Annotated in this window: 51 protein-coding genes and 2 tRNA genes; 20 read left to right on the forward strand and 33 right to left on the reverse strand. The window is 39.1% G+C overall.

The features are described from left to right. Both ACO1O5_RS19860 and ACO1O5_RS19865 read right to left on the reverse strand, forming a co-directional pair. On the reverse strand, positions 1-812 hold an 812-nt coding region (locus tag ACO1O5_RS19860; RefSeq protein ID WP_486273373.1), incomplete at its 3' end, for a metallophosphoesterase family protein. After that, complete coding sequence (locus ACO1O5_RS19865; RefSeq protein WP_486273374.1) at positions 812-1,684, reverse strand: SdiA-regulated domain-containing protein; 873 nt, start codon at positions 1,682-1,684, stop codon at positions 812-814. The genes ACO1O5_RS19860 and ACO1O5_RS19865, both read right to left, overlap by 1 nt. 125 nt (positions 1,685-1,809) lie before the next feature. Between ACO1O5_RS19865 and ACO1O5_RS19870 the strand changes: the two genes are divergently transcribed. The 9 genes from ACO1O5_RS19870 (at position 1,810) to preA (ending at position 12,558) form a co-directional block, all read left to right on the forward strand. Next, on the forward strand, positions 1,810-3,267 hold the full coding sequence (locus ACO1O5_RS19870) for a CoA-acylating methylmalonate-semialdehyde dehydrogenase (protein WP_486273376.1): 1,458 nt from the start codon (positions 1,810-1,812) through the stop codon (positions 3,265-3,267). A gap of 35 nt (positions 3,268-3,302) precedes the next feature. Then, positions 3,303-3,932: an ORF6N domain-containing protein gene (locus ACO1O5_RS19875; RefSeq protein WP_486273378.1), complete on the forward strand. Its 630-nt coding sequence runs from the start codon at positions 3,303-3,305 to the stop codon at positions 3,930-3,932. A gap of 41 nt (positions 3,933-3,973) precedes the next feature. Continuing rightward, a complete protein-coding gene (locus ACO1O5_RS19880) occupies positions 3,974-5,332 on the forward strand; it encodes an aminotransferase class III-fold pyridoxal phosphate-dependent enzyme (protein WP_486273379.1) in 1,359 nt (452 codons plus the stop codon). Positions 5,333-5,336: 4 nt separating this feature from the next. Further along, positions 5,337-6,872 (forward strand): NCS1 family nucleobase:cation symporter-1, encoded by a 1,536-nt coding sequence (locus ACO1O5_RS19885; protein ID WP_486273381.1) that lies wholly within the window; start codon positions 5,337-5,339, stop codon positions 6,870-6,872. A 25-nt stretch (positions 6,873-6,897) separates the two neighbouring features. Further along, positions 6,898-8,301 (forward strand): dihydropyrimidinase, encoded by a 1,404-nt coding sequence (gene hydA / locus ACO1O5_RS19890; protein ID WP_486273383.1) that lies wholly within the window; start codon positions 6,898-6,900, stop codon positions 8,299-8,301. 210 nt (positions 8,302-8,511) lie between these two features. Then, positions 8,512-9,378, forward strand: coding sequence for a nitrilase-related carbon-nitrogen hydrolase (locus ACO1O5_RS19895; protein ID WP_486273385.1), 867 nt, complete (start codon positions 8,512-8,514; stop codon positions 9,376-9,378). Positions 9,379-9,469: 91 nt separating this feature from the next. Further along, positions 9,470-10,822: an NAD(P)-dependent oxidoreductase gene (locus tag ACO1O5_RS19900; RefSeq protein WP_486273387.1), complete on the forward strand. Its 1,353-nt coding sequence runs from the start codon at positions 9,470-9,472 to the stop codon at positions 10,820-10,822. A 49-nt stretch (positions 10,823-10,871) separates the two neighbouring features. Further along, on the forward strand, positions 10,872-11,246 hold the full coding sequence (locus tag ACO1O5_RS19905; RefSeq protein WP_486273388.1) for a GxxExxY protein: 375 nt from the start codon (positions 10,872-10,874) through the stop codon (positions 11,244-11,246). Between the two features lie 43 nt (positions 11,247-11,289). Continuing rightward, on the forward strand, positions 11,290-12,558 hold the full coding sequence (gene preA, locus ACO1O5_RS19910) for an NAD-dependent dihydropyrimidine dehydrogenase subunit PreA (protein ID WP_486273390.1): 1,269 nt from the start codon (positions 11,290-11,292) through the stop codon (positions 12,556-12,558). An 8-nt stretch (positions 12,559-12,566) separates the two neighbouring features. Here preA and ACO1O5_RS19915 read toward each other — a convergent pair whose 3' ends face one another. Then, a complete protein-coding gene (locus ACO1O5_RS19915; RefSeq protein WP_486273393.1) occupies positions 12,567-13,184 on the reverse strand; it encodes a pseudouridine synthase in 618 nt (205 codons plus the stop codon). 74 nt (positions 13,185-13,258) lie between these two features. On the opposite strand from ACO1O5_RS19915, the gene ACO1O5_RS19920 reads away from it, so the two are divergent. Both ACO1O5_RS19920 and ACO1O5_RS19925 read left to right on the forward strand, forming a co-directional pair. Beyond that, positions 13,259-14,833 carry a M28 family metallopeptidase gene (locus ACO1O5_RS19920; RefSeq protein ID WP_486273395.1) on the forward strand — a complete coding sequence of 525 codons (1,575 nt, stop codon included), beginning with the start codon at positions 13,259-13,261 and terminating at the stop codon, positions 14,831-14,833. Positions 14,834-14,940: 107 nt separating this feature from the next. After that, positions 14,941-15,576, forward strand: a complete 636-nt coding sequence (locus ACO1O5_RS19925) for an endonuclease III domain-containing protein (protein ID WP_486273397.1) — start codon at positions 14,941-14,943, stop codon at positions 15,574-15,576. A 68-nt stretch (positions 15,577-15,644) separates the two neighbouring features. Here ACO1O5_RS19925 and ACO1O5_RS19930 read toward each other — a convergent pair whose 3' ends face one another. From ACO1O5_RS19930 to ACO1O5_RS19955, 6 genes are all read right to left on the reverse strand, one after another. Further along, positions 15,645-16,097, reverse strand: a complete 453-nt coding sequence (locus ACO1O5_RS19930) for a hypothetical protein (RefSeq protein ID WP_486273398.1) — start codon at positions 16,095-16,097, stop codon at positions 15,645-15,647. Between the two features lie 40 nt (positions 16,098-16,137). Beyond that, positions 16,138-16,428, reverse strand: coding sequence for a DUF1272 domain-containing protein (locus tag ACO1O5_RS19935; RefSeq protein ID WP_486273400.1), 291 nt, complete (start codon positions 16,426-16,428; stop codon positions 16,138-16,140). Beyond that, entirely contained in the window at positions 16,421-16,894 is a 474-nt protein-coding gene (locus ACO1O5_RS19940) for an OsmC family protein (RefSeq protein WP_486273402.1), read from the reverse strand. The genes ACO1O5_RS19935 and ACO1O5_RS19940 overlap by 8 nt, the downstream gene beginning before the upstream one ends. Before the next feature lie 131 nt (positions 16,895-17,025). Continuing rightward, the gene (locus ACO1O5_RS19945) at positions 17,026-17,364 is read right to left on the reverse strand and encodes a hypothetical protein (protein ID WP_486273404.1); all 339 of its coding nucleotides are present in this window, start codon (positions 17,362-17,364) and stop codon (positions 17,026-17,028) included. After that, positions 17,333-17,464, reverse strand: coding sequence for a hypothetical protein (locus ACO1O5_RS19950; protein ID WP_486273406.1), 132 nt, complete (start codon positions 17,462-17,464; stop codon positions 17,333-17,335). The genes ACO1O5_RS19945 and ACO1O5_RS19950 overlap by 32 nt, the downstream gene beginning before the upstream one ends. Positions 17,465-17,729: 265 nt before the next feature. After that, on the reverse strand, positions 17,730-18,356 hold the full coding sequence (locus tag ACO1O5_RS19955) for a c-type cytochrome (RefSeq protein ID WP_486273408.1): 627 nt from the start codon (positions 18,354-18,356) through the stop codon (positions 17,730-17,732). A 187-nt stretch (positions 18,357-18,543) separates the two neighbouring features. Here ACO1O5_RS19955 and ACO1O5_RS19960 point away from each other — a divergent pair, with 187 nt between their 5' ends. Beyond that, positions 18,544-18,978, forward strand: coding sequence for a cupin domain-containing protein (locus tag ACO1O5_RS19960; protein WP_486273409.1), 435 nt, complete (start codon positions 18,544-18,546; stop codon positions 18,976-18,978). Between the two features lie 25 nt (positions 18,979-19,003). On the opposite strand, the gene ACO1O5_RS19965 is transcribed toward ACO1O5_RS19960, so the two are convergent. The 11 genes from ACO1O5_RS19965 to ACO1O5_RS20015 all read right to left on the reverse strand — a co-directional run bounded on the left by ACO1O5_RS19965 (position 19,004) and on the right by ACO1O5_RS20015 (position 28,085). Next, a tRNA-Thr gene (locus ACO1O5_RS19965) sits at positions 19,004-19,076 on the reverse strand. A 63-nt stretch (positions 19,077-19,139) separates the two neighbouring features. Beyond that, on the reverse strand, positions 19,140-19,652 hold the full coding sequence (locus ACO1O5_RS19970) for a GNAT family N-acetyltransferase (RefSeq protein WP_486273411.1): 513 nt from the start codon (positions 19,650-19,652) through the stop codon (positions 19,140-19,142). Positions 19,653-19,845: 193 nt separating this feature from the next. Continuing rightward, the gene (locus tag ACO1O5_RS19975) at positions 19,846-20,229 is read right to left on the reverse strand and encodes a TM2 domain-containing protein (protein WP_486273413.1); all 384 of its coding nucleotides are present in this window, start codon (positions 20,227-20,229) and stop codon (positions 19,846-19,848) included. Next, entirely contained in the window at positions 20,216-20,458 is a 243-nt protein-coding gene (locus tag ACO1O5_RS19980) for a DUF2752 domain-containing protein (protein ID WP_486273462.1), read from the reverse strand. Before ACO1O5_RS19980 ends, ACO1O5_RS19975 begins: the two co-directional genes overlap by 14 nt. 197 nt (positions 20,459-20,655) lie before the next feature. After that, positions 20,656-21,720, reverse strand: coding sequence for a PAS domain-containing protein (locus tag ACO1O5_RS19985; RefSeq protein WP_486273415.1), 1,065 nt, complete (start codon positions 21,718-21,720; stop codon positions 20,656-20,658). An 836-nt stretch (positions 21,721-22,556) separates the two neighbouring features. Next, on the reverse strand, positions 22,557-23,402 hold the full coding sequence (locus ACO1O5_RS19990) for a transposase (RefSeq protein WP_486273417.1): 846 nt from the start codon (positions 23,400-23,402) through the stop codon (positions 22,557-22,559). A gap of 79 nt (positions 23,403-23,481) precedes the next feature. Next, positions 23,482-23,907 carry a hypothetical protein gene (locus ACO1O5_RS19995; RefSeq protein ID WP_486273419.1) on the reverse strand — a complete coding sequence of 142 codons (426 nt, stop codon included), beginning with the start codon at positions 23,905-23,907 and terminating at the stop codon, positions 23,482-23,484. 139 nt (positions 23,908-24,046) lie between these two features. Continuing rightward, the gene (locus ACO1O5_RS20000) at positions 24,047-25,810 is read right to left on the reverse strand and encodes a hypothetical protein (RefSeq protein WP_486273420.1); all 1,764 of its coding nucleotides are present in this window, start codon (positions 25,808-25,810) and stop codon (positions 24,047-24,049) included. A gap of 422 nt (positions 25,811-26,232) precedes the next feature. Then, on the reverse strand, positions 26,233-27,174 hold the full coding sequence (plsX, locus tag ACO1O5_RS20005; protein WP_486273422.1) for a phosphate acyltransferase PlsX: 942 nt from the start codon (positions 27,172-27,174) through the stop codon (positions 26,233-26,235). Between the two features lie 134 nt (positions 27,175-27,308). Beyond that, positions 27,309-27,503 carry a 50S ribosomal protein L32 gene (rpmF, locus tag ACO1O5_RS20010; protein ID WP_486273424.1) on the reverse strand — a complete coding sequence of 65 codons (195 nt, stop codon included), beginning with the start codon at positions 27,501-27,503 and terminating at the stop codon, positions 27,309-27,311. A gap of 21 nt (positions 27,504-27,524) precedes the next feature. Then, complete coding sequence (locus ACO1O5_RS20015; RefSeq protein WP_486273426.1) at positions 27,525-28,085, reverse strand: YceD family protein; 561 nt, start codon at positions 28,083-28,085, stop codon at positions 27,525-27,527. A 188-nt stretch (positions 28,086-28,273) separates the two neighbouring features. On the opposite strand from ACO1O5_RS20015, the gene ACO1O5_RS20020 reads away from it, so the two are divergent. Beyond that, positions 28,274-29,365, forward strand: coding sequence for a DUF3810 domain-containing protein (locus tag ACO1O5_RS20020; RefSeq protein WP_486273428.1), 1,092 nt, complete (start codon positions 28,274-28,276; stop codon positions 29,363-29,365). A 55-nt stretch (positions 29,366-29,420) separates the two neighbouring features. On the opposite strand, the gene ACO1O5_RS20025 is transcribed toward ACO1O5_RS20020, so the two are convergent. Both ACO1O5_RS20025 and ACO1O5_RS20030 read right to left on the reverse strand, forming a co-directional pair. Continuing rightward, a complete protein-coding gene (locus ACO1O5_RS20025) occupies positions 29,421-30,491 on the reverse strand; it encodes a serine hydrolase (protein WP_486273430.1) in 1,071 nt (356 codons plus the stop codon). 125 nt (positions 30,492-30,616) lie between these two features. After that, a complete protein-coding gene (locus tag ACO1O5_RS20030) occupies positions 30,617-32,329 on the reverse strand; it encodes a DEAD/DEAH box helicase (RefSeq protein ID WP_486273431.1) in 1,713 nt (570 codons plus the stop codon). A 211-nt stretch (positions 32,330-32,540) separates the two neighbouring features. On the opposite strand from ACO1O5_RS20030, the gene ACO1O5_RS20035 reads away from it, so the two are divergent. Both ACO1O5_RS20035 and ACO1O5_RS20040 read left to right on the forward strand, forming a co-directional pair. Beyond that, a complete protein-coding gene (locus ACO1O5_RS20035; RefSeq protein ID WP_486273433.1) occupies positions 32,541-33,536 on the forward strand; it encodes a hypothetical protein in 996 nt (331 codons plus the stop codon). Between the two features lie 49 nt (positions 33,537-33,585). Next, the gene (locus ACO1O5_RS20040; RefSeq protein WP_486273435.1) at positions 33,586-34,164 is read left to right on the forward strand and encodes a porin family protein; all 579 of its coding nucleotides are present in this window, start codon (positions 33,586-33,588) and stop codon (positions 34,162-34,164) included. Between the two features lies 1 nt (position 34,165). Here ACO1O5_RS20040 and ACO1O5_RS20045 read toward each other — a convergent pair whose 3' ends face one another. Further along, positions 34,166-34,732, reverse strand: a complete 567-nt coding sequence (locus ACO1O5_RS20045; RefSeq protein WP_486273436.1) for an L-threonylcarbamoyladenylate synthase — start codon at positions 34,730-34,732, stop codon at positions 34,166-34,168. 5 nt (positions 34,733-34,737) lie between these two features. Continuing rightward, positions 34,738-35,724, reverse strand: a complete 987-nt coding sequence (locus ACO1O5_RS20050; protein WP_486273438.1) for a glycosyltransferase family 9 protein — start codon at positions 35,722-35,724, stop codon at positions 34,738-34,740. A gap of 75 nt (positions 35,725-35,799) precedes the next feature. Between ACO1O5_RS20050 and ACO1O5_RS20055 the strand changes: the two genes are divergently transcribed. Further along, a complete protein-coding gene (locus tag ACO1O5_RS20055; protein WP_486273440.1) occupies positions 35,800-36,612 on the forward strand; it encodes a 2,3,4,5-tetrahydropyridine-2,6-dicarboxylate N-succinyltransferase in 813 nt (270 codons plus the stop codon). Between the two features lie 100 nt (positions 36,613-36,712). Beyond that, positions 36,713-36,796: transfer RNA gene (locus ACO1O5_RS20060), tRNA-Leu, on the forward strand. A 71-nt stretch (positions 36,797-36,867) separates the two neighbouring features. Here ACO1O5_RS20060 and ACO1O5_RS20065 read toward each other — a convergent pair. The 3 genes from ACO1O5_RS20065 to ACO1O5_RS20075 form a co-directional block, all read right to left on the reverse strand. After that, positions 36,868-37,188, reverse strand: coding sequence for a hypothetical protein (locus ACO1O5_RS20065; RefSeq protein ID WP_486273442.1), 321 nt, complete (start codon positions 37,186-37,188; stop codon positions 36,868-36,870). A gap of 102 nt (positions 37,189-37,290) precedes the next feature. Further along, the gene (locus ACO1O5_RS20070; RefSeq protein WP_486273444.1) at positions 37,291-38,652 is read right to left on the reverse strand and encodes a glucoamylase family protein; all 1,362 of its coding nucleotides are present in this window, start codon (positions 38,650-38,652) and stop codon (positions 37,291-37,293) included. Further along, positions 38,649-40,088, reverse strand: a complete 1,440-nt coding sequence (locus tag ACO1O5_RS20075; protein WP_486273445.1) for a GH39 family glycosyl hydrolase — start codon at positions 40,086-40,088, stop codon at positions 38,649-38,651. Before ACO1O5_RS20075 ends, ACO1O5_RS20070 begins: the two co-directional genes overlap by 4 nt. Before the next feature lie 523 nt (positions 40,089-40,611). On the opposite strand from ACO1O5_RS20075, the gene ACO1O5_RS20080 reads away from it, so the two are divergent. The 3 genes from ACO1O5_RS20080 to ACO1O5_RS20090 all read left to right on the forward strand — a co-directional run bounded on the left by ACO1O5_RS20080 (position 40,612) and on the right by ACO1O5_RS20090 (position 44,075). Then, positions 40,612-41,838 carry a S1C family serine protease gene (locus ACO1O5_RS20080; protein WP_486273446.1) on the forward strand — a complete coding sequence of 409 codons (1,227 nt, stop codon included), beginning with the start codon at positions 40,612-40,614 and terminating at the stop codon, positions 41,836-41,838. 256 nt (positions 41,839-42,094) lie between these two features. Further along, complete coding sequence (locus tag ACO1O5_RS20085; RefSeq protein WP_486273448.1) at positions 42,095-42,772, forward strand: response regulator transcription factor; 678 nt, start codon at positions 42,095-42,097, stop codon at positions 42,770-42,772. Between the two features lie 37 nt (positions 42,773-42,809). Further along, positions 42,810-44,075 carry a sensor histidine kinase gene (locus tag ACO1O5_RS20090; protein ID WP_486273450.1) on the forward strand — a complete coding sequence of 422 codons (1,266 nt, stop codon included), beginning with the start codon at positions 42,810-42,812 and terminating at the stop codon, positions 44,073-44,075. 143 nt (positions 44,076-44,218) lie between these two features. Here ACO1O5_RS20090 and ACO1O5_RS20095 read toward each other — a convergent pair whose 3' ends face one another. From ACO1O5_RS20095 to ACO1O5_RS20120, 6 genes are all read right to left on the reverse strand, one after another. Beyond that, on the reverse strand, positions 44,219-45,013 hold the full coding sequence (locus ACO1O5_RS20095) for a 3-keto-disaccharide hydrolase (protein WP_486273451.1): 795 nt from the start codon (positions 45,011-45,013) through the stop codon (positions 44,219-44,221). 127 nt (positions 45,014-45,140) lie between these two features. Then, complete coding sequence (locus ACO1O5_RS20100; RefSeq protein WP_486273453.1) at positions 45,141-46,295, reverse strand: Gfo/Idh/MocA family protein; 1,155 nt, start codon at positions 46,293-46,295, stop codon at positions 45,141-45,143. A 45-nt stretch (positions 46,296-46,340) separates the two neighbouring features. Then, a complete protein-coding gene (locus tag ACO1O5_RS20105; RefSeq protein WP_486273455.1) occupies positions 46,341-47,387 on the reverse strand; it encodes a sugar phosphate isomerase/epimerase family protein in 1,047 nt (348 codons plus the stop codon). A 51-nt stretch (positions 47,388-47,438) separates the two neighbouring features. Next, positions 47,439-48,656 carry a hypothetical protein gene (locus ACO1O5_RS20110; RefSeq protein ID WP_486273457.1) on the reverse strand — a complete coding sequence of 406 codons (1,218 nt, stop codon included), beginning with the start codon at positions 48,654-48,656 and terminating at the stop codon, positions 47,439-47,441. A gap of 36 nt (positions 48,657-48,692) precedes the next feature. Further along, on the reverse strand, positions 48,693-49,748 hold the full coding sequence (locus ACO1O5_RS20115; RefSeq protein WP_486273458.1) for an aldose 1-epimerase family protein: 1,056 nt from the start codon (positions 49,746-49,748) through the stop codon (positions 48,693-48,695). A gap of 53 nt (positions 49,749-49,801) precedes the next feature. Then, the coding region (locus ACO1O5_RS20120; RefSeq protein ID WP_486273460.1) for a c-type cytochrome at positions 49,802-50,641 on the reverse strand (840 nt) is incomplete at its 5' end.

A 50,641-nucleotide genomic window follows, 5' to 3' on the forward strand; every position in this document is an offset into this window, starting at 1 on the left:
ATCATATTGGCGTAGGCCGGGTAGTGCAAATCTTCCGGAGTGCCAAATATTCCTCTCACTATGGGGTATAGGGAACCAATAACGGGTAATGGAATCCACAGATTCGGTTTCATATCTGTTAACGGGAAAATATTTTGTTTTAAACGAAAATATCCGCCATGAATTCCATAACTCTTCAAAGTATGATGGCCTGCGAGGATGATTAGCTTTTTAGAATTCCTGTTTAAAATGTCTTCAAGTTCATTATAAAATTGCTCAGGGGTTTTGTACGGACAATCTGATTCAATACCTGGCCGGTCGCCTGGTTTTCTTATGAACCATTGGCTGTCGAACACTACTAATTCAACGTCTTTACTAATGCCGTATTCCACAGGGCCGGGGCATCCATCTGTCGGCAAAAATTGTATATTTTTTCCTTTTGAATTGATATACCTGTCTTGCCGGTTTACTATTTTAAGCCCATTCGGATCTTCATTGTTCCAGTCATGGTTACCTGGGATGAATACAATTTTTGCATCGGTGCCTGCCACAATATTTATTTGTGAATCTATTACAGCTCTTGCCGCAGCATATCCCGGGTCATCATCATCCGGAAGCCCATGATCATATATGTTATCACCCAAATAGATCACGGTAGTTTTGCTATTAAGTGGAATAAGGTCGCGGGCCGCATCCACAACCGGTTCTCTTCCATAGTTAAGATCTCCCGCATCGCCAATTAGAATAATGCGTGCCTCAATGGAATCTGATTGGGCATAACCAAGGCTGCAGATGAAAATAAACAACACAAAAAGTTGCATACCTTTTCGCATCAGCTTTTTCTTTTTGGGTTAAAAATTAACAAGTCCGCGGTTCCATATTTGTCAACTGCTTCGTTGGAGATCAGCAGATCACCCCACGGCGTAAACGTAATTCCTTCAGGCTGCTTAAAGATAACAGGATTTAAGGTGTAAACTTCTTTGGTATTGCCTTTCCTGTCAGTAACAATTAGTAACTGGTTGGCAGATGCCAGTATCCAAACATCTTTGGTTAACGGGTTAATTGCCGCGGCGGATGGCTTTAATTTTAATTTTTCTGTGCCTAACTTTTCAGCTATCGTTTTTACATTAAGTGAAAATTGAGACAGTGAATAACGATCGTTCGAAGGATCAAAATCCCAGGCAGATACATCACTTTTTTTATCATTTTCACAATCTTTACAAAGAACAATTAACCCCTTATAAAGATCATCATAATACATAGATTCAAATTCATTTTTATTTCTATCAGCGCCGGGAAAAACACTTCTTCGGTTGAAGATAGTATCACCCTTTTCGGAAAAATTGACCGTTACCACGTTGCCGTTACTTTGTAAAACATAAAACGTATTGTCGTGTAAAAAAACGTCTTCGAAATCCATGCCCGTTTTATCGAACTTCCACTCAGTTATAAGGAAATCTTTATTTAAATGAATTTTATAAAGATTTCCGTTGTCGTCTGATATGGCGAAGACACTGCTATCTTTGGGGTAGAAACAAATCCCGGAAATTTCTGAAAGTGCATCGCCTAGTTTTAAAATTTTTGGATTTTCAAGATCATATTCTTTGCAAGGTATGGTAATGTTGTTTTTATTAGAACTGCAACCTTCATAGGAATGGAGTTTAGCAAAGAAGAATAAAATGAGAATCAAATTTCGGCCTGGCATAGCTCAAAATAAAAATGCGTTTAAGATATTTTGTTTTCTTTAAGGAATAAATTTACAATTTGTAAGCACCTGGTTGATAAAATAATTGGTTTACCAAAAGTATGCCCGAAAAAATTAGTAAGTATATGAAATACAATAAGGTTATAAATTTTATCGATGGTAAATTTATAAATCCATCAACAGAAAAATATCTCGAAATAATCTCTCCCATTGATGGCGCTCCACTTTCAAAGGTTGGTTTATCATCTTACCCGGATCTTGATAAAGCGGTTGCCGCGGCAAAAAAAGCATTTGCTTCATGGAGTAAAACGCCGATAAAAGAAAGAGTTCAGGTTTTTTACCGGTATAGAAGCCTGCTGGAAAAAAATTTGCAATCGTTAGCGGAATTATGTTCGGAAGAAAATGGTAAAACCATTAGTGAATCTATCGCCGAGATTGAAAAAAGTATTGAACTAACTGAGTTTGCCTGTTCCTTGCCGCAACTGATAGGTGGTGAAGTTTTAGAAGTAAGCCGTGGCGTTGAATGCAGGATTGAGCATGTGCCGTTAGGAGTTGTGGCGTCTATCGTTCCGTTTAATTTTCCAAGTATGGTGCCCAACTGGACCATTCCAAACGCCATTGCTTTGGGTAATTGTATGATCTTAAAACCTTCTGAAAAAGTTCCGTTAAGTGCAGGAAAGCTGGCAGAATTATTAAAAGAAGCAGGCTTGCCTGATGGGGTTTTTAATATTGTAAATGGTGATAGCGAAATTGTGGAAGCCATTTGCGATCATCCCGGGATTGCAGCCGTGTCTTTTGTAGGTTCAACAAAAGTTGCCAAAATTGTTTATCAAAGAGCAACTCATAATTATAAAAGATGTTTGGCATTGGGCGGCGCCAAAAATCATTTATTGGTTTTACCCGACGCTATTGCGGATATGACTGCGCAGAATGTTGCGGCGAGCATGAGTGGCTGTGCCGGCCAGCGTTGTATGGCGGCAAGTGCAATGGTGGGTGTTGGTAATGTTGATGCTATTATTGATAAGATATGTGATGAAGCGATGAAAATTGTGCCGGGTAAAAATCTGGGTGCTGTTATCAATAAACAATCAAAGGAAAGAATTGAAAGATATATAACAGAAGCCGAAGACCAGGGAGCCAGAATTTTACTGGATGGAAGGAATGTAAAAGTAGAAGGAAAGGAAAATGGCACCTATGTAGGTCCGACAGTTATTGATTATGTAACGCCTGAAATGTCTGTTGCAAAAGAAGAAATCTTTGGTCCTGTGATAAGTATTATGCGGGCCAAAAATGTTGATGAAGCTTTGGCAATTGAAAATGCAAATCCTTATGGAAATGCGGCCAGTGTGTTTACACAAAATGGCGGAATGGCGAGATATATTATTGACAGGGCAAGCGCCGGAATGATAGGAGTGAATGTTGGAGTACCTGTTCCGAGAGAACCATTTTCTTTCGGTGGCTGGAACGAAAGTAAATTTGGAGTGGGAGATATTACAGGAAAGAGTTCAATTGAATTCTGGACTAAATTAAAAAAATCGACAGTGAAGTGGAACCCGGAAGCGGGAGTTAACTGGATGAGTTAATTGAATGATTTATTAAGATGATTAATGGAAATAATATGGCTAAAGAAAAGAAGAATATTCAGACTACAAAACTTGATGAAAAAATCATCAGAAAAATTTATGTTATTCGTGAACAAAAAGTGATGCTGGATTTTGATTTGGCTGATTTGTATGAAGTTGAGACCAGATCTCTCAACCAGGCGGTAAAAAGAAATCTTGATCGTTTTCCGGAAGATTTCATGTTCATTTTAACTGCTAAAGAATGGACAGAGATGATATCACAATTTGTGATATCATCCGAAGATAGTGCTGATTTTCAAGAAAGTAAAATGATGAGGTCGCAAAATGCGACCGCATCCCAAACGAAAAGAAAAACAAGTTCACCACCATTAGCGTTCACCGAACATGGCGTCACGATGATTGCCAGCATCTTAAAAAGCGACCGGGCAATCAAAATGAGTATTACTGTTGTTAGAGCGTTTATTGAGTTGAAAAAAGCAGCTCTGCAATACAGCGGAATTATTGAACAAATTCAATTATTAAAACAGCATCTCGGTGAACACGACGTTCAACTCAATGCTATCTACACTGCATTAGAAAATTTAATGGACGATAAAGTTGATAAAGAACTAAAAGAAAAGGAATGGATCAACAGAAAGAGAATTGGTTTTAAAACTGGTAAATAAAACGAAAATAAGTTTTTTTAAATCTCGATTAATAATATACCATGAGTACACTTGAAAAAGCCGCACCAACCAGGACAGAGACTTCTGAAATAGTTCAAAACAACCAGGACCATACCATATTTTCCTGGAGTAAACAAAAAGGCACCAATCCCATTGCAGTTGCACATGCCGAAGGTGTTTACCTGTATGATTATGATGGTAAACGATATATAGATTTTTCGTCAGGATTGATGAATGTAAACATTGGTCACGGCGATCAGCGGGTAACCGATGCAGTTATGAAGCAGATGCAACAGGTGAGTTATGTTACGCCATCATGTGTTACAAAAGCCCGCGGAGAGCTTGGTAAGAAGCTCGCAGAAATTTGCCCGGGTGATCTGAACAAAGCTTTCTTTACTTTAGGCGGGGCCGACTCAATTGAAAATGCTATCAAGCTGGCGAGGCTTTATACAGGCAGACATAAAATTTTGTCACGCTACAAATCATATCATGGTTCTACAAATGCAGCCATGACAGCCAGTGGAGATCCGAGGAAGCTTGCAGTAGATTCCCAGCAGGCGACCAATTTTGTTCATTTTGATCTTCCTTATTTATATCGTTGGGAGTATGGGGAAGAAAATTTATTGAAGGAAAGCGTGGCGCAATTGGAGCGTGTAATTGCTTATGAAGGTCCTAATAATATTGCGGCAATTTTATTGGAAGGTGAATCAGGTTCATCAGGCTGTATGCAATATCCAAAAGGCTATTTAAAAAAGGTACGAGAGTTATGCAATAAGAACGGCATTCTTTTAATAATGGATGAAGTTATGAGCGGCTTTGGGCGTACCGGCAAATGGTTTGGTTTTCAGAATCATGATATCGTTCCGGATATGATTGCAATGGCGAAAGGCCTTACTTGCGGCTATCTGCCTTTTGGCTGCTTAATGGTATCCGATAAAATTACTTCAAAGTTTGATGACGCATATCTTTCAATCGGCCTTACATATTCAGCACATCCAGTGTGTTGTGCAGCTGCATTAGAAGTTTTGAAGATCTATGAGGAAGACAACCTTATCGAAAATTGTGTGGCAATGGGAAAATATTTGGATAATAAAATAGAGGAACTGAAGACAAAGCATCCGAGCATCGGCGACTGCAGGAACACTGGTTTATTGGGTTGCCTCGAGCTTGTGAAAAATAAAGAAACAAAAGAACCGATGGCACCATTCAACGCAAAGCCCGACGAAATGGTTATAATGAGTAAAGTGGCTGCCAAAATAAGAGAACTGGGGATGTATACATTTGTAAGATGGAACTATGTTTTCATAGCCCCACCGTTATGCATAAACGAAAAGCAAATTGACGAAGGTCTTGCTATAATAAGTGAAGCAATTTCAATTGCAGACGGGTATGTAAATTAAAATTATGGATCAAAATGTAGATAATCTTGCTGCTGTCCTTAAGGAACCTTTGTATGTTCCGCATGGGGCTTTATACAGCGAAGACCTCGCCCCGGTTCCCAAAGAAAAAAGAACCTGGGGAACCTGGAATTATGCTGCACTTTGGATCAGCATGAGTTTATGTATTCCAACTTATATGTTGGCGAGCTCACTAATTGGAGGTGGGATGAACTGGTGGGAAGCGATTCTAACGATTTTCTTGGGCAATGCTATTGTATTAATTCCAATGATCTTAAATGGACATGCTGGAGCAAAATATGGAATTCCGTTTCCTGTTTTTGCAAGAGCAAGTTTTGGAGTAAGAGGCGCTAACATTGCTGCAATGCTGCGTGCAATTGTTGCCTGTGGTTGGTTTGGTATTCAAACATGGATAGGGGGGTTCGCTCTTTACCAGATGTTACGGTTATGGGTACCCGCAATTGAAACGTTGCCGCAAATATTTCCTGCTTCGTTTGGGTTGCAGACAGGTCCTGCAATAACGTTTTCTCTTTTTTGGTTATTAAATATGTATGTGGTTTATCTGGGAGTGGATAGCATTAAAAAGCTGCTGGTATTTAAAGCTTTCTTTTTGCCGGTTGCGGCATTGGCTCTTTTGGCGTGGGCGATTTTTGTAGTGCACGGACTGGGGCCAATATTAAAAGAGCCTTCAAAATTTGAAACTAACAGCGCCTTCTGGGATTTCTTTTTTCCGGCGCTTACCGGTATGGTTGGTTATTGGGCAACACTTTCACTAAACATTCCTGACTTTACACGTTATGCAAAAAGTCAGGAGGCTCAAATACGCGGCCAGGCAATCGGGCTTCCGACATCTATGACTTTATTCTCGTTTATAGGTGTAGTTGTAACATCTGCTACTGTTATTTTATATGGGGAAACTATCTGGGACCCATTGGTTTTAGCCGGGAAATTCAGTAGTAAATTCGTTGTAAGTGTTGCTATGATTGCGGTCGCGATATCAACGCTTGCAACAAATATTGCTGCAAATATTGTAAGTCCTGCCAATGATTTTGCGAACCTTGCTCCTGCAAAAATAAATTTCAGGAAGGGTGGATATATAACTGGAATCATCGGCATTTTAATTTTTCCATGGAAATTGATTGCTGATCCCACAGGTTATATTTTTACATGGCTTGTCGGGTATTCGAGCCTGTTAGGTCCCGTTGGAGGCATCATGATTGCCGATTATTATTTCATAAGAAAACAACAATTAGTTACGCAAGAATTATATCAATATAAAGGAAGATATTTTTTTAACAACGGATTGAATGTTGCTGCGCTAACAGCTTTACTTATCGGGATATTTCCGAATCTTCCCGGTTTTTTTACAACAATAAAAGTAATTCCACAAGACGCAGTCCCGCTTTGGGTTTCACATTTATATAATTACGCCTGGTTCGTGGGATTTTTTGTGGCAGGACTGGTTTATTATATTATGATGAGGAAATATAAAATTGAATTAAGAAATCTAAAACCGGTTGGGCTTATAGAGCAATTTTCTTAGATTGAGAATATCAAAAAAATGTAAGATGTCTGTATTGATAAAAAACGGTAGAATTATTACGGCAGCAGATGATTATGTTGCTGATATTTTTATTGAAGGTGAAGCAATTTCAGCAATTGGAAAAAATTTGTTTGCAACCGTAGAGACGCAAGGCCTTGCGTCTCTACGGGAAATCGATGCTTCCGGTATGCTTGTCTTTCCCGGCGGGATTGATCCGCACGTGCATTTGGAAATGCCTTTTATGGGAACATTTTCCAGTGATACACATGCCACAGGAACAAGAGCTGCATTGTTTGGCGGCACGACCACCGTTGTTGATTTTGTTTTGCAGAAGCAAGGTCATTCATTGCATGAAGCATTAAATGAATGGTTTGGCAGAGCTGGTGGAACTACTTATGGTGATTATAGTTTTCATATGGCTGTTACCGATTTCAATGAGAACACGAGGAAAGAAATTAAGGAGATGATTGAGGAAGAAGGCATTTCTTCTTTCAAAACGTTTATGGCTTATAAAGGCGCGCTGATGATCGATGATCGCCAGATGATTGGCCTGATGGAGGAAGTAAAGAAGCAGGGTGGAATGGTAACTGTTCACGCGACTAACGGTGATATGATCGATTACCTCATTCAAAAGAATCGTGAAGAAGGAAATCTTTCTCCGCTATATCATTATCTATCGCAACCTGAAGTTACAGAGGCAGAGGCTTCTGAAAGATTTGTAGATATGTTGAATTATACGGGTTGCCCGGGTTATATAGTTCACCTTACCTGCGAAGGCGCATTGAATGCAGTACGCAATGCAACAAAGCGAAACCAGCATATATTTGTAGAAACATGTATACAATATTTGCTGCTCGATGCGTCTTTGTATGAAGAGAATTTTGAAGGAGCTAAGTGGGTGATGAGCCCTCCGCTTCGCGAAAAGAAAGATCAAAAAACTTTGTGGGCCGGTATAAACCAGGGACTGGTAAATGTTGTTGCAACGGATCATTGTCCTTTTATGTGGGAGCAAAAATTAATGGGAAAAGATGATTTTTCAAAGATACCTAACGGTCACCCCGCAATCGAAAATAGGATGGAATTGTTATTTAGTGAAGGAGTTGCCAAAGGAAAAATCACTTTAAATAAATATGTTGAAGTTGCCTGTACAAATCCTGCAAAAATATTTGGAATGTATCCGCGTAAGGGAACAATAGCCCCTGGCAGCGATGCGGACATTGTAATTTTTGATCCTGACGAAAAACATACGCTTTCTGCAAAAACACATCACATGAATGTTGACTATTCCGGATATGAAGGATGGGAAGTAACCGGTAAAGTAAAAACAGTTTTATTGAGAGGCGAGATTGCTGTTGAGGACAATGAATGTAAAGTGGAAAAGGGGTATGGGAAATTTATTAAAAGAAAAAAGGTGTCTTCTATGATCTGAGTTCACGCAAAGAAGCAAAGTAAATAAAGTCGCAAAAGCCTCTTTTGCCTCTTTTCTCCTTATGCCTCTTTGCGGGAAACAAAAAATATGCCCTATGAACTAACTGTACAAGTGAGTCCTTCGGCTTACTCAGGATAAATTACAACCGGGGTGCCCAAAGAACTGAAGCTCGTAATCAAAAAATAAATTTTTTATTAAAATACATAACCAATGCCAAGAAAAATTAAATCAGGTTTGATACAAATGAGTTTGCCAAAAACTGAAGGCGAGGGAACTATTGAAGAAATTAAAGAGGCGATGGTGCAAAAACATTTGCCTTTTATTGAAGATGCAGGCAAGCAGGGCGTGCAGATACTTTGTTTACAGGAAATTTTTAATACGCCTTACTTCTGTCCGGGGCAAGATAAGAAATGGTATGAATCTGCTGAAAGTGTTCCCGGGCCTACAACAGAAAGGATGCGGGAGTATGCGAAGAAATACAATATGGTGATGATTGTTCCGGTATATGAAAAAGAGCAGCCGGGCGTTTTGTACAACACTGCAGCAGTCATAGACGCAGATGGAACTTATTTAGGTAAGTATCGAAAAAATCATATTCCGCATACAACAGGTTTCTGGGAGAAGTTTTTCTTCAAGCCCGGAAACCTTGGCTATCCTGTGTTTCAAACCAAGTATGCTAAAATTGGCGTTTACATTTGTTATGATCGCCATTTTCCGGACGGTGCAAGAATACTTGGTTTGAATGGTGCTGAAATAGTTTACAATCCTTCAGCGACGGTTGCCGGCTTATCACAATATTTATGGAAACTGGAGCAACCTGCACATGCTGCTGCTAATGGATATTTTATGGGTTGCATCAATCGCGTTGGTGAAGAAAAACCGTGGAACCTTGGAAAATTTTATGGCTCGTCATATTTCGTTGATCCACGTGGACAAATATTTGCACAAGCATCAGAAGATAAAGATGAATTGCTGGTCGCGGAATTTGATTTGGATATGATTGAAGAAGTGAGAAATACCTGGCAATTCTTTAGGGACAGGCGACCAGAAACATATGGCAAGTTGGTGGAACTTTAAAATGCATATCACGCAAAGAAGATAAGAAAGTAAAGTCGCGGAGAATTAGCGCCTTATTTTCTTTGTGTCTTTGAGTGAAAAAAAGTAATTCATGTCAATCAAGAATAACAGACTAACGGAAGAGCAATACGCTGAAAATTTCGCCGATATTCATCCGCCTTTTGAGAATAAGGAGGCTGCATTGGTAGAGGCCAACCGTTGTTTGTTTTGTTACGATGCTCCGTGTATTAAAGGTTGCCCGACGAGTATCAATATCCCAAAGTTCATAAAACAAATAGCAACTGATAATATTAAAGGCTCCGCTCACACGATTTTTATTTCAAACATCTTTGGTGGTGGTTGTTCAAGGGTTTGCCCGGTAGAGAAACTGTGTGAAGGAAATTGTGTATATAATTTATTGGGAGAAGAACCAATTGAAATTGCGAGGCTACAGCGATGGTCAACAGAAAAAGCGATAAAAGAAAAATGGAAATTATTTGAAAGAAAAAATTCAACTGGCAAAAAGGTTGCAATTGTTGGCGCTGGCCCGGCCGGACTTTCATGCGCTCATGTCCTATCACGGGAAGGTGTAGACGTAACCGTTTTTGAAAAAGAAAGCAAAGGTGGTGGATTGATGACTTACGGTATTGCTGCCTATAAAGTAACACCTGCTTTTTGCGTTGACGAAGTAGATTTTATAACATCTGTTGGCGGAATCAATATTCAATATGATCATGCATTAGGAAAGGAAATAAAACTTGAACAACTGCAAAATGATTATGATGCTGTTTATCTGGGAATAGGAGTTGGACTGGCCAATAAATTAAATATTCCCGGTGAAGATTTGCAAGGAGTTGAAGATGCCATCAGTTTTATATATGATATCAGGACAAAAGGTTATCCTAATGTTCCCGTTGGAGAAAAAGTTGCGGTAATCGGGATGGGAATGACTGCAATAGATGCGGCCACGCAAGCGAGAAGGCTTGGCGCCAAAGATGTAACGATGGTGTATAGACGCACTGAAGCAGAAAAGAATTGCACGCAGGCTGAATTGGACATTGCTATGCTGGACGGCTGTAAAATACAAGGGTTGGCGTCACCAAAGGAGATTGTAGGAGAAAATGGGAAAGTGACTGCATTGCTTTGTGATGTAATGAAATTGGGACTACCTGATAACTCAGGAAAGCCTGCGCCAATCCCAACCGGCGAAACAATTACGCTTGAAGTTGATATGGTGATCAAAGCAACAGGGCAAAGCCCATTTGCCGATTTAATAAGTGAAAATGGAATTGAGAATCATCGTGGTAAAATTGTTTTAAAAGAAAATAGTTCGACAAGTATTACCGGAGTCTTTGCTGGCGGCGATGCCGTGAATGGAGGCAAAGAAGTGGTTGATGCAGTGCAGGCGGGCAAAGATGGCGCCACAGCAATTTTAAAATATATTGCCACGAATTACACCGATTGACACAAATCAGATGAATTTTTAATGACATCAGTGTCGACATGCTTTTTACATGAGTGAAATTATTTATAAGGACGAATCTTATGCCATTATTGGTAAATGCATGGAATTGCATAACGAACTAGGCCATGGATTTTCAGAAATAGTTTATAAAGATGAATTGGAAATAGAATTTAGCGAAAATGATATTCTATACGAAAGAGAAAAGGAATATCCGGTTTACTATAAAGGGATAGTTCTAAATCATAAGTTCTATGCAGACTTTATAATCTTTGATAAAATAATTTTGGAAGTTAAATGTGTGAAAACAATAAGTGATGAACATGTTGCACAGGCAATTAATTATTTGAAAGTGTCTCAAAATAAGCTTGCTTTGGTGGTTAATTTTGCGAGAGGCAAATTAGAATATCAGAGGCTGGTTTACTAATTTATTCGTTGGTATTCGTGTATTCGTGGCAAAAAAATGAACAATGGCAAATCTTAATTCGAACTTTCTCGGGATAAAATCTCCCAACCCTTACTGGCTGGCAAGTGCGCCGCCAACTGATAAAAAGATAAACGTGTTGCGTGCGTTAGAAGCAGGGTGGGGTGGAGTTGTATGGAAGACATTGGGCTCACAAGTGAAAAATGTTTCCTCTAGATATTCTGCGGTGAATTTTAATAACACGAGAGTAATGGGTTTTAATAATATCGAACTCATTTCAGACAGGCCACTTGATTTGAATTTAAAAGAGATTAAAGAAGTGTTGAAAGAATTTCCTGATCGTGCAATGGTTGTTTCGTTAATGGCTGATAATAACCGGGAGAGTTGGCGTAAGTTAATTAAGCAAGTGGAAGATACCGGCGCACATGGTTTAGAATTAAATTTTGGGTGCCCCCACGGGATGACCGAGAGAGGCATGGGCGCAACAGTTGGCCAGGATCCGGAAATTGCACGAATGGTGGTTGAGTGGGTAATGGAAGCAGCAACAATTCCGGTCATTACAAAACTTACTCCCAATGTGCATTCTGTAGTGCCGACGGGTAAAGCAGTTGTCGAAGCTGGAAGCAACGGACTCTCATTGATCAACACCATTCAATCTGTAACGGGAATTGATTTGGATACCCTTGTTCCCAATCCTTACGTAGCAGGAAAGAGTGTATTTGGTGGATATTGTGGACCGGCAGTAAAACCAATTGCGTTAAAATTTCTGGCAACAATAGCTCAGGATAAAATTACCAATAAAGTTCCTGTTTCGGGTATAGGCGGCGTTAGTACCTGGAAAGATGCGGCAGAGTTTATGTTGTTGGGTGCTTCCAATGTGCAGGTATGCACGGCCGTTATGACGCATGGCTTCCGTATCATTGAAGACTTATTTGAAGGGCTTAGCAACTGGATGGATGAAAAAGGTTTTGCTACACTGAATGATTTTATCGGCAAATCAGTTCCAACACTTACGCATTGGGAAGACCTTGATATCAACTACCATCATGTGGCCGATATTAACCAGGATAGATGTATTCATTGCGGGCTTTGCTACATTGCTTGTGAAGATGCTTCACATCAATCAATAAGCCTGACCCAAGGCAATCCATATAATACTTACGCCATAAAAGAGGAAGAATGTGTTGGCTGTAATTTATGCCAGTTAATATGTCCTGTTACTAATTGTATTACTATGGTGGAACATCGGGTAGACGAAGAATATCTGAACTGGAAAGAGTTTCAAAAAAGAGGGATGTCGTTGAATGACCATTGAATGAGCTTTTATTCAGGAATGATATGTAACTTTCTGAAGAACTCGGCTTCATCCAGTTCTTGAATAGCGCCCGGAAGTAAATTTCCCAAATTTAAATCTTCAATGCTCACACGAATTAATCTTTTACAGCGGTGATGCACCGCGGCTATCATCTTTCTTACCTGCCTGTATTTTCCTTCGTACAGGCTTATTAAAAGCCAGGTGGACTGACCATACTGTTTAGTTGAATGGATTTGTGGATAAATAGTTGCCGGATTTGCAACTACTTCAACTTCGCATGCCGATGTAATATAATTAAGACCGCCATCTATACGGATTGAAACTCCATTTCTCAAGCGTGAAAGATTTTCGTCGCTCAGTGAGTTATTGATTTGCACCAGGTAGACTCTCTTATGCTGCACTGTGCCTGAAAATAACAAATGCGTTACTCTTTTATTAGTCGTTAAAATCAGCAGCCCTTCAGAATCATTATCTAATCTTCCAATAGCATGCGTTCCTTCGGGAAAATTGAAATTAAGATCTCCCAATAAACCAACTTCGTGCGGGCTTACAAACTGTGATACCATGCTACACGGTTTGTTGATGATAAAATATCGATGAGTGCTTTTTAGTTTCGAACCGATCATAAAAGAAGAGTTATTGAATAGTTTTCTTTTTAAGTTTTCGCAAGATATTATTAACTTCTCGAAAAATTTTACGCATGCAACATTCAAAACTAATTGTCCTATGTCTTCTTTTTATCCCTTCGATACTATTTGCCCAATCAGAAAAAATTGACACGGCTGTTATGAGCCAGATTCGCGAAGAAGGGTTGCACAATTCTAAAGTTATGGATATTGCCTTCCATCTTACTGATGCCAGCGGACCAAGGCTTACAAGTTCGCCAGGTTTTTTTCGTGCTGCCAATTATGCAAAAATTCAATTAATGCGGTGGGGACTGGTTAATGCGAAGCTGGATCCATGGGGCGATTTTGGCAAAAGCTGGGAACTGGAAAAATCGTATATCGCTATGACGGCTCCGTGGTACAAATCGTTGGAAGCGTATCCTAAAGCGTGGACTTCCGGAACTATAGGTTTGCAAAATGCCGAAGTAATTCTGATTGCCGCAAAAGATTCCGCGGGCCTCGATGTTTATCGTGGAAAGCTTAAAGGGAAGATTTTGATAATGGATAACAGTGATACTTACAAGCTAAGTTTTATGCCTGATGCGAGAAGATATACTGATGAAGAACTGGATTCGATGGAAAATATCCAACTGCAACCGGAGGACACAGTGGCAATGCGTAGACGAAGAGAACAATTCAGAAGCCGCTATCTTGGGCAACAAAAGCTGTTGAATTCATTAAAGGCAATGGCAGTAAATGAAGGTGCCGTTGCTATTTTCACGAGCAATCCTCGTGACCACGACGGAACAATTTTTGTTCAACAGGCAGGACCATATAAAATTACCGATCCTGCAAACTTCCTGGACATCGCATTGCAATGGGAAGACTATATGACTATTGTGAGATTGTTGAAGAATAATGTACCGGTAAAAATGGATGCCGATGTTCAAACTAGATTTTTCACAGACGACACTAAAGGATACAATGTAATTGCTGAAATACCCGGTACTGACAACAAATTAAAGGATGAGGTTGTAATGCTTGGTGGACATTTGGATTCATGGCAAGGTGGAACGGGAGCTACTGATAACGGGGCTGGTTCAATGGTAATGATGGAGGCAGTGAGAATTTTAAAATCGATAGGCGTAAAACCGAGAAGAACGATTCGCATCGCATTGTGGAGTGGCGAAGAAGAAGGATTATTAGGCTCAAGAGGTTATGTTAAAAAAACATTTGCGGATCCAGCCGACATGAAGTTATTGCCGGCACACGAAAAATTCTCCGCCTATTTTAATGTAGATAATGGAACAGGAAAAATTCGAGGTGTTTATTTACAGGGCAATGAAGCAGTGCGCCCGATTTTCAGGCAATGGCTTGCACCGTTTAGTGATCTTGGAGCCAAGACACTTACAATAAGTAATACAGGAGGTACGGATCATTTATCTTTCGACGCGGTTGGTCTTCCCGGTTTTCAATTCATCCAGGATCCACTTGAATACGATACAAGAAATCATCATAGCAATATGGATGTCTCCGAACATTTGCAGGCAGATGACTTAAAACAGGCCGCAACAATAGTGGCCGCATTTGTTTATGATGCAGCAATGAGAGATGAAAAACTGCCCAGGAAGGAATTGCCAAAAGCCAACCCGAATGGAAGAGGATTTTGATTGACAATGATGATACTAACAGTTAGGCTTACATGTAAAATGAGTTATTAAATACCTTAACAACGTTTGGTACGACTATACAACAGATTTATGTAAAAAATTTTATTATGCCCAACAAAGTAAACTGGCCTGACGCCATTAAGCCCTTGCTTAAAAAATATAAAAGTAAACCGCATCCTCTTGAATATAAAAACATATACCAGTTGGTTGTTGTGGTTGTGCTGGCCGCCCAGGATTCGGATAAACATATCAACCAGGTTGCCCCGAAATTTTTTGAAACATTTCCTGACATGCAATCTTTAGCAAAGGCAAGTCATGAGGCAATAATGAAAAATGTTGCGGGTATCAGGAACTTTGCCCACAAGGCGCAATGGCTTTTGGACATAGCTCAAAAAATAAAGAGTAATAAAAACATTCCGTCCACTTTGGATGAACTTACCGCGTTACCAGGCATCGGACGTAAATCTGCAAATGTAATATTGCGTGAATGGGGCAAAAAACCGGAAGGTGTTATTGTTGACCTGCATGTGGTGCGTGTTGCACCAAGGCTTGGTATAGCTTCAGGCACAGATCCTAAAAAAATTGAAAAGCAAGTTATGGATGTTCTTCCAAAAAGCGAATGGGATGCCGGCATGGCAATGTCTTTCCTTGGAAGAGAAATCTGCCGGCCGAAAGATCCTAAATGCGAAATATGTGTGATGAATAAAGTTTGCGCTTTTTATAAGGCTAATAAAAAATTATGAACAGGCTTCAATTTTTTAGCGTCTCTATTTAAATTATCAACACTTGCCCGGGAATATTGTTACTTCCGTTATACACCAAATTGCCTTAGATGGTGATCAGTATGATTATAGTTCAATTTACCCCAATCGTTCCTTGTAAATTTTCCGGCAAATTTATTTTCCGGGATTAGCGTTGTTGTATTGCAGAAATTTTCCAAAGCCTTCTTTAAATTTTGGCGTTCTTCTTCAAAGTCTCCAGGGTTAACGCCAAGACTAACGGTGTTTATTTCAACAAAGGTCTCCGCTTTCGCTTTCGGAGGTTTTGCATTTAATAGAAAAAATTTTAAAAGCCACTTTGGCATCGGAATTTTTTTTGGCAATGTAGGATCCAGTTTTCCTGTCGGGATGTCAAATGCCATAGTCATGTGCCGTAAACCCTGGTTCACGTTCATTTTTCCCCAAAGTGCTTTTGAATCCGGCGTGAGCTTATCAATCCTTGACAGTAATTCTTCCTTTGCTTTTTTATCAAATAAATTTTTCATTTTTTGTTTTTTAGAGTAGTGGTTGGGGAGGCATAAAGGCTCATCTTTCATTAGGCGGGATGTCCTTATATCTTTTAAGGGTTACTTGAAATTGATCCGGCTTGACCGGCTTCAAAAGTTCTCTTGCAGAGACAGGATATTTTTCTAAAAGCGGTTTAGGCCTCGTGGGACGCTTTTCAAATCCGCCGCCACAATTTGGGCAAACATTAAACAGTATGTCATTTACACAGGCTATGCAAAACGTGCATTCAAACGTACAGATCATAGCCTCGGTGCTTTCATTAGGAAGCGGCTTTCCGCAGTTTTCGCATATGGGTCGTATATCAAGCATTTGCTGCTTTGCAGTTTGGTTTATGATGAATCGGGAAATTGCATGAATTAGCTATGTAACATAATTTGTTGGCCGTATGGTGTAATTCATCTGCTTTTTTAATCATCGATACATCGCTTACAATAACGCTTGGATGTAAAGTTACTTCTATGAAACGGCCCCCACCATCGTTTGATTCCTGCATAGTTCCCGTTGCGGTATCTACATAGTCAATAACAACAACTTTTTCATCGGAGCATAGGTGTAAAAACCAAAGCATGTGACAGGTAGATAAGGAAGCTATGAATAATTCTTCGGGATTATACTTTGTTTTGTCTTCCCGAAATGACGGATCCGAAGATCCATAAATGCAATCTTTTTCATTCACACTAATTAGGTGACTTCGTTCATAAGCCGTATAATTACTTGTTCCCTTTCCTAAATTGCCCGTCCATTTAATATCAACTTTATAATTGTGATTTTTCAATTCATTATTTTTTACAAAAAAATATTACAACAAAAATAAAATAGTGTTATAAAAAAAGCACGAGCTGCGCAAATATCTTTTCATAAAAAAGCCATGAGCTGCTAGTCTCATGGCAAATCATTATATCAACATCAAACTTTACTAACAGAGGGTTTTCCTACGAGCCCGCAAATCCATCCAACTATTCCACCCGTAATTGCCGACATCACTGTGAAAGTGCCAACATCACCCATAACACCTGTGGAGGTCATAAGATTGGAGGTTCCGTACATGATAAGATCGTAAGAAAGGCTCGTAAACAGCCCTACTATGGCACCCGTTACCAAACCACCACTGATGGAATTGACATTTGATTTTATGAAAACATAAGCCAAAAGAAATCCTCCAAATATATTTCCCAGTGCTAACGACCACCAAATAAATTGATCCATGGCCCTGCTAACACCAGTGGCTGAACCGGCATTCTTCATAAAAAAAATCTGAAAGCAGATTACCATAAAATACCCAGCCGAGCAGGAAATAGATAATGCCGCCAACAATTCCCCCGATAAGAAATTTTTTTGTGTTCATAACTGATTACTTTTAGTGATTAATTAAAAATTGTGTCGCGGGTACGTCTCTGTTTACCAATTTTCAAGAGGGCCTTAAAAAGAAAAACTTCTGTTAGCTTGTAATCAATGGAGAGTAGGAAAAATTTCTTTGGCGTTTTGAAAAAATGTCAGCGAGTTATATCATAGATTTTCAGATTTAGTCCACGAGGCAAATTGTTCCGGGTTTTACCATGCCCTTTAATTTAAACGCATGGTAAAACTCGGAAACTTCCAATGCTATTGTTTCACTGCTTGGCAGGAGGAGGAAGCAACATAGCGGTTGGTTGAACATTCTTAATTGGTGGTGTTGTTTTAAGGTAGGCAAAAATGGCTTTCATTTCGTCGTCTGTCATTAGAGTTGCCGGCATCATTGACATAGGCGGCATAAGCGGCCGTGTATTATCAAGACCCATCCACTTTTTCTCTTTCAGAGCTTTGAGAAATTGCGCTTCAGTCCACATACCAATGCCCGTTGAGTCCGACGTAATGTTTGCCGCGTACGTTATTCCCCACGGCCCCATCCACGCTGTAAAACTTTGAGTAACGACAAGCCCTTTTTTTGCAGCTTCTTTTACATCGAAAGCTGGTGGGGGTTGTTGGGCTGGGTGCCCTGAAAGCATCAGGCTCATGTCATCCTCCGGCCCATTAGGGCCCATTTTCTTGGGGGTATGACAATCGTTGCAGCCGCCTATTGTAACAAGGTGCTCACCCCATTTAACCTGGCTTTCGAAGCCGCCATTGTCATTCTTTGCAACAACTGTCGAGTCTTTTTGGTTCCCACCGGTAGCTGGCTGATTATTGTTGCATTTTGAGAAAATAAAAATTGTTAGTGCAAAGGCACACCAAATAAAAATAGCAGAGCGCTTTTTCATAAAAATGTTTTTTTAAGCTAATAATTTGTAAAGAGTCGTCAGGTGTTTCGCAGCGGAGAAAGAAATCTTATGGTACAGTCGTATGCTAAATATATATATAAATATTTAAACAAAAAGAAAAAGCCGTTAATTTTATTATTTAAAGAAAAATATAAGCGAGTCGATTTCTAAACTGAAATTAAAGATTATGAAAAATAGTAATGATAATATTGACCCGGGTGCGGTTGAAGACCACGACGGAATTTTAACTATCCGTGGGGGTGGAAAAAGAAGGGATTGGAATGGTATCTATTATAAACAAGGGATGTCCGCTAAGAACGTTGGTACCACAAAGCTTTCTGCTAATATTGCAACCATTCCTCCGGGCGGAGTTGCCCATGCGCATATTCACGTAGATTTCGAGCTTATACTTTATATTTTGCAGGGAAAAGTGCGACATGAATTTGGGGGTGGATTAAAAAAAATATTAGAAAACGAGGCGGGGGATTTTATTTATATTAAGCCGGGAGTGCCACACGAAGTATTTAATATGAGCGACACTGAACCCGTGGTTGCTTTTGTAGCAAGGTCTTCCGCCGATGAATGGGATAACATAATTCCTTACGAACGCAACAAAAAATAAAAGCTTTCGTGTTATTTACCTATTGAGCCAATTATTGGACTCGAACCAACGACCTGCACATTACGAGGGTGCTGCTCTACCACCTGAGCTAAATTGGCTAATAATTCAAAAATAAAATAAATAGATCCAAAGATTATAAGAAATATTATATTTTCTATTACCTAAATTTCCTTTTGCATCACTATAAATTCAAGTGGTCGTTTTGGTATTCCAAATTTTACCTCATTGGGGAATGGTTTTTTTTCGCCGGTATCTTTATAGCCATGTTTTTTATACCATGCAATGAGCTCGGCACGAACTGATATAACGGTCATTTCAATGATTGAGCATTCTTGTGATTGTGCATATTCTTCAGCTTTAACAAGGAGTTGTTTACCAATTCCTTTGGCCTGGAGCATCGGTGAAACAGTAAGCATTCCCAGGTACATTCTGTTTCCTCTTTTTTCAAGATATACGCAACCTTGCAAGAGATTATTCCCGCCGACCCATTTCAAAATGACAGAACCCTCTTTAGAAATCATTTCCTTGAGGCTCTCGGAGTCAGTGCGTATTCCGTCAAGCAGGTCTGCTTCCGTTGTCCACCCTTTTTTTGAGCTATCTCCGCGGTAAGCACTGTTTATAAGGATTTCTAATTGAGGTATATCCTGTAGTGTGGCCTTTTGCAGTATCAACATATAATTCTTTTAAACCGTTAGTCCAACGAAATTAGACGTTGCAGTCAAATTTACAGCCTGGTTCATCATGATCCAGTTAGCAGGATTGAGTTGGTTAGTCAGGATTGGAAAAATGTATATAATGAGTAGTAAGCGTTGTTTTTTTACAGCTAATAAAAAAGTATAATTCTAAGGGAAACCTAATGAAATGATTTTATCTTTTGATCATATTCAGCATCGTTAAAGTTTCGGCAATCATTTTGCCATTATATTCCAATGCGAGATCCTTGTGATTTATAGCATCTACAATCGTGCCTATAACACATAAACCTCCTGTAAAAAAATAGAGAATTCCCATGCCTACCTGTCCGAGCACAAAGCGGTGAATGCCCGCAACAAATACAAGGCCGAGCAGGCACAACAATAAAATTGTCTGAGGGTCTTTCCTTTTAGATCGATAAATCATGCAGAAATGAGTTAACTCATCATCACCGAAGCCTTGTGTGCGTGAGTTAATAGTAATTAATTCTTCCGGCGTAATATCGTAAAGATATTTTAAAAGTACTGGGTTCACCGGGTTTGTGTTATTGAAGTCCATGATAATAATTTATAGTTTTAGAAAATACGCATAGCCGAAATAGATTGTATATCCTGCAGATGAGAACAGTTACTGCAAAAATCCCCAGTGGATGCGTTGAAAGCGATTCATGAATATCTCCATGGAATAAATAACTGATGGAATGGCCAAGACCGCAACCCGGACAAAATTTTAGTCCCAAAAACTTAAATATACAGAATGAATAATGAGAGTCGCAGCCGGGAGTCATAACAGCTAAGGAGACAAGAGCCGTAATCCAAAAAGTCAGTTCAAAATATTTCCTGAATAGAATCCTCAAAATTGCAGATTTTATTACAAGATATTTAAATGCGTTTGAATTATAAAGCCATTTGTCAGAATATTCTCCTTAAATCAACTAATAGTTTATTTACGATATTAACCCAAAAACGGATAGTACTATTAATTTTAAGAGGGGATGCTAAATTCCAGAAGAAGCGTGTTTTTATTTTTTCCAACGAAATTTTTCCAGGAACCATCATAATACTCCAGCCGGTGTTCAATATCAATGAATTCTTTGCTCCGTAAAGGCAACTTAAAGCTAACATCGCTATTTTGAAGACGTAAAATTAATTTGTCATTCAAACGGCTAATTTCAATAGTTACCGTTTTACATGCCGGACTGTTTGACGCTAATAACAAGTAATTTTGAACAACACGGAATATAGAAATTTTGTCGCTTATTGCGAGGTTCTCTATCTTTTTATCCAAACAATTAAATCGTATTAAGACGGGGTGCCTTCCTTCAAACTTGTTAATGTATTCTTTAATTCCTGCAACAAGGCCGATCATCATAATAATAGAGGGAGAAAGATCAGTACTGATTATGTTCAGCTCGTCAATCGCTTCGTGAATATTTTGGGAAATCGTTGGTAGAAACGTTTTGCCGTCTTTGCTTTTTTCACCGGCATCAAGCAACATTTTAGATGATGCCAAAATTTGATTTACTTTATCCCGCAGCTTATAAGAAATTAGTTCTCTTTCTGTTTCCTGGGTTTCAATTACTGAACGTAACACTTCTCTTCGTTTCGCTATTTCAGAATCAATAAGCTTCTCCTCAAGTTTCATTGTCATGTTTATATTGGCAATATGAACAAAAAAACCTAATACTTTTCCCTTTATCTTATCAGGAGTATAAGTAACAATATAGTGATCAGTTGATCCGTCTGGCAAATTGAAATCTCTCTTAAAAACCTGCTTTTTACCAGATAGTACTTTCCTGATATAATGGCGGTTTTCGGGGTAAAGAGGTCCCAAAAACTCTTTCATTTTCATTTGGCCTATTAAGGCATCGCCCGATTTGCCAGCCCACTTTATATAAGCTTTATTTGCAAATCTGCACACTTCATTTTCATCCCAATATGCGAGCATTGCGTCGACGTTATTTACTACCCGGAGACAGATTTCAATGAGGTTGCTGTCTTTCCGTAAATCTTTTATAGAAGGAATTTTATTTGTTGATCTAAGGGGCATTTATCTAAATGAATAACTTATTTATAGCTCAAAAGTATTATCCCAGGCAGACTTCAATTTTTAACTAAGGATTTTGAATTAAGAGGACTTTGTAAAAATTTAAAAAAGCATTTGTTGCATTTGAAATGACGCAACAACTTTTATAAAGCAGGTAAACCTGTTTAATTAAGGAACTTATAGGGGGAACAACAATAATACAGAAAATAAGTTTAAATCCAATCATTTTTCAACGTTATTTCACACCTGTACTTAAAAATGCGTGTCTTTAATCCTCCTCTGATATCTTCTAAATAACCAGGAAGCATAACCAAAATAATTTTATTCATTTAATTCCATAATTCGATGGCGATGAAATAATGTTTTTCGATACCCTATATTTTTAAAATGATAAAACACCACCCAAACCATTGAGATAGATAACAATCCCTCAGCTTTGTGATGTGCATAACTTTGTGAAAAACCGGTGCAGAACAACCAGTGAAAATATTTGGAAAACCGTCTATTGTGTATGTATCTTAGTGGTACAAAGTTGGAAGTGGAAAATCCCTTAAAAGATCAAAGCTTTCAGCAAAAAAGCATCAGGTTAGTTTAATTAGAATTCCGAGCAATCGGAATGATAAGAAGAGCGAAATCAGATGCTTTTTGTTTTATGCACTTCGGTCTGATTAGGGTCTTCCTGAAATTGCAAGCAGAGAAATATTTGGGGTTAGGTGAGAGTTGCATTGGGATGATTTTTTTACTTTTTATGGGTGTTAATTTGTTTTTACTTATTCATTTTTCTTTTTTTATTGTTGTCAAGACATAGATCTTCTTCGGTTATTTGGTCTTGCTGTTTTTTATGCTGCAGGTTGCAACTGCTGTTGTTGCGCTGCTTTTTTTGCTGCCTGTATTCGTTTGCCTATTTGCAAGGCATTGCAGGTAAGCAGGCTGAAAAATATCCACACCTTTTCATTGCCTTGTGTCTTTGCTTTTATTTTATTCATCTGGTAATGGTTCTTCTCGTTACCAAAACTTCCTTCCAATACGGTGCTTCTTATTTTACTAAGAATGGAACGCATTTGGCTTTTCTGTTCTTTGAGTTTGCCTTCATTGCCCTTGGGTACAAAGCTGGTGGCTATACTATTTTTAGTACAATACGTTCTGTTATCGTTGGTGCCATAAATGGCATCGGCTCCCATTTGGTGGCAGGCTCCAAAATACCTCTTCTGCAGATGAATGGCGCTTTGCAGCCGTGTGCCTTCATTAAAGTTATCGTAACTGAGGTGTTCTATAAAGCTGATGCCATCTACCAATAGCATGTTTACTTTAGCGCCAAACTCTACCGGCTTTACTTCTTTGCCACGAACAATGGGACGTACATACGGTTTATGCAGTGATACAATCCTATCGGGCACCGTTGCCTGCTTGCCAAAGTGCAGTTGCCATTGCTGTTCTTTTAATTTAGTGATGGTAGTAAGCCGGTGGTACTGGCTGCCGCTTAATACTTCGGCATGTTTCTTTAATAAATCATCTAACTGTTCCATTAAACGAACCAGGTATTTGAGCAGCAGCCTGCATATCTTTTTGCTTTGCCTCCTGCTTTTCTTTCTGCGTTTGGCAAAGCCCAGGTATTGTGTTTTGCGCTTTTCATGATTGATCCGGCTGTGGCGAAGCTTCAATTCCCGGCGCTTATTTTTTATCATCTGGTATACATCACAACATCCTTTCCATATCAACTTTGCATCCGTGGGATATTCGATGTAACTCTCATAAACCGTAGCATCACAAAAGCCAGTATGGGTTTGTGAAGGGCTTCCAGTGCTGCACGCAACTGATTTGCAACTTATCTATATCAAGTTTTTTTGAAAGAAAACAACGCCAACGGCCCACAATGTCTTTATCTTTTATCTGTTCTCCTGGTTTTAAAAGAATACCGCAAAACATTTGCATTTGCCAGTTGCCATTGAGTTGTTCTATCAGCATGGCATCACTGCAACGGTAATAGGATTTTAATATTTGCAAAGCCATCCCGCCCTTTACGTCAAACCAGGGCTTACAACCTTTATCACTTATTGCACGCTTGGGTGTAGCAACTTGTTTGCTGAGCGTATCGAATGGAATGGCCCGGTAAAGTTCCCCAAGAGCTGTATTGTAAAATGCTGCTAACTGAACATCGTAAGGATGTTCAAATAATAAATTGCGGTACATTTGGGAAGTATTTGTCTGCCCCGTTTTGAGCACTTTTTATGCCATTACGGGGTTTTTAGTACAATAAATTATCCCCAAACTAAAGCCCAGTGTGCATTACGGAATTATAGGAGGACCCTGATTAGTATGGATTAAATTATTAGTTTACCTGGATAAAGTCAGGCTTCCTCACTAATTGAGTATTGTATTTGAAAGTTATATCAGTACTAATGTCCACCCGCCAATTCTCATTGTTAATGTTTTTCTTTAAAAAATAATAACCTTTAAGTTCAAGTGTTCCAAAAATAAGACTCTCATTTCGTGTTCGTAAACCTGCTCCAACAATTGTGTAGATATTACTTGTATTTATTGGAGTGTTATAAGGGGTGAACAGCCCGGCATTGCCAAAAATAAAAGGTGCAAAGCGAAATGATTCTAATGCCCATGGACTGTAAAAAACGGATTCTGCTTTTACGGATGTGCGAAGAGAGCCTCCTTCCGGCCCACGTCTAAATGCAGGCAGGCCATATTTACTATTGATATATAATGGCTCGTTGAGAACTGTATTGATTTGTTTAGCAATGCCGACATCAACAAACGTGCGCTGCTTCCATTTTTTTCCTATAGCTTTTAAATGGTCAAAGTAATCAATGGTTCCAAACAAATTAATATCCTCAAACTTTTTATGATCCAGGTAACCTTCCGCACGTATGGCATAGCTGAAGTAGTTATTTCTTGCATTGAAAGTGGATCGTTCATAATTAAAGCCTAAAAAAGGACGAGATAAATTCTGCTTTTTCGTGTACCCGGCCGTTAGAGTAAGATTCAGACCTTCGGGAATATCTTCATTAATTCCAAATGCATATATATACTGGGATTTATAAAAATTTTGCCGATAAAAAGATAATGATGCTATAGCTGCGGTAAGATTTGCATAGCGCCAATCGTATTGGGGAATATACTTAAGTGGTATGTCCTGGAATTGTTGATCAATAACCCGTAAGCCTATTAATTTTCTTAGCTTTTTATCCTCAGCTGTAGTGCTGAAACCAGTGGAATTAATGTTATATCCCAACCATGTATCCACATTGTAATACCTGTACCGCTGGTCTGTTAAATAAATCGAATCAGAAGAATACATATTCCTCGTAGAATGATAAGATCCGTCAAACTCATATGTCCAATGCGCATAACGGTTTATTAAGGGTTTTGTAAGCCTCATAAAATAAAGATTTTCTTCTTTAAGCCCTATTATATTTGGGTAATAGCTTTGATAACCAAAATTAAAATTTATAAAGCTGTTGCCTATATTTCTCAAGATGTATTCAATACCAGCGCCGAAATTTCTTCGCCTGCTTATGTCGTATAAACCGTGTATAACAATACCATTTCCTGACCCTGTAATATTATCTTCTCTAACGGCCACATCAGTATTCTTTAATCCTAATGATGAAATAGAACCACCCAGGGAAAACAGGTCTTTTACCACAACGTATACATCAACTGAATCCAAACTAAGGTCATGCGCCGGCTCCAAATCTATAACTGCATCCTGTATGTAAGGTAATTGCCTAAGATAAGTTTCGTTATCCGCCATGAGGTAAGGAACGAGCAACTCGTTCTCTCTGAAGAAAAGGTTATTTCGAATAACTGCCCTTCGTGTGGTATGGTGTACTGTATTAGCAATTTTAGTGAATGCGGTAACCACTTTTTTTGAAGTATCGGTAAGTGGAATACCAAAAGGAAGATCTTTAATTATTATCTTCCTGATAACAGCTCCTTCAAAAAGTTTATAGGGTGCATCATTTCTTCTTAGATTGTTGGCTTTTTTTATAGGGGTTGTATCTCTTGTAAAGCCCTTAAACATTTTGCCAACGAGCCCCTTTCGCGTTTTCAGATATTCGTCGAGCGATATTCTTATCATTGAATCCGATTTCGGCCTTTTAGCTATGGTATCTGAAATTGACTTTTTAGGAATTGTATCCATTTGCGCATACAAGGAAAAATGCAACGAATAAAAGGTGCAGAGTATAAACAAAAATCGTAAAGTTCTCCTGTTGCAAATCATCCGGCATTTTGAAATATGACTGTAGTAAAAATAGTAAATAAAGGATAAGGTTGAGGGGCGACTGACACCTTTTATATTGATTATAACTTTAGGCTTTCACCCACCTGCGCCGGGAAATTGTTTCCAGGATTTCAATATCTGAAAATATAGAAATGCCTTCTTTAAAATTGCGTTTTAAGCTAGCGATATCGGGTAAAGGCCACGAAATAAAGCGGCGAAACTTTTGCCGGCAAATAAATGCACACTTTACTGATAATTGCAAATTTGTCGTTATAAATTTAATGGGAAAAACTACTTCTCATCTTATCGATCAAATTTTCATCAAGCATTTTCTTCGCAATTTTAATCATATTGTCAAATGCTTTTGCATGCGAAATGCCGTGACCGATAATCACGGGTTTGTTTACACCCAAAACAGGAACGCCACCATAAATTTCAAAATTAAAGCGGTTAAAATGCTCATCATTAATCTTCCTGTTTTGTACGATATCATAAATAGATTCTGCGAATTTTAAAATAACATTTCCGGTAAATCCGTCACACACGTAAACGTCAGCCTTATCCTTTAGAAGATCTCGTCCCTCGGCATTTCCAATGAAATTGATTTGATTGTTTTCTTTCAGTAACGGATACGCGGCTTGCGTAAGGAGATTTCCTTTTCCTTCTTCTTCACCTAAATTTACCAAGGCAACACGTGCATCAGGGATATTCAAAATATGTTTTGCAAACAAAGAGCCAAGTATAGCAAACTGGCTTAAATTTTCAGGCTTACAATCACTGTTAAGCCCAACATCAACCAACAAAGAAAGCTCGCCGTTTTCTTTAGGCAGATATGCGCCTATGGTTGGTCGTTGTACTCCTTCAATTGCCTTAATACTAAATAATGAACCCACCATCATGGCACCGGTATTCCCTGCGCTGATGAATGCATCTACCTTTCCAGTTGCTAATAAATGAAATCCAATTGCAATAGAAGATTGTTGCTTTTCCTTTAAGGCTTTTGTGGGATGTTCGTGCATCTCAATCACCTGGTCGGCATGAACCACTTTAATATTTTCAGAAGCTATTTTGTATTCAGTTAAAAGAGGATTTATTTTTTGTTCATTGCCAATTAGAACAAGGTTTACCTGCGGTTGCGGTTGCGAAAGAAAAAGTTGAATACCCTTTACGGCCTCCAATGGAGCAAAATCCCCACCCATCATATCAAGTGCAATATTCATAATAATAAGTTAACTGATGATGTTTTTAATAAAAGTAACGTTCATTGCGTTTACTTCAAATAAAAAATCCAAAAACAAAGTTGAAGTTACTCAAACTTTATTTTTGGATATCATAAATATGTAGAACCGATTGATTAGGCTTTCAAAGGCGCTTTCTCTGCAACTACTTTTCCCTTGTAGTAAAGCTTTCCTTCATTTACATGTGCACGATGGCGTACATGCGTTTCGCCGGTAGTGCTATCAACGCTCAAAGTTGGAGCATCGGCTTTATAATGTGTTCTTCTTTTGGCACTTCTTTGCTGACTATGTCTGCGTTTTGGATTTGGCATAACCGTAGATTAAAATATAAATTAATTGTTTTTTTTCTTAAACTGTTCTAGTCCCTTTTGCAGGGGATGATTATTTTCAATTACTCCCGACTCCATTTTTTTTAGCATAGAGAGTATTTCTCTATTACACTGAGGCCCACCCATTTCCTGTTCGCTACACATTCGCTGCATCGGAATACTCAGGGATACAAATTCATAAATCCAGTCTGCAAGATGAAGATGGCTTTCAGTTCTCGATATATAATAAATATCGGGATCTTCTTCACTTTCATTCATCTCGTCGGGGTTTTCAACTTGCTTTACCACCATGTTAAATTCGTCCCAAAGATTCATCGTTAACGCGTTTCCGCACCGGTCGCAAATAACATTTACACTGCCGCCCACTTCAAACTTCAACATCATAAATGACGTATTCTTTTCGAGCTTCAGTTTTATGATTGCTTCACAGTCGTTGAATTCGATTGCGGCACCACTATCCTGCTGGTAATCTGTAAAGAACTTTTGATCTACCTCGTAGTTAAACTCATGAATTCCAGGCTTTAAACCAACGAAGGCAATGTCAAACTTGCGCCTGTTTCCCATGATATCAAATTAAAAGGGGGGCAAAGGTAAGGAAAATCAATTAATTTTTTTCACAAAAACGCAGCAAAATTAGACATTTGCACAATCTCAGCTCTTAAAATCCTTTTAAACTTACTCTTTCAACTAACTTCGGCCATTGATGAATGCACGTTGATCGATTTTGGTTCTAAATTCCGTTCCTTAATTCTATGAATATTTTCAGCGATTTTAAAAGACAAAAATGGATTTGGTTAATAGCATTTGTGTTGGTAATTGGAATAAAATTATGGGGCCAAAGCAATGAGGGAATCGAACATTTTTATACAAACGATTTTTACCATTCATTTTCAATTGTTCTCAGATTTCTGTTCGGCTGGGTACCTTTTAGTTTTGGAGATATTTTATACCTGGTCGCTGGAGGCTGGATAGCTTGGAAACTGATAAAAAACCTAAGACTTCTTATTAAAAGAAAACTCACGTGGCATGTGCTCGTTAATAAATTGTGGAAGCTCGTTTTAGTCTTTGCCAGCGTTTATATTGTTTTCAATATTTTCTGGGGATTAAATTATAACCGAAAAGGAATTGCATGGCAATTGAATTTGCCGAAGATTAAATATGATACTGCTCACTTGGTAATGATACAGCAGTTGCTGCTGCAAAAAGTAAACGAAACCAAAGAAGCAATGATTGAGGGGAAGATTGTCTATCCAGGTAACAAAGACCTATTCGAAAGAGCAAAGAAATGTTATGAAGAAGCCGCAGACGTTTATCCTTTGATTCGTTATAAGAATAGTTCAATAAAATCTTCTTTATACGGGTGGCTGGGCGATTACGTTGGCTTTACGGGTTATTACAATCCTTTCACGGGCGAAGCACAGGTAAACACTACGGTTCCAAAATTTTTGCGTCCCTACATCACTTTGCACGAAATGGGACATCAACTCGGATATGCGAAAGAAAATGAAGCTAACTTTTCAGGATACCTGGCCGCTGCAAATTCTCATGACACACTTTTTCAATACTCAACTTACCTGGACCTTTTCGTCTATGCTAACCGTGAGGTATTTTATTTTGATTCAATAGCCGCCAAAAGTGCTGCAGCAAAATTGATTCCCGCAGTAAAAGCAGACCTATTGGAATGGCGCCGTTTCAATAAAAAATATACGAGTTTTTTTGAACCCGTAATAAGCTGGCTATATGGTAAATATTTGTTAGCCAACCAGCAGCCCAAAGGCCTTGGCAGTTATAACGAAGTGATTGCGACTCTAATGGCGTATTATGAAAAATTTGGGAAGATTTGATGTATTATCTGCGACGTAAGACGCGGTTTGTATGATGCAAAAAACCACCATCATTTTAGAAAATCATTTCTTTTCTGAAATTCTCGTCGGTTAAAATCTTTATTTCAAAATCGTTCATCCATTTTTGCAGCCTGACGTTTTCTTCACCGGTGAGATCATTAAAAAAATAAGCCATTTCAATCCTGGTTCCATTCTCAAGCGTTGCATACAATGCTTTTGTAAGTACAAAAATGGTAGAGCCTCCTTTCATGCCAGCATGCGAAAGCCATGTTTTATTTGCCGGGGCTTCCATTAATGTTTCCAATACTGCAGCGAGTATCGAATAGGTCTTTTCATCGAAATATTTCCTGTTATTAAGGATGGAACACAATTGCACATACTCTTTAGTGGTGGATGAAGGCAACCTGTCGCTCCATTCTTTTTGCATTTTTAAGGTGAGATCCTGTGGGCGGAATTTTTTCTTGTAGTTACTGTCGTTCTTTAATTCATTGTGAATTAAGAATGCAGCCCGTGCATAATCTTCGTTACTTAATTTCTCAATCACTCTTATAATTTTATCCTCAGCTATTTTTTTGGGATTTTGGTATAAGAATAACGAAGACACCAAAGGGTAGATGGGTGTATGCTTCGTCAGGCCTAAAAGTTGCAGGTTGTTTTGTATATTTTCAAATCCCAGCAGATCCATGAGATACTCGGTATTGGCATTGCTGCTGAAGATAATCATACCTCTTGCCACGTCAATTAATTTCACGCTGTCATTTGTTATATGGCCCAGTTGCCTTTCGTATACTACCCATTTCGGGTGTGCATCACCGTCAGTATTTGGTAAATAATATTTGTCCAGTTCGCTTAAGGGAACCCGTTCATTTTCATCAAAAACATTATGAGCAGCCTGTTTGGAAAATTCAATTGCTACAATAATTTTTACGGTGCTGGCCAACGGCATTAATTTATCTTCATTTAGTTGGGCAATTACCGTATCGTTTTTTCTTAGAAAAAGAGAAGACCTCGCTTTATTTTGTTTAATAAAATTGAGCAATGAATCGGCCGTTGATTGAGAATAAAGAAACGAGGATGGAATTGAAACTATCAGGAAGCAAAACAATAATTTGATAATATTTTTCATGTAAAAATATTTGAGTGCGATAAACAACCGGGATAACGAAGTAAAGTTATCTGCCTGAAATAAAAAAAGCATTTAATACAAATGCTTTGAAAGTGGTTATAAAAAATAAAAAATAGAATTAGGAATTAATACCTGTTTTCATTCACAGGAATTCTTTTTCTGCCCTCATTTGGGGGTCTTTTAAAACCGCCGTCCGCTTCGTTCATTCTAATCAATCGTCCATTGTATTTTTTCCCGTCCATACTTTTAATCATTTTTCCGGCTGCCGATTTATCTATTTCCACCCAGGAGTTCATATCCCGAAGATCAATTTTACCTAACACTTCTTTTTTAAGATTGCTTTCATCTAAAATGAATTGTAAAAAGCTGGCTTTATAAAAACCATCCTTTGTACCAAGATTAATGAATAATCTTGTGAATCCGTTATCCCTGTTATAAGACGGTCTTTCTCTACGGGCTCCGCGATCACCACGGTTATTATTATTATCAAATTTTCTTTCCCTCGAATCAGTCCTTGCGTTCAGGTCGTCGGCGTTTTCATAATATTTTAAGAAATGATCAAACTCAAGTGCGGCAACTCGCTTTAATACTTCTTCTTTACTTATGTCAGCAAATTTCTTTTGCAGGTCGGGCATGTAAGTTTCGTAATCACCATAAGATGTATCGGCATTAATAAGTTTATCCATAAAAAAGAAAAACTGTTTGCGACATACATCTTTTCCGCTCGGTATATCAAGCCGGTGAAACTGTGCATTCACCATTTTTTCCAGTTGGCGGATTTTAAATGCTTCCCTGCTGTGGCAAATGGATATGCAAATACCACTCTTGCCAGCCCTTGCTGTACGTCCGGCCCTATGTGTGTAAACCTCTATGTCATCAGGTAATTCAAAATTAATAACATGTGTTATTCCTTCCACATCAATACCTCTGGCAGCAACGTCGGTAGCAATTAATAGCTGGATACTTTTCTCCCTGAACCTTTGCATTACTTTATCCCGTTGCTGTTGCGTTAGATCACCATGTAAGGCCTCAATATCATAGCCTTGTTTTACCATTCTTTCTGTGATATCCTGGGCGTCTGCCTTTGTACGGGTAAAAATAATTCCGTAAATGCCGGGATTAAAATCTATCAGCCTTTTCAAAGTTTCAAATCTCGATTGGGCAGGTGTTATAAAGTACTGATGATCGATGTTTACATTGGCGGTGTTTTTTTTGCCAACGGTTACTTCCTGCGGACTGCGCATGAAATTTTTCGAGATCTCACGAACAGATGAAGGCATTGTGGCGCTGAAAAGCCAGATGCTTTGCCGGTTAATTGTATTTTTTAGAACGAAATCAATATCGTCCCTGAAACCCATATTTAACATTTCATCTGCTTCGTCGAGCACAACATATTTCACTTTTTGCAGATCGATAGCTTTTCTTTCTATCATATCAATGAGCCGGCCCGGCGTAGCGACAACAATGTGAACTCCTTTTTTGAGTGCACGTATTTGCATCACAATAGAAGCGCCACCATATACTGGTTCCGCAAGAATATTGCGTGAATATTTTTTATAGTCCTGGATGTCGCTGCATATTTGTAAACAAAGCTCGCGGGTAGGGCATACGATCAATGCCTGTGGGTACTTGTTTTCAGCTTCAACTAACTGTAATAAGGGCAACCCAAAGGCTGCTGTTTTTCCGGTTCCTGTTTGTGCCAGTCCTACAAAATCTGTAGTGCCCGATAATAAAATAGGAATCGCCTTAATTTGTATAGGAGTGGGCGTATCAAAACCAAGATCAGTAACAGCCTTAACAAGGTTTTCATTCAACCCAAGACCTTCAAATTCATTCATTTTTAAATTTTATTTTGGGCGCAAAGGTATGCTATTAGCCTGATAGTAATAAATCATGGCTTGTTAACAGGTGATATTTTGAAGTCGTCATCACTTGTTTATCAACTACTGATTAAACTTAATTATATTTTTGGAGTCTGTTCCAGGAGGTCTTTTGAAAAGGATAGAATTGCTCCTGTAATGAAATGGCATTTTTTTTAATTTACCACCTATGCGAAGAATTTTATTGTTTTTTCTTACAGGAATTTTTATGTTTTCAAAATCGGACGGGCAGCTAAGTCCTTCAGATCAACACATTCTGGATTCTTTGTTGCAAAATGATGAAATGCTTAAAATGATAAATAATTACGATAAAAATCCAAGTTACTTCCGCGTAAATGTTGGTGTAGGTAATAATCTTTATAGCAGCCAGGATAAATCAATCGAATCGTTACAAAATTCTCAAAGATTTGTATTTAGTCCTTCTGTGGGATATTATCACAAAAGTGGTTTCGGTATTTCATTTGCCGGCTTCTTATTGAATGACAACAATAAAACAGATTTCTATCAATACACACTGACTCCATCTTTTAGTTATAAAAAAGGCAAAATTGCGGATGTGTTGGTGTCTTATACCCATTATTTTGAGAAGAGTAAATACACGAATTATACTTCACCAATACAAAATGAATTTTACGGTAATATTCTTTTTAAAAAGCCATGGTTGAAGCCAGGAATTTCAGTTGGATATTCTACAGGCAAGTTCGATCAATCGGTTCATATCGACACCACGATCAGTATTTTAAATCGTTTGTTTCATATCGTGTACAGTGATACCGTTAGTGCTAAAATTTCATCTTATTCGGTCGCCGCAAGTGTTGAGCATTCTTTCCTGTTTTATAATTTGTTTACCATTAAAGACGGGATAATTATTACGCCACAACTTTCTTTGATTAGTGGAATCAATAAGTATGTGATGACCCATACCAGCAGTCTTGATTATTACAATTCCTATACTAAAAAGGCTTTAACAAGAATACGTCATTTTCAATCCCAGGGAAACAACAATAGCTACCGGTTGCAATCACTTGGCTTTGACCTTGATGTCAATTACTCTATAGGCAAATTTTATTTTGAACCCGACCTTTATCTTAACTATTATTTACCAGATACGAATGATAACAGGTTTACCCAAATATTTAATTTTAATATCGGAATAACTTTTTAATATGCTCTATGGCATATTAATTGAATCATCACCCTAAAAATCACTTATTATGAAAACGACACTTCTCACGTTTGCTTTATTGCTATTTATTGGCTCCTCTGCCTTTTCCCAGTTTAGTTTGGGAATTAAAGCCGGCGCCAACCTCGGTAAAATTGAAGGCCAGGCATTTAAAGATGAATTCGCATTAGGCTATCATGCCGGAGCCTATGCGACCATTCCTTTAAGCAAAAAATTTGCTATTCAGCCAGAGGTATTGTTTAACCAGATCAACAATGATACAACATCAAGTTTTAGTGATGTGTTCAAAGTAAAGAATGCCAGTTCAATACAATTGAAATATCTCAGTATTCCGCTATTGCTTAATTATAATGTGAATAAAATAATTACAATACAGGCAGGCCCGCAGTTTGGCGTTTTGATGAACGAGAATGATAATCTCTTACAAAACGGACAGAATGCTTTTAAAACAGGCGATTTTTCGCTGGTAGGTGGCTTACAATTGAGGTTGCTTAAATTCAGGATATATGGAAGATATGTCGGCGGAATGACGGATATCAATCACATTATGAGCAGTGCAGCATGGAAAGCATCTGCCATTCAGTTGGGTGTTGGACTGTCCATTCTATAGGTCACCTGATTTTGACAATTTCATTATTATCCAACATGATAATGGAAGATGGCTGATGCAGAATATTTTCATCCTGGCGGTGTTGAACGATATAATCAACACCGCTTTTTATTTTGGGACTAACCATGCCGAAATTTTTCGGCGGTGCATCTCCCGAAATATTTGCGGACGTAGATACTAAAGGTTTTTTTAAATGCTGAAGTATTGCTTCACAAAATGCGTCTTTAACGATTCTAATGGCGATACTTCCATCTGCGTTTATGAGTTCCCGTGGTAAATTAATGGCATTGTTATAGATAGCCGTAGTTGGCGTTTTTTGCCGGGCGATAAAATCTATAATCTTTTTTGACGGATGCAGAACATATTTTTTGATGTCATCTTCATGCGCCAATAATATTATCATTGATTTTTTTTCTTCTCTTTTTTTAAGCTCGTATATTCTTTTTATAGCGCCTGCATTTGTGGCATCGCAACCGATTCCCCATATAGTGTCGGTAGGGTATAAAATAATGCCGCCTAGTTGTAAAATATTTATTGAGTTAATAATATCACTTTCAAATTTTTCCATATTTTTTACGAAAGAGTTGATAATAGTTGAGATGTTTCAATAGTAAGTGCGCATTTAAAATGCCCTAGTGGACAAGCTTTCAGCCCATGCAGCGAGCAAGGCCTGCACGTCAGATTTTCTTTTGTTTCAACTATAAACGATTTTGATGATAAGGGGTAAAAACCAAATGCCGGAATTGTTGAACAAAAAATCGCCGTCACCGGCGCATCAACTGCGGACGCAAAATGCAAGGGTGCAGAATCATTAGTATAATTCATTGCTGCATTTTTCATTAAAGCAACTGACGAAAGAAAATTTAATTTGCCTGCAAGTATTTCAATCTTATCGGTAGATAAAGCTGCCTTGATTTTTTTACACAATGTTTCATCTTCTTTTCCACCTAATAAAAATATGTTGTATTGCGCGGGGAAACTGTTGATGAGATCAATCCATTTATCTACAGGATATTGCTTGGTAAACCAAACACTTGCCGGCATCATACAAACATACGGTTGCGAAGTATACTTTTGTGTTTCAATATAATTTGCTGCAGAAGGGTAGAGGCGTGGTTTGGTAAAACTTTCATCTGTAAAATGGGCGATCAATTCATTGTTTCTTTCAACCTCATGTTTCTTATTCGAAAGATCGTGTTTTATTTTTCTTGTAAATAGAAAACTAAAAGGGTTTTTATCGAACCCAATCTTTTCTTTTGCTCCTGAGAACGCTGTCAGCATACCGGTTGAGACAAACCGTTGCAGGTTAATTACCTTATCATATTTTTCTTTCCTTATTTTTTTTAAAAGAAGAAAGAGATTCTTTTTCTTCTTCTCTTTTTTGTTCCAAACCAATACTTCATGCAGAAATGGATGATTGTTTAAGAGTCCTTCATTTCCTTTTCTTACCAAAAAATCCAGTTGCGCATTGGGGAAAAAGCGATGGAGCTTTTCAAGCAACGCGGTTGCCAATACTACATCGCCCGTAAATGCAGTTTGTATTACAAGAATTTTTTGCATAAGTGCCGCAAAGTTATCAATTAATCATTTGCAGATATTTTGTGTTTACACATTATGTTTGCAAAAAATCAAAATATGGATTTAGAAAATCTTGTTAAGGAAGCATGGAACAGCCGCGAATTACTGAAAGACGAAAAGTACAGCAATGCTGTACGCAGTGTAATTGAAAAAGTAGATAAAGGCGCTCTTCGTACAGCCGAACCCGGTAGTAGCGGATGGAAAGTAAATGAATGGGTAAAACAGGCTATCCTTTTGTATTTCGGCATACAGCAAATGGAAACTTATACTTTACCACCATTTGAGTTTTATGATAAAATGAAATTAAAAAGTAATTACAAAGAATTGGGGGTTCGTGCCGTACCTCACGCCGTTGCCCGTTATGGCGCTTACCTGGCAAAAAATGTGGTGTTGATGCCCAGCTATGTAAACATTGGCGCTTATGTTGAAGAGGGAACGATGGTGGATACCTGGGCAACAGTTGGCAGTTGTGCGCAAATAGGAAAGAACGTACACCTGAGTGGTGGCGTAGGTATTGGAGGCGTACTGGAGCCTTTGCAGGCAAGCCCGGTTATTATTGAAGATGGTTGTTTTATTGGCAGTCGTTGCATAGTTGTTGAAGGTGTAAGAGTGGAGAAAGAAGCTGTATTGGGCGCTAACGTAGTACTGACGCAGTCCACAAAAATAATTGATGTGAGCGGAAACGATCCAGTAGAAACCAAAGGCGTAGTACCGGCCCGTAGTGTTGTAATTCCGGGAAGTTATCTAAAGAAATTTCCGGCGGGGGAATATAACGTTAGTTGTGCGCTCATCATCGGAAAACGTAAGGAAAGCACGGATAAAAAAACAAGCCTCAATGATGCATTGCGAGATTTTAATGTGAGTGTATAAATAATTTGAAGATGGCTCAATTTCTCAATGTGAAAATTTATGAATCAAATCTGCAATCCATTTTCAAATTGCATTATTTTCACATTTTCAAACTAACTAAGCCCGGGTGGCGAAATTGGTAGACGCACTGTGTTCAGGTCGCAGCGTTCGCAAGGATGTGCTGGTTCGAATCCAGTCCCGGGCACTCAAGAAGCCTTATAAAGTAACTGCTTTATAAGGCTTCTTTATTTAAAAAATAGTTGAGGTGACTAATTTTCATATTCTTTCACTTTGATTCAAAACTGATGAGACATTCGAAAGATGCAATGGTGTTCCGCCCCGAGGATCAACACCCAACTTTATTTTTGCATGACGAATGGTCTCCATGTCAATAATAATTCCAGGATCGGTGACATCGTTATTCGGAAAATCATAACGGTGTATCGTATACGCTTTAATCGCTTCATCAACAAGAAATTCTTTATATTCCGATGCAAATGGCTTGTATAATAGCAAGAAGATGATTTTCGTTAAAAAGATTTTTGAATGAGGATCGTAATGACCAGCCGCTCCAAACGAAACTTTTTTAGCAGCCACAGATGCACCAGGTTTTTCTGCGTAATCATCTAAAACAAGAGGGTGTATTGTTGACTAGTATATTTAGTTTTGCCGATTTTCCTGCTAAAGGTGATATTTTTATTATTCGATTTTTTTTGATATTTCTTCGTCGAGCCAGCCACCGCTGAAACCAGCCCTGCGCAAACCATCTTTAATATGCGGACATTTTTTCATGATGTTCCATATCAATCCTGATCTATAGTTCTCAATCATTAAAATAACCGGCCCCTGGTTCAATCCGAATTGCCATTCAGAAATCCAGCTATGGGACTTCGTATTCTTCTCCGGAAAGGTTGGATTATAGCTGGCATCAAAACCATATGCATGATGTTTTTCAAAATCAAGCTTTTCTATAGCATGACACATTGTGCTCAGCACAACCTTTGGCAGAAACGGGAGGGAAGATACAACAGCCCACGGTGAAATGGTCCCATCATCCGGTCCGAAGGGAGCGCCTCTTGCTATATAATTATAAAATCTTCTTTTAACACCGTTAACCTTTCGGGTAGCTGGCCCTGGACCGTCGCTCGCAGTAAATCCCCAACCGTTTTCTCCATAATGCTCGAAGCCCAGCGGATTATCTATAGCATATTTTTGCTGAACTAATGTAGCACGTCGACTGTTTTCAAAATAATCAATACCAATCTCTCTATTCAAATCATCATAGATGCCCTTGCAATCCAGCCAAATTTGAGACATCTGGTGAATAAAGAGCGGGCCGGCATAAATACATTCTATACCATATAATTTTTTCCATTCAAAAGTAGAAGTCCATTTTTTATAGCCGGCAGAACTAATTGAAAAAGTAGGAGACCCAAGAGCCAGTATATAGATAATATGTGCCTCGCTATATTTTTTATTCCAGCGGAAACGAAGAAAACCAGACTCAGGTTTCCAGCCATGCGAAATAGAATCTTTCCCGTTTAACGCCCATTGCCAATCCACCCGTGCATAGAGTGCATCAGCTAAATCGCGTATTTCAACTTCGGATTTATTGTCACCTGTGAAATAATATCTTGCCGTCAATATCCCGGCTAATAATATGGCCGTATCCACGGTGGAGAGTTCACTTTTCCAGGCCCTCTTCCCGGTTTCCATGTGAAGAAAGTGATAATAAAATCCTTTATATCCTGTTGCATCCGCTTCGGTTCCCTGGTAGCTGTTATTAAAGAATTTTAAAACTTTCAGCGTTCTTTTTATGGCTTCAGCCCGTGTTATAAAGCCGCGTTCAACGCCTGCCACGTAGCAGCTGATTCCCATGCCTGTAGCTGCAATACTTGCAGGAGTTCCGGGTTGTGTTTTATCCGCAATCAGCCCGGTTGTGTCATTTGCCTCTTTTAAAAAATAGGCAAAGGTTTCGCGTTGCAAAACATGAAGCATTTCATCATCCGAACCTTGTGGATATGTATAGGGTGATTCTTTTGATCTTTTTGATTGTTTCATTCAGTTTCCAATGTTATAAAAGCGACTCCCTGAGGTGGTAATGACACAGTCATCAATAATTTACCTTTTTCCTGGCTGGTTTTAAATGGCTCCATTACAAGAGCAGAAGCTGTTTCTAACGCTGAGACTTGATTAGGTGTTAGGCTTCCGGGGCTGCCCATAGTCAGCCATGTTTTTCTTGCATTTGCATGATCGTCATCTATTCTTTCTATAAACGCAGTCTTTATTTTTTTAATCTTATCTATTTGCAATTTTACGATTTCTGTTTTAATAGGATGAAGCGGCAATGCCCAGTTGGTGAGTATAATATGTATTGCCTTGTCTTTACGCACCATCCAAACATCTACCGTATCATGCTTGCCAAAAACTTTTAATATTTCGTTGCCAAGCCTGTGGAGCAATTGGTATGCACGGTAGGCAGGTTTAGGAATTCCATAAATATTCAGCAGGCCAAAGCCACCATGAAAAGGAATAGATGAAAAATAATTTTCTTCAAAGATGTCGGAGAAGGTCCAGTAACTGTATCCGTCTACAATTCCATTCGCCTCAATTACCGTTTTAATAATGAAGCAGGCGGCATAAGGCATGTCATGCAGTTCATCAAAGGGATTGGAAGAGGTGCACCATTCTGTATAATACAATGGCTTACCTAATGCCTGTTTTTTCACCTTCTTCGCCTCTTTTTGCAACACACTGCGCCGGCTTTTCGCAAGCTGCGTAATGGTATCATCACCCGGTTTGCCAAAAGCATCTGTAGGGTAGTGATGCGTGGAGATAAAGTCAGCAGGCACATCATTCTTATTGCAGTAATTCACGAATTCTGTTATCCATGCATTGTCGGCAGTAGCGGGCCCGCCTACTTGTAAGCACTTGTGTACACTCTTAATAGCAGTAGCAGTATGGTGATAAAGTTTAAAATAATCAGCCTGTGTTTTTTTCCAGAAAGCATCGAGGTTTGGCTCGTTCCAAACTTCAAAAAACCATTGGCTCACTTCATTGAGTCCATATCGGTGCACCCAATGTTGCACCAATTTTTGTATCAGCGTTTCCCAATTGTGATAATCTTTGGGCGCGGTCACATTTCCTTTGTAATGAAAAACTGTTTCAGAACCGGAGCCCAACGCATTTGGCATAAATGAAAATTCCACAAAGGGGCGCATACCGATAGAAAGTAAAAAATCACAAATTTGGTCCGCATTGAAAAATGAGTAAACGAGGGCATTTTGTTGGTTCACCAACGTGCCCATGTCATCCGAAAGAATACCGTGGAAGCGCACATGCCTGAAGCCAAGTTCCCTGTTACATCGAGTTAATTGTTGTTGCCAATCAGCACGCAAAGCCATCGTTGCGTGGCTGCTGCCCACTGTGTGTTCCCAAAAATGGGGTAAGTTGACAGATGCGTGAGTGACGTTGCATTTAAAATTAACATGTGACATACCAGGAATCTTTTTAAATATTTTAAAAATGGGTCGAGGGTAATTTTTTACCCATATTTATAAGATCAACGGACGCATAACCCAGCTGTAGTTGCCTTTGCATCGGTTGCCTTTAAGAATACATGTAAACTCAATATAGCTATGTGAAGGCCCGGAGTTGTTATTGCATCTTTAACGACCATTTTATGATGAATACAAACCGACCCTCTAATGTTGATTTGAAATTACAAATGATACTAACAGGTTACAACTGTTGTACCATAGTGTAAAAAAGCTGCCTGAAAAAGTTATTTGTTAAATTTTTGAAAGAATGTTTCATGAGTAGACGAAGGAGTCAGGAAACAATTCCTAAGGAATATAACGGTGACGGGCAAATGAAGATTAAACGCATGAAAATAATTGCGAGACACGTATTGAGTCGTTGTTTATGACTTATTACGTTTAACATCCTCTTTGCAATTTTCCACAGATTTGCCACATAAGTAAGTTTCACATTTGTTATATAATCAAAAAAAATAACGACATGAAAATTAAGCAATTCATCGCTGTCCTTCTGGTAAGTGCAGCTACTTTCGCCGGCAGTGGCTGGATATATGGTAAGTACCATCAACATGATCTGTTGGCTTCAAACATTCCGGCAACTTCTTCCATTTTTAAAACAACAAAATATACTGGTGATGCAGCCAGCGTGCCCATGACAGATTTTGAAAGTGCAGCGGCTAAAGCTGCTCCGGCGGTTGTACATATAAAAGTGCTTAAAGCGGCGGGGAGCCAGGGGTTTAATCCATTTGGGATTATACAGGGCGATGGAAATAACAGCGGCGATGCACAACAAGTGGCCTCAGGATCAGGCGTTATCGTTAGTGCCGATGGTTACATTGTAACAAACAACCACGTAGTGGACCATGCAGATGAATTACTGGTAACTTTGAATGATAAGAATGATTATAAGGCAAAAGTTATAGGGACTGATCCAAGTTCTGATTTGGCCGTTGTTAAGATTCAGGGGAACAATTTTCCGCATCTCAGTTTTGCCAATTCAGATGATGTTCGCGTAGGTCAGTGGATACTCGCCATCGGCTATCCGTTAAATCTTGAAACGACCGTTACGTCCGGCATTGTAAGTGCCAAAGCAAGAACGCTCGGTATCAATGATCGCAGCAGCAATGCACCAATTGAATCTTTTATTCAGACAGATGCGGCAGTTAACCCCGGTAACAGTGGCGGTGCTTTGGTTAATACTAACGGTGATCTAATTGGCATCAACAGCGCTATTGCTTCACCTACAGGTTCTTTTGCAGGATATTCTTACGCAATTCCTTCTAACCTGGTAGCAAGAGTGGCAAGTGATATTATAAAATACGGCAGCGCCAAAAGAGCTTACCTCGGTATTTTGTTTGGAAACGACGAGATGAGTGAGGCTGACCGCCAAAAAAATAATATTCCCAATGGCAATGGTGTATATATAATTGATGTCGCTAACGGTAGTGCCGCAGACGAAGCCGGTATTCAGAAAGGTGATTTTATTACTAAATTAAATGGAGTAACTATTAATACGGGAACCGAATTAGTTGGAAAAATCTCAGCTTTCCGTCCCGGTGATAAGATAGTTCTTACCTACATGCGCAATGGAGTTGAAAATAATACGACAGCGATATTAAAAGGTTCAGCGGGCAATTATCCGCAACAGCAACAACTGCTGCAGCAGCAAGAACAACAACAGCAGGACCAACAGGATCCTGACCAATAAAGCATTAATAGGATTATAAGTAGTTTTGTCAGTGTCAACACGAGGAAATCGGTTTTTTTCTTGCAATGAAATAAATTAAGAATACTGTAATCCTATGAAATCCATGCCCGTCTCATGAGAGACGGGTTTTTTAATAAGGTTTAGGTGCCAAATTATGGCATAGAATTCATTACCAGTAAACCAAATTGCCCGTTGTAAGGTTAGTAACTTTGCAGCAAATTCATTCGTTGCTCGCAACCGGAATAATATATTGATAATGAAAATTCTTATAATAGAAGATGAACAGGCACTGCAGGAATCTATTTTAAAATACCTGGAACACCAGGGCTTTATCTGCGAAGCTGTTAGCGATTATTTAAAAGGAAAAGAGAAAATTACTCAATTCGTTTATGATTGTATTGTTGTAGATATTGGCTTGCCTTTTGGAAGTGGATTAGATATCGTGAAAGAAATAAAGTATATGGAGTCGAAAGCTGGTATTATTATTATTTCTGCAAAAAATGCCCTGGAAGATAAACTGAAAGGACTGGACTTGGGAGCTGATGATTACCTTGCAAAGCCCTTCTATTTGTCTGAACTAACGGCTAGGATAAACGCAATAATAAGACGAAGAAATTTTGGAGGTAGCAAAGTGATCACTTTTAATGAAATTAAGCTTGATGCCGAAGCGCAAAGAGTTACAGTGAATAATAAACCTGTCGATCTCACGGAAAAAGAATACCAGCTACTCGAATATTTTATTGCTAACCAGCGCAGGCTGCTAACCAAAGGAGCGATAGCAGAACACATCTGGGGCGATGAATATATGCATGTAAGTAATTTTGATTTCATCTATACACATATAAAAAACCTGAGAAAGAAATTGTTGGATGCACAAGGTGGCGACTATATTAAGACCGTGTATCGTTCAGGATATAGATTTACTGATAATTAATGGGAATTAGTTGCCTTTTAGTCATCCGGGATTAGTTATGAAGCTTCTTACAAAAACCACCTTATACTTTTTAGCCGCATTGGTTCCTATGCTGGCCTTAGCAGGATTTTATTTGTTTGATCAATTCAGCAAAGAAATAAATTACCGCAGCGATAAAGAACTTATAAGCGATGAAATGGTGTGGACTCAATATCTTGAAACTGAAGCAGAGAATGGAACAACTTTTATTTTAAAAACACCTGACCTTTCAATTTTTCCTACTGATGATGCACCTGCCAGCGATCCGACACTTACCAATACTTATGGATACGGCATAAAGGGACGTGATAAAATCCCTTACCGTCAGTTATCGCAGGTGGTTGCCATTAATGGCAATTCTTATCAGATTACCATCAGGCAATCACAGGAACAAAAGACGGCTTTGGTAACAGCTGTTACCCGGATCATGTTGTTTGTATTCGTTGGATTATTTGGTGCTACATTAATTTTCAATTGGGCAATCAGCAAAAGATTATGGAAACCTTTCAGGCATTCGCTAAATAAAATACGAAGCGCGGAACTACAAAAAATGGAAGCCATCCATTTTGAAAAAACGAATACCGAGGAATTTAATGAATTGAATGCTTCCCTGAATTACATGACCGGTAAAATGTATAAGGACTATGTGAACATGAAAGAGTTTACAGAAAATGCTGCACACGAGATGCAAACACCTGTTGCTGTGGTTCAAAGTAAACTCGAGTTGCTGCTACAGGATAATAATCTAAGGGAAGAACAGGTGCAATCCATCCTACTGTCAGTAACCACGCTTAGACGGTTAAGCAATTTAAATGAGGGCTTATTATTGTTAGCTAAAATAGAGAACAATCAATATGAAACCTCAGAAGAAATAAGTTTGGTATCCATAACCGAAAAGTACCTACGTCTTTTTGACGAATTTATTAAAGAAAAGCAACTGATGATCAAAACAACATTTCAAGACGATTTCATTATTAAACTGCATCCAATTCTTGCTGATTCGTTGATCACAAACTTGCTTGGCAATGCCATTAAATACAATTATAATGGCGGAAACATAGACATTATCATTTCTGCAAAGAATTATCATATCAGTAATACCAGTACGGTGAAGCCGATATCCACTGAAAAATTATTTATGCGCATGAACAGTTCGAAAGACATCGATGAACGATCAAACGGGCTGGGGTTGGCTATCGTAAAAAAAATTGCCGATGTAAACCACCTGCAAATTATTTACGAGGCGCAAAATGGTGTGCACAGTTTTGACATTGTAAAAGCTTAGGGCCTGCAAATTTTTAGCTAACCTTCAGCTATAACAAATTCTAATTTTTTATTTCAATTTTAACCGGGTAACCCTGACTTCACTTTCCTTATAGCGTCAGTATTTTTCATAATCAGCGGCAAAACTCTTATAAGCTATCGTCGTTACTTGATTTCCTTTAACATCATGTTCTTAAACTCCACTTTCATTATGTGCCCGGCATGCATTTGCAATCCCAACAATCCGGAGAATTTGCGATTGGTAGTATCGTTATCGGTTATATCGCACATCAAAATTCCATTAATGTAATGTTGTAAGTGATTACCTTTTATTATTAAATGAAATTCATTCCAGCCCTCCTTTATGTCTGCTTTTAATGAATCAGCATTGCCTAATGAACCTGTTACAATTGATGGTGTCCAGACATTACCTTTTGCAAGTGAAGACACTGGTTCTGTCACTTCAGGCAAGGTAACTTTTTGTCCCCGGAAGGCTACAATGCAGCGCTCACGCTCTTCATAGTTTTGACCGGTATATTGATTTGCTCCATCTATATCGAACTGGTAACCTTTTAATCCGTAGGGAACATTCTCTACTTCACTGCTGCGGTATTGGATGCCACTATTGCCTTCGGCAGAAATTTCGTACGCTCCTTTAAGTTCGAAGTCGGCGGGCGAGCCGCCTTTCCATATAAGAAAGGTATTAGCTTTTAAAGGGGTGGAAGCAGCCGTTACCTGGCCGGTTACAACGCCATTCACCATTTTCCAAACTGCGGTATCTCCCTCCCAACCATCAAGGGTTTTACCATCGAAAAGGTTAACAAATCCATCTTCATTTTGAACTGCATCGTTTTTTTGTGAAGCAGGTTCTGATGATGAATTACAACTTCCAAAGATGCATAATGAGAATACGGCACAAAGGCATAGTAAACGTTTTGATAGTGGGAAATGTTGAAGCATAAGTATGAGATATGATTGTTTAAAAAGTATTAGTCCAGTGCTGATTTTTGTCGCCGGAATTTTATTTGAACTATTAAGTTTCTAACCTTTAATTATATTTTATGAGCTTACAATTTTGAATAATTTTTTACCATTCGACCTCGGTTTTTTTCCAGCTTCCAGATGATGCAGATTCCAGCACTGACTCGCAAACTTTTTGTGTTTGAAGTGCGTCTTTAAAAGTTGGAGCGCAGGGAGCTCCGTTTTCAAGGCTCTTTAAAAAGTCGGCTGCCTGGTGAACAAAACTATGCTCATATCCAATTGACAAACCCGGCACCCACCATTTATTCATATAAGGATGATCGCCATCCGTAACATGAATAGAACGCCAGCCACGAACTTTTGATTCATCAGCATGATCAAAATAGTCAAGACGGTTAAGATCGTGAAGATCCCAGGCAATTGATGCATGTTCACCATTAATTTCAAACGTATATAAAGCCTTGTGGCCGCGGGCATAGCGTGTTGATTCGAAAAGACCTAAAGATCCGTTGTCGAAATGACAAAGAAAAGCACAGGCATCATCAATGCTTACCTTTTCAACTTTGCCTGTCAACTGGTGCATACGCTCTTTTATAAAAGTTTCGGTCATTGCGGTTACATCTTTAATTCCACCATTCAGCCACATGGCCGTATCAATACAATGAGCAAGAAGATCGCCTGTTACGCCCGATCCTGCCACTGCGGCATCCATGCGCCACAAGCCTTCTCCTCCTTGTGGTAAATCGGCATTGATAGTCCAATCCTGGAGAAAGTTAGCACGGTAATGAAAGATCTTACCCAACTTTCCGGAATCTATAATTTGTTTGGCTAAGGTAACAGCGGGGATGCGCCGGTAGTTGTACCATACGGAATTTTTTACACCTGCTTTTTCGACCGCATCTACCATTTGTTTTCCTTCAGCCAACGTACGTGAAAGCGGTTTTTCTGTAAGTACCATTTTGCCTGCAGCAGCGGCAGCAATAGCAATTTCGGCATGCGTATCATTCGGCGTGCAAATATCTATCGCATCAATATCATCGCGTGATACCACTTCTTTCCAATCTGTTTCAAAAGATTCATATCCCCATTGCTCTGCAAATGCGGCTACTTTATCTTTACTGCGTGAACACACCGCTTTTAATACAGGGCGATATTCAAGTTCCGGGAAAAAGTTGGGAACACGATTATATCCATTAGAATGTGTGCGCCCCATAAAGCCGCAACCTATTAGTCCAATTCTTAGTTCTTTCTTTTTTGCCATTTTGAATGTCATTTAAAAGTTTTATAAATCCGGGAAGCGATTCAATTAAGATGCCTCATACCAACCATGTTTCTGTCGAACTTTTATCATTGTGGCCAATATATCATTCCACGTTTGTTGCTTCGCCATCACTTCGTTGGGGAACATACAACCATCCCAGCAAATGTGCCTTAATGTTTTTGTGAGCTCGCCTTTTTCATCGCGGAGCCAGTATCCTGCATCGTGCGCAATATCTAATTTTCCATTCGGGTCCAATGCCTGGCAATGACGGCCGGTTTTATCATGTGCACCCGATCCAAAAACAGTTCCATCGTTTTGTGCTACGTGAAAATCAATAGTCCACGGGCGGAGTTTATCAGTAAGTGTTTTAAGCGCTCCATTAAAAGTTTCACGATCGGCCCAATCGAAATCTTTAGGTAATATGCGGTCTTCAGGACTATTAACTCCTAACAGATATAATAGCGTGTGTGCCATATCTGCCTGGAAACCGATGTTAGGACGGTCGACAGATTCCAATGTATCAAGCATTGCTTTCCAGCTATGCATACCACCCCAGCATATTTCCCCTTCGGCAGCAAGTTTTTCACCGTAGTCGGCTGCAACATCGCATGCTTCGCGAAAAGTTTGGGCGATAAGTTTTGTGTTATTTACAGGATCGGCAAGCCAGCTTTCGGGGCTGCTTGCAGAATCAATACGAACGATCCCCGATGGACGTACACCAGCTTCGCGTAATTTTTTTCCGTACCTGCAGGCCTTACGGACTATCTCAACAAAGCGTTTGCGATCTTCTTTACTTCCCATTGCTGAACCGCCGGTCGGAGGCCAGATGGGAGCTACGATACTTCCAATCTCAAGGTTAAGAGCGGATACCTTATCGGCCAATTTTTTAATATCATCATCAGTGCCGTCGATAGGAATATGAGCATCAAAAAGGTCGATATCAATACCATCAAATTTAATTCCGTCAACTTCTGCATTTGCAGTTAATTCAAGTAAAGTATCTAAAGAAATGATAGGTTCTGAACCATCACCTTTTCCCACAATGCCTGGCCATGTTGCATTATGTAGTTTAGGATAATTATTCTCATTCATAGCAAAAAACGTTTTATGATTTTAAAATTCTTTTAATTATTAATTCGCCATTTATTTAACTACCAAATCCGGGTTACCGGGTCCAAAATGTTTTAGCATTACGATAGGATCTGTGGAGGACGCATTCACAATTTTTACGCCTTCGATAGCCGCTTTTTCGGTTACAAAAAATTCATCAAAAGTTAATTGACCATAACGAATGAGCGAAGGCGTTTCTACATTCCATACGCCCATTTTTCCATGTCCCTGCATCATGATCATACCGTAGGCTCCGCTATCCCTGATGGTAACTGCTGCTCCGGGCAATACGGTAAGTTCTTTTGCGCTAAAGGCATCTGACCTGTAGCAAATCCAATTCTCACTATAGCCCTGTGCTTTCATTTCATCTATAGGCTTTACCGGCCTTGGCGCCATAAAATGATTCTCACGAATATTAGGATTTATGTTGAGATCCCAGTCTATTACTTCCATTAACTCATCAAAATCGCCTTTCTTATCTTCCGGTGTTCCGTTCCATAATAATTCTTCAGGTATAATTGCTTCATTCACCAAAGATTGGTACATGGCAAACACATCAGATGCTTTCTGAGGTTCATAAGTACACATACTTCCCGGTGCATGCAGCATGCCCGGGGGCACGTCCCAGCCGGTTCCGGGATCCAACCGGAACGCTTGTGAATAAGAGGTGATTTTATTATCGCCTTTTGTAAAATTAACCAGGCACTGACGGATTTCATCCCGGCTAACGCCGGGTGAGATTCCAAAAAACGTATAAGGAAAATCCCCGCCATGGTTGTTTAATTGCGGTGGAAAATAATAAGCTTCGGGCTTGCCTTTTTGTCCTATCAAAGCAGCCTTTTCATCATTATGATGAATGTGATGAGGCAGTGGACCCATGTTGTCAAAGAATTTTGAATATAGCGGCCAACTCTTATGTTCATCCCACAGCCGGTTGCCTATCATCTCGCCCTTTAACTCATCTATCACATCCTTTAATAATATTTGTTCGTCTGAGGAACCATCGTTTACCACTACGGCACTCAACCCTTCATTCTTTCCTGTGAGAGGCCCGTTTTTTGCCGGGGTGGTCGATGAAAGCCAGCGCTCATCAATACCTCCGCGTGCGCCGCCGAGTACATAATAATCATCTGGATGTAATTTAATTCTTCGTCCGGGTACGCAAAATGAACGCGGAACCCAATTGGGAGCAAGACGTAAAATTCCTTTTCCCTGCTCTAATGCATTTGCTGCCAAACTCATATTTGCCATAGCTTATCGTTTATTTTATTAAATTAAAATCTGAATTTATTTTTTCAAAAATTCTTCAATGTCATTATTATTATTTAATACTTCTATTTCCAAATCATAGATCTTTTTCTCTCCGGGCGCCAGGTATACAAGGGTCTTGTCCTTCCTTGCTTTTGCCTGGCCTATTGGCGGATTTGTCCCGGGTTCCAATCCGGTAACATATTCTCCTTCACCCCAATGTTGCCAGTTTGTGAGCCACGGTAATTGCGTCTTATTAAATCTCATAACTACTGCCAGGCCAAGCCGTGCGTTATGCAAGCCGCAAGTACATATACCATCATCATTTGAATTAATATCAATGAAAGCAACTTCTTCTCCATTTCCATTATGTGCTTTCAATGGCGCAGGGCATTTATGAAAGTTGTTACCTTCCCTGAAAATCTTATCTTCTTTATCACTGCCCGGCGATTCCCATTTGCCGCTCCATATAATATTAGTCCCTTCATCAACCAAAGGCCAGCCAAAATTGCAATGATACAACAGCATGTGAGGAACCGTTGTATTACCCCTGTTTATAACTTCATCGTGAATTCTGGTAATGGCCCGGCCCAGAGTACCGGAAATGGTCCGTCGCAACTCCAGGTTTGGCCCAAATATGCTGGTCTGTTTTATAATTCCGCTAATACTAAACTCCAGATCGCCATCCACCGGATCGGGCTGCTTTATTGATATTAATTCTGCAGCAATGTTGCTTATTTGGCCATGCAGTCCGCGTTCTCCATATTCATCTTTCTCGGGGCCGCCAACATGAGTAAGTCCGCAGGTAACCAATAATCCTCCCCCGAAAGTGCGCAGCCATTCTATTCCGTTATTTGAAAATGGTTCTGGTGGCCGTATGCCTGTATTGCTGATCCATGCGAGACTGTGTTGATTGTGAAATGCATCCGCTATGTCCATTGCACGATCAATAACGACCTTATAGCGCAAACCGGTCCCGGTATTTATCCAGGCAATACGTGTTCCCCTGGCCGGCCCATTTTCTATTACAGAGATTTCAATTCCACCTAACTGTGCCGGGTTCGATATTTTATTTTTCCACTGTTGATCCTTCAAGATATTTTGTTCTATTATAAGCTAATCGTTACATCTTTTTACCAGGGCGACAGTTATTTAGCCGCTTTAAAAACTTTATTATTTTTATCACCTCCCGACTCCAGGTACGCCATCAGGTCTTTAAGTTCTTCAGGATTTAACCTATTGATTAACCCGGGAATCATGATAGATACGTTAGAAATTTTAGTTGAAACCACATCTTTCTTTGATATTTCCCGGAGCATTTGCGAAGCAAATGGATTCTGCGAAACATAGTATTTGTCATTATCTTCCCGAATGAGCCTTCCCGTTACAGTACTTCCGTCTTTCAAAAGGAAATTAGTTGCCGCATATTGATCTGATATTACTTTATTGGGGTCGATGATTGATTCAAGAATGTCTTTACCTGAAAACCGTGTTCCGAGTTGGGTAAGATCAGGTCCTACAGAACCGCCTTGTCCTCCTATGCTATGGCAGGCAATACAGAGTGATGCTTTAAACATTGCCCGGCCCTGATCGAAATCTCTACCCGATAAATTCTTTATCACAGAATCAGCCTCCTCCACGGTCCAATCTCTTCCTGGTCCTTTAGGCTGAATGTCATTGTCTGCCAAATGCTTTCCTGATCCGTTTAGTAAAGCGCTGCCTGAAATACTATCGTAAAGCGCATATTTTTCTTTTGGCGCATTTGCCAGCGCCATCTTCCTCGCCGAATTTATATAACCGGTGTAACTGTTTCCTCCTTTACGTTCCAGGAAGGTATTGAAGTATCTGAAATATTTTTCCCTTACATCAGGTGTCCACCCGGCTTTAGCCGAACTCAATACTGTAGCAAGATATATCTGCTGCGCAGGTGGCTGATTCGCCAACATTTTAGCTACATCCATTCCATACTGCTGATTTCGGAGAATCAG

The sequence above is a fragment of the Ginsengibacter sp. genome (assembly GCF_057362405.1).

What these genes read in the sequence shown, in the direction of transcription:
- ACO1O5_RS19865 (WP_486273374.1), bottom strand. Translation starts at nt 1,684, where the DNA reads ATGCCAGGCCGAAATTTGATTCTCATTTTATTCTTCTTTGCTAAACTC.
- ACO1O5_RS19870 (WP_486273376.1), top strand. Translation starts at nt 1,810, where the DNA reads ATGAAATACAATAAGGTTATAAATTTTATCGATGGTAAATTTATAAAT.
- ACO1O5_RS19875 (WP_486273378.1), top strand. Translation starts at nt 3,303, where the DNA reads ATGGCTAAAGAAAAGAAGAATATTCAGACTACAAAACTTGATGAAAAA.
- ACO1O5_RS19880 (WP_486273379.1), top strand. Translation starts at nt 3,974, where the DNA reads ATGAGTACACTTGAAAAAGCCGCACCAACCAGGACAGAGACTTCTGAA.
- ACO1O5_RS19885 (WP_486273381.1), top strand. Translation starts at nt 5,337, where the DNA reads ATGGATCAAAATGTAGATAATCTTGCTGCTGTCCTTAAGGAACCTTTG.
- hydA (WP_486273383.1), top strand. Translation starts at nt 6,898, where the DNA reads ATGTCTGTATTGATAAAAAACGGTAGAATTATTACGGCAGCAGATGAT.
- ACO1O5_RS19895 (WP_486273385.1), top strand. Translation starts at nt 8,512, where the DNA reads ATGCCAAGAAAAATTAAATCAGGTTTGATACAAATGAGTTTGCCAAAA.
- ACO1O5_RS19900 (WP_486273387.1), top strand. Translation starts at nt 9,470, where the DNA reads ATGTCAATCAAGAATAACAGACTAACGGAAGAGCAATACGCTGAAAAT.
- ACO1O5_RS19905 (WP_486273388.1), top strand. Translation starts at nt 10,872, where the DNA reads ATGAGTGAAATTATTTATAAGGACGAATCTTATGCCATTATTGGTAAA.
- preA (WP_486273390.1), top strand. Translation starts at nt 11,290, where the DNA reads ATGGCAAATCTTAATTCGAACTTTCTCGGGATAAAATCTCCCAACCCT.
- ACO1O5_RS19915 (WP_486273393.1), bottom strand. Translation starts at nt 13,184, where the DNA reads ATGATCGGTTCGAAACTAAAAAGCACTCATCGATATTTTATCATCAAC.
- ACO1O5_RS19920 (WP_486273395.1), top strand. Translation starts at nt 13,259, where the DNA reads ATGCAACATTCAAAACTAATTGTCCTATGTCTTCTTTTTATCCCTTCG.
- ACO1O5_RS19925 (WP_486273397.1), top strand. Translation starts at nt 14,941, where the DNA reads ATGCCCAACAAAGTAAACTGGCCTGACGCCATTAAGCCCTTGCTTAAA.
- ACO1O5_RS19930 (WP_486273398.1), bottom strand. Translation starts at nt 16,097, where the DNA reads ATGAAAAATTTATTTGATAAAAAAGCAAAGGAAGAATTACTGTCAAGG.
- ACO1O5_RS19935 (WP_486273400.1), bottom strand. Translation starts at nt 16,428, where the DNA reads ATGCTTGATATACGACCCATATGCGAAAACTGCGGAAAGCCGCTTCCT.
- ACO1O5_RS19945 (WP_486273404.1), bottom strand. Translation starts at nt 17,364, where the DNA reads ATGAAGAATGCCGGTTCAGCCACTGGTGTTAGCAGGGCCATGGATCAA.
- ACO1O5_RS19950 (WP_486273406.1), bottom strand. Translation starts at nt 17,464, where the DNA reads ATGAACACAAAAAAATTTCTTATCGGGGGAATTGTTGGCGGCATTATC.
- ACO1O5_RS19955 (WP_486273408.1), bottom strand. Translation starts at nt 18,356, where the DNA reads ATGAAAAAGCGCTCTGCTATTTTTATTTGGTGTGCCTTTGCACTAACA.
- ACO1O5_RS19960 (WP_486273409.1), top strand. Translation starts at nt 18,544, where the DNA reads ATGAAAAATAGTAATGATAATATTGACCCGGGTGCGGTTGAAGACCAC.
- ACO1O5_RS19970 (WP_486273411.1), bottom strand. Translation starts at nt 19,652, where the DNA reads ATGTTGATACTGCAAAAGGCCACACTACAGGATATACCTCAATTAGAA.
- ACO1O5_RS19975 (WP_486273413.1), bottom strand. Translation starts at nt 20,229, where the DNA reads ATGGACTTCAATAACACAAACCCGGTGAACCCAGTACTTTTAAAATAT.
- ACO1O5_RS19980 (WP_486273462.1), bottom strand. Translation starts at nt 20,458, where the DNA reads ATGACTCCCGGCTGCGACTCTCATTATTCATTCTGTATATTTAAGTTT.
- ACO1O5_RS19985 (WP_486273415.1), bottom strand. Translation starts at nt 21,720, where the DNA reads ATGCCCCTTAGATCAACAAATAAAATTCCTTCTATAAAAGATTTACGG.
- ACO1O5_RS19990 (WP_486273417.1), bottom strand. Translation starts at nt 23,402, where the DNA reads ATGATAAAAAATAAGCGCCGGGAATTGAAGCTTCGCCACAGCCGGATC.
- ACO1O5_RS19995 (WP_486273419.1), bottom strand. Translation starts at nt 23,907, where the DNA reads ATGTACCGCAATTTATTATTTGAACATCCTTACGATGTTCAGTTAGCA.
- ACO1O5_RS20000 (WP_486273420.1), bottom strand. Translation starts at nt 25,810, where the DNA reads ATGATAAGAATATCGCTCGACGAATATCTGAAAACGCGAAAGGGGCTC.
- plsX (WP_486273422.1), bottom strand. Translation starts at nt 27,174, where the DNA reads ATGAATATTGCACTTGATATGATGGGTGGGGATTTTGCTCCATTGGAG.
- rpmF (WP_486273424.1), bottom strand. Translation starts at nt 27,503, where the DNA reads ATGCCAAATCCAAAACGCAGACATAGTCAGCAAAGAAGTGCCAAAAGA.
- ACO1O5_RS20015 (WP_486273426.1), bottom strand. Translation starts at nt 28,085, where the DNA reads ATGGGAAACAGGCGCAAGTTTGACATTGCCTTCGTTGGTTTAAAGCCT.
- ACO1O5_RS20020 (WP_486273428.1), top strand. Translation starts at nt 28,274, where the DNA reads ATGAATATTTTCAGCGATTTTAAAAGACAAAAATGGATTTGGTTAATA.
- ACO1O5_RS20025 (WP_486273430.1), bottom strand. Translation starts at nt 30,491, where the DNA reads ATGAAAAATATTATCAAATTATTGTTTTGCTTCCTGATAGTTTCAATT.
- ACO1O5_RS20030 (WP_486273431.1), bottom strand. Translation starts at nt 32,329, where the DNA reads ATGAATGAATTTGAAGGTCTTGGGTTGAATGAAAACCTTGTTAAGGCT.
- ACO1O5_RS20035 (WP_486273433.1), top strand. Translation starts at nt 32,541, where the DNA reads ATGCGAAGAATTTTATTGTTTTTTCTTACAGGAATTTTTATGTTTTCA.
- ACO1O5_RS20040 (WP_486273435.1), top strand. Translation starts at nt 33,586, where the DNA reads ATGAAAACGACACTTCTCACGTTTGCTTTATTGCTATTTATTGGCTCC.
- ACO1O5_RS20045 (WP_486273436.1), bottom strand. Translation starts at nt 34,732, where the DNA reads ATGGAAAAATTTGAAAGTGATATTATTAACTCAATAAATATTTTACAA.
- ACO1O5_RS20050 (WP_486273438.1), bottom strand. Translation starts at nt 35,724, where the DNA reads ATGCAAAAAATTCTTGTAATACAAACTGCATTTACGGGCGATGTAGTA.
- ACO1O5_RS20055 (WP_486273440.1), top strand. Translation starts at nt 35,800, where the DNA reads ATGGATTTAGAAAATCTTGTTAAGGAAGCATGGAACAGCCGCGAATTA.
- ACO1O5_RS20070 (WP_486273444.1), bottom strand. Translation starts at nt 38,652, where the DNA reads ATGAAACAATCAAAAAGATCAAAAGAATCACCCTATACATATCCACAA.
- ACO1O5_RS20075 (WP_486273445.1), bottom strand. Translation starts at nt 40,088, where the DNA reads ATGTCACATGTTAATTTTAAATGCAACGTCACTCACGCATCTGTCAAC.
- ACO1O5_RS20080 (WP_486273446.1), top strand. Translation starts at nt 40,612, where the DNA reads ATGAAAATTAAGCAATTCATCGCTGTCCTTCTGGTAAGTGCAGCTACT.
- ACO1O5_RS20085 (WP_486273448.1), top strand. Translation starts at nt 42,095, where the DNA reads ATGAAAATTCTTATAATAGAAGATGAACAGGCACTGCAGGAATCTATT.
- ACO1O5_RS20090 (WP_486273450.1), top strand. Translation starts at nt 42,810, where the DNA reads ATGAAGCTTCTTACAAAAACCACCTTATACTTTTTAGCCGCATTGGTT.
- ACO1O5_RS20095 (WP_486273451.1), bottom strand. Translation starts at nt 45,013, where the DNA reads ATGCTTCAACATTTCCCACTATCAAAACGTTTACTATGCCTTTGTGCC.
- ACO1O5_RS20100 (WP_486273453.1), bottom strand. Translation starts at nt 46,295, where the DNA reads ATGGCAAAAAAGAAAGAACTAAGAATTGGACTAATAGGTTGCGGCTTT.
- ACO1O5_RS20105 (WP_486273455.1), bottom strand. Translation starts at nt 47,387, where the DNA reads ATGAATGAGAATAATTATCCTAAACTACATAATGCAACATGGCCAGGC.
- ACO1O5_RS20110 (WP_486273457.1), bottom strand. Translation starts at nt 48,656, where the DNA reads ATGGCAAATATGAGTTTGGCAGCAAATGCATTAGAGCAGGGAAAAGGA.